Origin of the sequence: Glutamicibacter nicotianae (genome assembly GCF_006539525.1) — a bacterium.
Lineage (GTDB): Bacteria > Actinomycetota > Actinomycetes > Actinomycetales > Micrococcaceae > Glutamicibacter > Glutamicibacter nicotianae.
Genome location: NZ_BJNE01000007.1, coordinates 1 through 54612, shown reverse-complemented (window position 1 = coordinate 54612; position 54612 = coordinate 1). Strand labels below are relative to the sequence as shown.

Here is a 54612-nt window from a genome sequence, read left to right as displayed (position 1 = left end):
GCTGAGCTCGTATTACGGGCACTTGTCCGCTTGGGGCAAGCGTCCCGGTGACGAGGTCAAGGCCGGTGACCGTATCGCATCTTCGGGCAACACAGGCCGATCCACCGGCCCGCACTTGCACGCGGAGCTGTGGCGCAACGGGGTCCCGTTCAACTACCGCAACTATTTGTACGACAACGGCGGCGTGTTGAATCCGGGGCTAAGCCAGGTCATGAACCTGACTCGGCAGCCTGAAGCGATCCTCACTAGCCGGCAGTGGAGGGACATCTCCACTCTCGCGCAGCGGGGCGCACAGCAGTTCCCGGACAGGATGACGCTCGTCGTGGATGGGCATGAGTTCACTGCTTACGTCTCTGATGTGGCGGATGGGCGGATGCGCTCTGCGAAGCGGGAAGCACGCCGCGGCAACCGGCAGATGACCGGACAAAGATAACCCAACGTGTAGCCAAAAACAGGTATCACCGTAGACTGAAAGAGGAACTTTTCTTTCGGGTGCTACAAGGCCGCCAGTAAACACCGCAGCTGGTGGCTTTACCCGTATCCATGTGTGGAAAAATAACCCAGACGTGTTCATCTGCGTTTTTTCACTGTGTGTAGACGGCAATGCCGGGGGAGAATCTGATCCCGACCGCAGCCGAACCCCGCACCCCCAGGGCAACCTCGGGGTTTGTCCCGTAATCGAAGGTGCTTTGCTTATGCATAAATGTTATTGTGAGTGAGCCGACTTGGATCTAGGTATTGGGGTTGGGGGGCCGGTTCGATTCCGGTCGTAGTGTGTGTAGTCGCTGTTATCGTATTTTTCATGATCCTAGACGTAATCATTTCCCATCTGATAAGTGGAGAATTTGCCAGGATACTGAAGATTGCGAGGGAGTTGCTTATGGGTATTACTACGAATGTGTTATACGACATGGTAACTCGACTATCCGCCGCAGGTGGCTTCTGCACCAGTTCCTAGATTCATGAATGCGAAGAACCATCCCACTGTTTTACAACGGTGGGATGGTTTTTTAGGTAATGAGTGACTTTCACGTCGATCACTTACGACTTATTGTACGCGTTCAATTGGTCTAGGTATTCGTGTGAGGTGTGGCGTTGAGTTGCACACCATACCCGGAATTTACCGTAATCTACCCGGCGTTTCCGCTGGGTTTCCGCTGGGTTGAGCGTATCTGGCCGGTAATTGAAAACCGTCCGATTTGGCATTATGCCTAGTCGGACGGTGTTTCTTTGTGCCCCCGGCGCGACTCGAACGCGCGACCTAGAGATTAGAAGAACCTCCAAGCGGTTTCCGACCGTTTCCACCACCGTCAAAATCCGCATGCCTTCGCGGTATTTCGGGGGAGTGGGTACTGGGTTTTACGCTGCTTCCTATCAAAACTGTGGTGCTAATTGTGGTGTAAACCTGGTGATCCAAATCGACAAGGTAATGTCTCTTTTATGGAAACTGCAGAACTTGATTACGCCTTCTTGGCCGACTTTGCCCAGGTTAGTGACAATAAACTGACTACAGTAGGGGCGAGCTACACACACGTATATACCAGCAGTGTCCCTGGTGGGCATCTACTTTATATTGCAGGTCGGATTCGGTGTCCTGAAAATCTCCAAGAAGTTCCGCTGAAGATCGTGGCGTCACCGCCCAACAAGGAATTCGAGATCGCCGGTGAACTAACCCTAGGTCACCAAGGAGAGATCCGTCCTTACGATGGAAAAGTCGGTTTGCTGTTCTCGATGGGAATTAACCTTCCGCTTCCAAGCGAAGGCTTATACGAGATCAACCTATTCCTAGAAGATCGTCTTGTACGCCGACTCGCATTCTCTGTTGAGCTTCGCCGCGGGTAGTCATGAATCTAGAAATCACTCGCCATGCGAAAATGAGGATGGAGCGGCGTGGGGTGACCATGGATGATGTTAGGAGTGTTATCAACAATCACTTTATGACTCTTCCAGGTGAAAACGGCTCCACTGTCTACCACGGACGTGTACGTGATGTCGAAGTCATTTGTGTCGCTGGTATTGTAAAATCTGGTGATTCGAGTACGCTCGTAATCAAGACCGCTTGGAAAAGAGAACAGCCATGATCCCTTATTTCGAACTCGAAATGGACCATGATGCCAACGCTGCCTACATTCAACTCACAAATTCCCCTGTCTCAAAGACTGTTGAGGTTTCCCAACAAGTCCTTGTTGACCTTGACGAAATGAATGTAGCTGTCGGCATCGAAATTTTGTCGCTTCACGCTGAGGTTCCGTTTAGTACACTGCGAGATCAGTTTCACATACATTCCGATGTGATTGCCCAACTTCAGATGGTGCAGCCCACTGTCTCCTCGTTTGCAACTTTCTCCACCGGAACTGATGGAGTTTCCTCTAATCAAAGTAACTCCATGTTCAAAAGTACATTGATTAGTCACTAAGCCTGAACGCAGAAAACCGCCCCACCCTCGTTTGAGGGTGGGGCGGTTTTTGGTTCCTATGCTTCGTGCTTACCTGGCTTATCGGCAGAGTACGAATCCGGTGACTTCGCGTAACCAAGCAGCCAGCCGATTTTAGGGCTGATGTAGGTTTCGAATAGTCGGACGGCCACGTAGTAAGCCATGGTTAGCAGGAGCGTGATCAGGGCGGTGAGCGCCCCTTCAAACTCCTTATCCAGTGGCAGGTTCGCGCTGGCAAACCAGCCGAGCACGGAGCCGACGACGATCGGCACCACGGTTCGGACGATGGATGCCCAGAGGGCAGAGAAAGCTTCAGACACGATGCGTCTCCTTAGTTGTTGTCGTTGAGCCAGCGCTGGATGGCCTTGCCGGTTTCCTTCAACGGCTTGCCGTCCAACCGCCACTTGCGGGTGTCGTAGTAGACCTTGCCGCGGTGGCCCAGGTCGTCGGCCAGCATGCGCTGGAACTCGACCCAGAACCAGTACCCGTCCTTGCCGTCCTTCTTGAGCGGGGTGCCCTTCTTGACACCACGGGCAGCGAACGGGGTCACCTCGTAGTAGCCGTTGCGCTGCATCAGCGTCATCGTGTCTGTGATGGTCAGCTTCTCGAACTTGCCATCCCACCGCTGGTTCTTCGAATCCTCTTCGAAGATGTTTTGCAGGAGGATCTGCAGGGCACCGATCTCCCACGACTTGAAGTTGCCGTTGATCTTCAGATCGGCGTAGTTGTCCGGGAAGTTCGTGGAACCATCCGGGGTGTTGGTCGGCGACTGGTCCTTGACCTTCGGCCGCGACGCCACGGGCACCGTCTCGCCGGTGACCTTGCCGCCCAATTCGCGCTCCCACAGGGCCACGGTGTCCTCGACGCTGCGGTTAGCCGCCGTCCAGGAGAACTCGACGTGCAGGTGGTCGGTGTGCGGGTTCACGCCGGTGTACTTGTACCATCCGGTGTACTTGTATCCGCCGGAGAAGATCTTCCGGTTGAAGATGATGCACTGGATGCCCAGCTCCTTGGAGTTCAGGCGCAGCTGCTCGGCTAGCTCCTGGAACACCTCGATCTTGTCGTACCACTTTAGGCCGAGGTCGAAGGCGCGGCCTTCACCGTGCAAGCTGGTGGTGCGGGTGGATCCGCGCACCGGCCGACAGTTGTAGATTCCGGAGTTCCGGCCACCCTGTTCCTTGTACTTGGCCAGGAACCAGGACATGGCGCCCTTCGCACCGGTGGTTGGGCCTTGGGTGCAGGTCTTGGCGCCGGCATAGCCTCGGTGGATCGCCATGCTTACTTGCCTCCTAGCGGCTTGATGCCCTTCGCCGGTTCGACGTAGTCGCGGTGGTCTGGGTCGGTGACTTCTTCGGGGTTCGGGTCGTCGTAGTCGTCCTGGTCTATGGCTTCCATCGGGTTCAGATCCTTAGCCACGGCGGGCTCCTTTCGGGTATGCAAAAGCCCAGTCACGCTTTGTGCCTGGGCATAAGAAAAGACCGCTAACGGCGGTCAGTCGATGGTGATGTTCGGTCGTGGCGGTGGATGCTCGGACTGGCGGTAATGCTGCCAGCGGCTAGTCAGGTCATCCCAAGCGGCGGTGAACAGGCGGACAGCATCACGCAGCCGGCGGATCGTTTTGTCCTGTTCCCGGATATGGGTCTCCAACGAGTCCACGCGTCCGGTGAGCTTCTGCCGTTCTTCTCGCTCAGCATTCAGATCCGTGCGCAACCGTGTGTAGTCCTCGCGCAGGTCATCAGCAACAGCCAAAGCCATCTGCTGTGACTTCTCAGCCACAGCAATATCCGCATCACGCTTCCGTACCGGCGCTTCCTTAGCGAACTGTCGATAACCCCAGAAACCGCCTCCACCAAGGAGCGCCAGGACAGCGACGATGATTGCAACGATGGAAGTTTCACTCATGCTTGTGATCCTCCACCTCAGCCAAAGTCCGGCGCACTGACTGCTCGATCATGATGATCGAAACAGCCCGGATCACAGAGCCGAGGCCCAGCGATAAGGGCACACCCCAGGAGAAAGCGGATCCGGGGTAATGCCAAGCGACACTGATCGCGTAGGTGGCGAAACCTCCTGCCGCGAGCCACCACCCGAACTGCTCGATGCTCCAGCCGTGCGATACTTTGTCACCCCACCAATTCAACCCGACCAAGCTCAGGAACCCACCAGTGCCGAGGAACCCGGAGACCAGGATGATCACCGGGTCTGGCATCTTGTCCATGCTCTTGGACGGGATGAATTCGGGGATGAACAAGCTCGCAATCACCAGTAAACCGAAGATTACGGCGACGACAGCCACCGTCATATCCAACGGGTGAACCAGCAGGCGGTCCCACCACCTCGGCGGGTTACGGGACGGCTGAAAAACATGGGTAGGCATTGTTTACCTCGCTTTATAACTTTCGCGCAACGATTGGATGATCAATTTTTCAAAAACCTCAACCTTGTGATTAGCTGGGAATTCACGCATTTATCATTCATGGGGGAATTTCATATGCGCACCCGCAATACGGACAAGTACAACGAGTTCGGACATCACATTTTTCCGTCACTCGACGAAGCCGTATCCATCCCGCTGAGCGACGGACTGAATACGATTCAGGTCAACGGGCGCGAATTTGACTATTTCTACCGAGATCGCGGCAGCAACGTCACCATCGTCACTTTCAGCGCAGCAATGCCGCAAAGCATGAATGAATACCCGTTCTTCTCCGGACGGAAAATGACCAACGAACTCAGCGCGAACTGGCTATCCTTCTCGGACCCTGCGAACGGCGGAGAAGAGAACCTCCCCACTTTCTGGCACCTGGGAACAAGCAGAATAAACTCCGTCGAGATCATTCCAAGGATTATCCAGCACGCGCTTGATACCGGCTCCGGCAAGCACCTGATCTTCTTCGGATCTTCCGCCGGAGGCTTCGCAGCACTCAACTACAGTCGAATGTTCCCAGAATCCGCTGCGCTCGTCATGAACCCGCGAGTCAACGTTCTCAACGAACCCAAAAGACTTCCCAAGTACGGGCCAGTCGCATTCCCAGGCATCGATGTAGTGGACCTGAATAAGCAGCTTCCCCTGAACCTGGCTAAGGTCTATTCGGCTCCGCAACCGAACCATGTGTTCTATCTGCAAAATCTGCAGGATCAGAACTACACCCGGCACCACTACTCGCATTTCAAGAAGAGCGTGGAAGGGCGTTCAGAAGTTCAATTCATCACCGGCAATTGGGGTGCGGGGCACGTTACGCCACCCCGCACCGCCTATATCGAGCCACTGAAGTCATTGGTTCAGTCCGCTCCACGATGGACGACAACTTACGACCCATACGAAGGACTATTCTTCTAGAGCCTTCCGCCGCATGCGCGCAGGCGCCCCCTGTGAGCGCTTGGCTTACTTATACGAGCGCCTTCAAAGCGACCACATCAGCCTGTGACAGCACTACTGGCATTATCGGGCGAGACTCCAGTACAGCGGCCATTTTGGTGTGGCCACTGGTTAGCATGTGCAGACCGTCAAAGTTATCAGATGCACGAATCGTGGCATCATCATCAGATACAGCAGCACTGAAGTTGAAAGCGTCTTTCAAACCGAGCGGCTTGGTACCAAGCCACGAGTTGTAGGCCTTTCGCACATCATTCACAGCATTGCTCTTATTGTTCGCCGGCGTGATGTAGGCTGCATACACGTCAGGGGCGAGCTTGTCTCGGACGATCGGAAGCACTCGCCCAATATTGGCCTGCATGGTGGACAGTGAGACGCCTTCCTGAAGGTCATTCTGACCAAGGAAGTACACGACACTGTCCGGCCGAGCAGACCCGGCGTAGTGGCCCCATGCGGGTGATGCTGGGTCATCCCACGAGTCCGAATTCGAACCATGCACCGCCATGAAATAAGGCAATGCCTGATTGCCCCGGCAGAACTGGGACAGCCACGAGTCAAAGACGGGGAGTGTGGTTCCAGTTCCAACTGTGTTTGAATCGCCGAAGCCAGCAACAACATTTGTATCTGCCGGTACCTCAACTTCCAGATACCAGTCAAACGGCATATCAGTAGCGGCAGCCCCGGTGAATCCAGTGGCAAGGCTTGCGTCTGCACTATTAGTGGAACGGTATCCACCACCACGTGACAATGCATTGACCTGCCCAGCAGTGTTCGTGAATCCGAGGCTGAGCAGCTGGTAGCGGTCTTCAAGAATCGTGATGTTGAACCATGGAGACACATACTCTGTACCATCGGTTGGGGTCGTGAACGCTGGGAGTACCTGCAAAGGGGTGCTAGTGAAATTCGCGCCGGAAGCTGGCCCGAACCACGCCCCAGTGAAGCTCACGGCACCGTTGTACGAGGTGCCGTTATAGTAGTTCCAGTTGCGGATATGCAATCGAGCACGCTTTCCGGCCACGCTGTACTGGACTGGGAAACGCACCGTGGCGTCAGAGACAGTTTCGGTAGCATTGCCAGTCTGCTGGGTGAGTGCGAGCGGGACGTTCTTGAAGCCGGAGCGTGCAGTAGACGAGCCAGACGGAGACGGTTGAGCGGAAGGGTGGACCTTGTACCAAAGACCATAACCCGTAGAACCAGCTGCACGAATGTAGATCGACGGGCCAGGGGCAACAGCAACGAAGCTCGTCCACGTCTGAAGTCTCGTGTTGCCGAGGATCTCGGTTTTGATCTTGCCAGCATTCGGGGCTGGCGCGCCCATGTTCCCGGCAACCGTACCGTTCCAAATCGTGTACTCAGAATTCCACGTAATGTCGTCGATATGCGCGATCGTGGTCAGTGCAATGTTGCCGAAGTCAGCGCTCGCGCTGAGTTCTTTCCACGGGCTGAGCCGAGCACCGTTGCTGATGCTGGACGACCAGACGCGGCCCTCTGCACCGTATTCAGTCCATGTCTGTATCGATGCTGAAGACCCGATCGGCATAACGAACACACTGCCAGGCTTAGCACCAGTTGGCCGTCCGCCGATTGTGTCAACAATCGCCTGTGTTGGAACACCCCACGAACCAACGTAGTCCAGGCCGAACCAAGTGTCTAGGTTTGTTCCGCTGGCCAACTGCCCCATGTAGGTGTTGCCGGTGTCGCCCTTGTCGCCCTTACCGCCTTTGAGGTTGGCGATTAGAATCCATGCCACTTGTTACTCCCATCTGGAAAGATTGTTGGTTGATGGCTGGAACCACCATTGGCCTCGTTGCGGATTGGTAGGTGGGTTTTCGTCCACCCAGACGAGCAGCTGATTACCTCCGCCACCGCCACCACTGTTGCCTCCGCCGTGGTAGAGCAGGTCGCCGAACGTTCCTCCTGCGTTGGGAACTTGGATTTTCAGACCGAAGTCCCAGAAAGTCCCCTCGGTTTCGTTCCAGACGATGCCGACGTCATACCAGGCTTCGTAGGCGAGCTGGTCCGTGGCGTTCAGGTTGACGCTGAAAGAACCGTCCGAGCTTGGGGTGACTGGATGTTCTTTCGTGGGAAGCACGAAGTCTTTGGAAAAACCTGACACTCCGACGTTGGGGCGGTTGAGCCGGAAAACCAGTTGCCCGATCTCCTCGGACAAGGTTCCACCAGCTATTTCCCGCAGATGGCCGGTCACTGTAGGCATTGCGCCTCCTTAACGAGAAAACCCACCGGCTAAGCGGTGGTTTGTGCGAGTTGTGATTGAAGTTTGAGTTCTGCGCTGAGCTTCTTCAGCTCGAACCCCTGCGCATCGAGCTCCTGCCGATACTCCACGATGATCGATTCCGCCCGGAATACTTGTCGGCGCAAGTTCTCATTCTCGGCTTGGAGTTCCTCGACCCACGCGAGTGCTTCAGCCAAAGCTTCATCATCGGCCGGTTGTGCCATTTTCAGTCCTTCTAAGTAACGATTCGGTAGAAGTAGCCGTTGGAATCGCAATGAACATTCGCTGTTGCCGTCGTTGTTGTTGGCAAAGAACCGATTTTCAAACGTGTCGGTGAAATCTCAGTGCCGAAACCACTCCCGATGAAAATCCTTGGGAAACGGGAAATTCCTGTGGCTTCCAACTCGCCATTCACCCACACCTTAGGAGCATCCAAATCGATTGCGTTAGCCCGTGCCGTCACGGTAGACCCGCCCGCCGTGAGCTGAGCCTTACCAGACGCGCTAGTGCTCTCCACCACGGCATCCTTCGTAGTTGCCGTAAACCGGAAACCCAGGAGCCCCGAGGTGATACCAGCACCGTCAAACCCGATGTTCCCGCCTGGGCTGGACTGGTCAATGACCAGATCACCAACGGTGATGCGCCCCTCGGCGGTGACGTTCAGATCGTTCTTGATCGTGGTCACGCCCTCAACCGACAGGGTGCCCTTGGTGGCCATAGGCCCGGTCACATCGAGCTTGCCCGTGATCGTGGTGTCTCCACCAATATCCAGAACGCCGTCCAAAGTGGTGGGCCCGGTGACGTTCAGCTCTCCCGTGATGTTCGTGTTACCGCCGATAGTCGTCGTACCCGTAACGTTCAACGGACCAGTAATCGCCGTACTGCCAGACAAGTTGATCTGCCCAGACGCATTCAACGTCCCAGTAACCGATAGAGTGCCCGAAACCGTCGCCGTACCAGCAACACCCAGCAACCCATCAATATGAACATTCGAACCCTCGGCCCAGTGCGTGTTGCCGCGTTCAACCGTTGTGGACGGAAGGTCGGTCTTGGTGCCGTAGTTCCTTTCCTTACGCCGTTGCCGAGTGATGTTCTCTCCGGTGAGGTCAATGACTCTTGCCACTGCTAACCTCCCTTGGGTTGGAACTCGATCTTCACGAAGTCACTGTCAATATCGCCGGAGTACTTGAGCACCCTCCATTCACGCCAACCGGTGATGAAGTACGGGTCATCGCGGATATACCAGCGGACAATCGTGCCAGGACGCAGCTCCCACAGGTTCCCAAGAATTGGAGAATCAAGTTTCAACTCGAAGCCGGCCTGACGCACCGCCTGATTATTCGCAACCAAAGCAGACACAGCCTGCTCGTAAAGCTCAGGCCCCTTCTTGGTGTTCTTGAACTGCTCCACCCGTTCCAACGCCGGATAGTCAGCGATGTTCGCGGACTGTGATTCGCGCACCAGCATCCCAGGACTCTTAGCGGTTTTCTTGCCGGATCCTTCACCGACCGCAAACATCTGTGTTGCTACGTCGCGGGCATCAGTCTTGATCCACAATCCCTGCGCTGGGGTTTCCGGAGCCGAGAAGTTCACCTCGATCGTGTTCAACGACAGATCACCAGTACGTAAGGTGAAGCGCACACCGCCCGCACCGTCCCACTCTGGGCGGAAGTCCACATCTGGGCCATCGGTGAGGTCCATGATTTCTTCCATCGCAGACAGCGCCGTGTCCATGTTGTACCCGTTGTAGGTGCGAGAGCGGCCACCACTGTAGTCGTTCTCGTACACCATCGGCACACCACGCCCAGAACCAGCCACCGCGAGTTGAATTATCCGCTTCACGATGGTGTCGTACTCCAACCCGGAATACGTTTTCTCCCAGTTCACGATGTCCTCAGTACGCACTTCACTGATCAGACGCGCATCCCACAAAGACCAAATATCCTCGTGAGTCAGATTCAATTGCTGAGTATCGCGCTCATAGTGGGCTTCCCAGATGATCCCCGCATAGACCACAACATTGTCGTAATCCACGACGATGGCACGCTGCCCAGGATACGAATCATTCAACCCGGCGACCGCTGCCACGTCAGGATCCGACAAAACCAGCGAAGTGGATCCGCCAGCACTGTGGTTGAACGTCCGCTCCCACGACGTGGACTGAGGTCTAAGTTCGACACGGTCAGCCCAAGTCTTCGAGGAAACACTCCACACCCGGTAACCCACGCTGGCCTCCTAAATGTAAGTGTCGCTGTATTTGGCCGTGAACAGCCCCGCGGTAATGGTCATGTTCTGCGACAGCCCCGGATTGACCGGCGAAAAGTTCGCGGTAGACAGACCGCCGCGAACCACCGCACCGCCGGCCCGTAGAATCCCAGTCCTGAAATCAATCGTGTGCGGCGACCCAGAAACAAGAGCCTGGGTAACCACCACTGATTTTCCGTTCAACGTCAGCGTGTAACCACCCGCTGATGTACCAGTCACCGTGACCACCGGCCACGCAGGAACCCTGCCACGGTGGAACAGTGCTGCCGGAGTGCTGGAAGAACCGGCAACCGTGTACGACTCGCCATATTTGAACGGGTCGATCGCTTCCAGAGGGATCTGGAAGTTGAGGTAGGAATCCGTCTCGAAGCTGGTCTTCACCGGGCCGCGGGGATCGACCATGGCCCACTGCGTTGGTCCGTGGCCTTGCACCAGGAACTTGGAGTTTCCGCGATGCCCCAGCGCGGTGAGGATCCCCGCCGCCTGGTGCAGGTAGTCGTGGTTCTTCGAGATGACGCGGCCTTCGTAGGTGATCAGGCGGTTGCCGTACTCGATCGGGGTGCTGAAGCTGCCGTCGCCGTTCGTGCGGTCGGCGCGCTGCCGGCGGGGTGGCGGGCTGTCCCACCACCCCTCGATCTCGCCCAGGCGCTTCCACACGCCGTCTCGGGTGGCACCGGTCAGCGGGTAGCCGTCGAGTGTGACTAGCTCGTTAGCCAATGCGCATCCCTACCTTCGCGAGCTTGTAGCTGATAGCGTCGGTGACTTCGCGCGCCACCCGGGTGGCATCGGTCGCACCATTGATCTGGATGCTGATTTCCGGGAGGCTCGATCCAGCCGGGACCGCCGTGGCCACGGTAGACTGCATGACCGAAGCCGTAGGGATGCCCACGGGGATGCCTCCGATCTCGCCGCCGGTGGCGTGGCCACGGATGGAACCTGCCTGCAGGCTGGCGCGGAACTGGTAGACCGCGTCGTGGCCGCCCATGAGCTGGACTTCCTTGGCGGTGAGCATGTGCTCGCCGTTGGAAGCCCAGATCGGCACATCATCCGACGTGCCGGAGCCGGGCCCGAAGATCGCACCGCCGGTGGCCTTCGTCTGGCCACCGGTTCCACCGCGGCCGGTGGATACATGTGTCTCCGAGTAGATCGAGTTCTCATGCGTGGTGATCCACACGTGAGCCGTCTTCCCGTCCACCTCATCGACCGCTGCCTTGGTCTTTTCAGCTTCCAGACGCGCCGCCTCAGACATCCACGACTCGACCTTGACATCCTCCGGGATGCCCATGACCTCGCGCGCCATCTTGTCGGCGGCTTCGCCCGTGATTCCGAACTGGCCAGCTGCGTTGATCAGGGATTCATACGTCGACTGCAGGGACCCTTGAAGCTCCTTCTCGGAAGCATCGCCCTCGGCGAGCGCCCGGAAGTAGTCTTCGCCGGATTGGGCGAGTCCTTCGAATGCTGCCTGGTTGGCTCGTCCCTTTTCGGTGGTTACGTCGAGGGTCTGGCCGTTCTTCGTGATCGATTCTCCGACCTCGTCGATTGCGGCTTGGTAGTCGCGGTAGGCGGCGTTCTGGTCGCGTGTGATGATGCCGGCTTCGAAGAGGACATCGAGGAACTTCTTGATGTCGTCTACGGTGCCTTCTGCGGTGACGCCGACTTCTTCGAGTGCTGTTTGGGCCACGTCTGCACCTTGCGCGGCTTCGAGAGCAGCGGGCTTGGTGCCGGTGAGAGCCCAGTTAAGCAGTTCTTGCTTCTCTATGGTCACGCCTGCGGCATCCGCCTGGCCTTGGAGCCCGCCGATGAACTCCGGGAACTGGCCTGCGACCTCTTCGAGGGTCTGTCCGTAGTCCGCGCCTTGCTGCGCTGCGACCTGGAAGCCCTTGAACGCCTCTGCCTCGGCGCCGGAGTCGAGCAGTTGCTTCAGCGCGGTGTCGTATTCGCCGACAGCCTTTGAAGCGAGCTTCGCGTCCGAGTCGAGGATGCCACCGAGTGATGCCACCCAGTCCAGCGCCTTGAGACCGCCAGGCTGGTTCAGTGTCTCGATTGCCTGGCCGATGCCAACGATGCCGGCACCGCCGTTACCGCTGGCAGAGGACAGGTCGTTGAGACGCTTGGTCAGCGCTTCTACCGAAGGCGCACCGTTGGTGAGCTTCTCGATGTAGTCCGCGGAGTCGCCCAGCTCGTCCAAACCGGTGCCTGCGATCTGCGCTGCGAGCTCGAAAGTTCCCAACGCAATGGCAGCAATGCCGGCCGCTTTACCCACCTTGCCCAGTACCCCAGGAACCTTGCTGCCAGAGGATCGCAGGTCCTTGAACGCGTCGACTGTCTCCTTGACCTTCGGAACCATCGTGACCAGCGCGCCACCGGCGAGCGCTCCGCCGCCGACGATGCCGGTGAGGATGCCTCCGATGGAGAGGACTGGTTCTGGGATGGTGCCCACGGCGTCGATGAAGCTCTCGGCGGTTTGGACGAGTCCGCGGAGTACGTCGTTGGCGCCGGATCCTGCTTGGAGGAAGACGGTGTCGAAGGCTCCGCCGAGTTTTTCGAGGTCGCCTGCGAGGTTGTCTTGCATGGCGGCTGCGGTTTCTGCTGCGTATCCTGCGTCGTTGACGGCGTCTTCCCATTTCTGGATGCCTTCGGCGCCTTCTTCGTAGAGGACGTTGGCGGCGCGGACTGCGTCGGAGCCGAAAATGGTCTTGAGCGTTGCCTGGCGTTGCTCATCGGACATGTCCTTGAGGGCTCCTTGGAGGATGCCAGCGTATTCGGACATGCCGACGAATTGGCCTTGGGCGTCGTAGGCGCTGATGCCGAGTTCGTCCATGAGCTCCGCGGCTTGCTTGGAGTTCGGGGTGAGCGACTGCAGCATGGTCTTGAAGCTGGTGCCCGAGTCGGAGCCGGTGAGGCCGGCTGCGGCGAAGGCGGTGAGTGCTCCGGTGGTTTCCTCGATGGTGAGGCCGACGCCGTTGGCGACGAGGCCGGATTGGTTGAGGGCCATGCCGAGGTCTTCGACGCCGCCCTGGGCTTTGCCTGCGCCTGCTGCGAGGAGGTCGGCGATGTGGGGGACTTCTTCGCCGGAGAGCTTGAACTGGGTCATCGCTGATGCGGCGATTTCGGCGGCCTTGGCCACTTCGATGTTGTCGGTGGCTGCCAGGGACAGGGCGCCGGTCAGGCCGCCGTTGATGATGGCCTGGGTGTCGACGCCGGCCTTGGCGAGTTCCTTGATGCCTCCGGCGGCTTCGGATGCGCTGAAGGCGGTGTCCGCGCCGGCGCCAACTGCTGCTTCGCGGAGCAGATCCATGTTGCCGGCGGTTTCGTGGGTGGCTGCCTGGACTTCGGACATGGACTTGTCGAAGTCGGCGTAGGTGTGGAGCATCTTGCCGAAGGCGAGGGTGAGCGCGCCGCCGGCTATCGTGACTGCGGGTGCGAGGGTCTGGTAGGCCTCGGCCTGCTTGGCCACGGCCGCTTCGGTGGCGGCGGCTGCTTCCTGCGCTTCGACGTTGGCCAGGTACACGGCGTCGGAGAATGCGTCGACGCCGTGCGCCGCGGCCTGGGAGGACGACACGATCTTGCCGTTGGAGTTCACCAGCTGGCCGTTGGCGTTGTAGAGCAGGCCGGCGGCCTTGGCTGCCTTCTGGTCAGCGTCGGCGACGAGCTTGATCTTCTTCGCGGCTTCTTCGGAGAAGCGTGCGTTCTCCTGGGTGGCCTTGTTGGCGTTCTGGGTGGACTGCGTCAGATCCTCGACGGACTTCTTCGCGTCCTTGAACCCCTTGATGAAGTTCGACACCGTGGCTTCAAGCCTGGCAGATACTCGGCGCTCGGCCATGTGCCCTCCTTCGGGTTATGCCGGCAGGTCTCGGATTGGCTTATCCGCGGGCCTGTCGTAGCTGGTGTAGACCCGTTCGCCGGGGTCGGGTTTGTATGGCTCTTTGCCGATTCCCTGGGTGGAGCGCTCACGGGCTGCGCAGGACTGGCAGACCTTCTTGTGCGCCGTGTACCAGCCGTCGTTGTCCGGGTGGTGGGCCAGCTCGGTGGGCTGGCCACAGTAGCACAGGCCGTCCTCGTAGATGGTGAGGACCAAGGACAGAAGGTAGTCCTTGTCCGTCCAGTCGCCGCGCTGGCTGGAAAACCAGTGCATGGGCGGCTTCTGGACGGCTCGGGCTGTGCGCAGGACGTTGACTACTGACCGGAGTCTTGGCTGGTGCCAGAGGCATCGGGCAAAAAATCTGCGTCCGGGGCTGGCGCTTCGGACTGCACCTGCTGACGCTTGGCCAGGAGCTTGGAGAGCTGGGCTGCACCGAGCTTCGCTTCCAGGGTGGCGACCAACGGGATCGTCATCTTGATGTCGCGCTTCTCCAACGTCGGGGACTCCAGCGCCACGATGGACTCGGCCAGCAGCGCCCGGTTCAACGCGACCCGCTGCGCCATCTGGTCCTCGCGGGACGCATCGTCGGAGAGCGGGTGCTGGTCGACCAGTTCCTTGATCTTGTTCTGGGGGAGTGCGCGCAGGTAGAAGGTGACCTCGGAACGGGCGAAGGCCTTCATCAGCTCCTCGCGTTCCTTCTTCAGCTTGGCCAGCAGCGGGGAACCTCCACTGACCTTCTCGATGCCGATCGCATCGGTCTCCACGCGGATCTGGCGGGCCAGGTGGTTGATCTTCGCGACGAGGTCGCCGCGCTTGTACACGGTTTCCGAATCCTCGGGCAGGCGTGCGTCGTCGATCCACGCCTCGAAGTCGAACTCGGCAGGGTTCAGTTCAGTCATGGTGGGCTCCATTTCAGGTGTGCGGGCTCTTTATGGGGATGGGGAAGCCCGGTGACGCAGGAGCCCATCCACGTCACCGGGCTAGTCAAGGGGTGCCGGCTAAGCGCCTGCAGGCACCAGCACTTCGCTGACCATGTTCTGGCCCAAGAACTCGACGCGGCGCTTGATGTTGCCATCGTTGCCCGGCCGGGTCGGCGAGTCGGTCTTCAATTCGCCACCGAGGAAGATTTCATCTCCCGCGGCCCAGTCCTCGGTCGAGTCCTTGTCGGTCTCGCGCATGTAGATCCACACGGTGGTGTCCTTGACCATGACTGCCTGGTAGGCAGCATCGAGTTCTGCGACGTCCGCTCCGGAGCCGGTGGTCAGCCACTCGCGGACGAAGGTCAGCGCGGTCTCGTAGTTGCTGGCGCCGAGCGCCTGGGCGTTGCCCTTCTGGCAGGACACTTTCTCGTTGAACCGGTCCGACGCGGTCGGCGACCAGGTGATGTCCGATTCGAGAACCACGCACGAGAAGTCGATGCCGGCGTTCAGCTCAGTAGCGGTAGGGATCGGACCAGCTGGCTTGGTAAGCAGCATGGCCCACTTCTTCTTGCCGTCTGCGGAAGTCTTCACTTGGCATCCTCCTCAGCGTTGCTGGCCGGCTTGGCCTTCGCCTTCACGCCGGTATTGCGAATGGACGGCACTTCGACGAAGCCGAGTGCCGGATTGGTCAGGTAATGCTCCGGAACCAGCCGGATTTCCCCGCCCCCTTTGGGTCGGGCTTCCACAAAGCCAGGCTTAGCCATGGTGATGTGTCCTTTCGGTTAGACCCGAGAGCCCATGAACGGGTATTCGTCCACGAGGTACACGGGGTTGATGGTTTCCACGGAGACCCGGTTATCCGGTTCAGCCGTGAGTACTTCGACTTGGCGAAGGCGAGAGAACTTCCAGCCAGCAACCACCGGCCGCTGCCGGTTCAACGCAGTCCGCGAGATACGGGCCAACGCGTTCAGCCCTTCCAGCGACAACGCCACGACCGTGCAGCGCAACGTGAACGCCGTCTGGTCCGGAATGTCATCACTGGACCGGTCGCCGCGCTCACCCGAGGTCTCCTCGCCCCACCCGCCGTGCAGCACCACGTACGGGAAGTCGGAGAGCTGCGGAGGACTGAACAACTTGGCTTCGTGGAGATGCACCCGCGTGCCGGCCGGGAACATGTCCTTGACCCCTTGGAGCACTTCCAGACTCATATCAGCCCCTCCAAGACATCCAGCAAGTACTTCTCGAAGTTCGGAGCTTCATCGGCGAGCGCTTCGGCTGGGTCGCGGACTGTGCCGCCACCGCCGAGCGAGCCGCCGAAGTAGGCGAAGCCTGCCAGACCAGCGGTGTTGGCTCGGGCTTTGTTAGGACCAATCTCCGCGGCAATATTGGTTCGCCCAAAAGCGCCGGAGCTGATCTCCTCGAAGTCGACTGACCGGGCTGCATGGCGGAAGGAGGACGATGCCCGGAAATCCCGCTGCATCGCGTTCTTGACGTTGAGAGCGCCCTTGCGGACCACGCCGCGCACCTTCGGGATGATTCCGTCAGGTACGAGTCCGAGGTCTTGGGATAGCAGGCGCAGCTCGGAATCGTCGAGGCTCACACGCTCACCGCCCTCCATCGTTCTGCCGTGCGGTGGGTGCCCTCGGCCAGCTCAATGAGCTTGGCCTTGGTTCCCGGCCGAGGCAGGTCCAGCTGGGAGCTGGTGATCTCCACAAGGTCTCCTTGCATTGCGCCGGAGCCGATCGGGAGTTTCACCAGGGCGTTGGTGACTGTGAATTCCGTGGCTGCCAGCACGAATTCTGCTGGCTGGGTGGAGTCCACTTCGTACCCGCACTTGCCGGTGTAGATGGTGCCGTAGGTGGCGACCTCGTGCCCCAGTGCGGGGTCGTAGGTGTTGCCAGTAGGCCGCTTAATGGTGCATTCGGCGATCATCAGCATCTTGGCGCGTTCGCGGCCACGGCGTGCCGCGGCTATGGCTCGGCGTTGCACGCTCACAGGCTTCCCACCACCTTGGCGCCGTAGTTTCCGAACCGCTTGGCGAGTCGCTCACGCGTGCGCTGGGGGAGGGACATCTCGGTGATCGCGTCCACGGTGTCTCCGGTGGCGTAGGACTCCTTGTAGTCGTCGATGGCCACCGAGGACAAGCGGCCGTTATCCAGGGCGAACCCGTCCGCGCCTTCCGACGCGTTCAGGAGGCCTGAGATGACCATTCGGCAGACCATGTCCTTGATGTCAGCCGGGAGCGCTGGCAGGCCGTGTGTGTAGTCCACGGTAACGATCTCTGCACCGTCTTCGCCCCAGCCTGACGGCCGGTAGAGTCCGCCGGCGGCCTGCTTCCAGTCGACCACCGGCTGGCCGGCAACAGTGACCGAGTGGATCTCTGTTACCGGCAAGCCTGGCAGCCGAAGGAGGCGAGCACGGCCGGCCAGGAGGGCGACCGTGCTGCGGGTGGAGACGATGGGTGAGCCTGCCGCGTCGACCACCTCGGCCGAGGCCGAGTCGATCAGCACCTGCACGATGGGATCGGCCAAGTTCACATCCGCGGGAAGCGGATATTGTTCCAGATCCGGGACAGTGATCAGTGCCAACAGGCCCACCTCCTACTAGTCGTCGGAACCAGCTGGATCCGCGTCCTTTGGATCAGCAGGTTCCTCGGTGTTTCCGTCCTTTTCCGGATCGGCGGTGGTTTCCTTCTGCCCGACCAGATCGCGGATCTCGGTCTGCTTCAGGCCTTTCAGATCGTCCTCGGAGATGCCGATGGACAGGGCGTATGCTTCCCAGTCCTCGCGGGAGGAGTTCCCGCGTGGCTTCTCCAAGGTGGTGGCCGGGGCAGTGGACGCTACCTCTACCACCGGCTCGGCACCGAACTTGCGTTCCCATGCGGCGTCGATCTGCTCGGCCGAGGCTCCTTCGGGAACTTCCACGATGGTGCCGTTGGCCAGCAGGGACGACGCGACATGTTCACCCAGGTTGGTCATCAACGTCTTGGACTGTCCGATGTATGCGGCCATTGGGCTACACCACCGCTGCGGTCCAGTGGAAGACTGCGTCTGGACGCAGGTTCTTCGCACCGTAGACGTGCAGGCCGCGCAGGCGGTCGCCGAACTTGGACTGAGCGCGCATGGCCTCGGTCTTGTCGATCTGCGAGGCGTAAGCCAGCGCCGAACGGTGGAAGCCAACAACCTGCGGGACTGTCACCTGTGGCAGGTTCTCCGACTCGTAGGTGTCGAAGGTCAGGATCTTGCCATACGAGGCATTGCGCAGGCCCGCGGTGGTAGCCGACTCGTTGGCCTTCATCAGCTTGGAGTCGTTCTCGTCCAGCAGCGCGGCGAACTCCGCGTTGAAGATCAGCACGCGCTCGGAAGCAGGAACCTTGGCCTTCGCCATGGCCTTCTTGATGTCGCGGATGACGTTCCAGGCGGTTGCGCCGTCAGTTGCCGGTGCGGCTGGCGTGACAGCAGTACCCTGGGCGATCAGCAGAGCTGCCAGAGTCTTGTCTGCGTCCTCGACCAGGCCTTCGCCAGCCGACTTCGAGTAGGCGTTCAGCAGGCGAGGCTTCGCCTGTGCCGCGTCGATGTCGTCCACGATGAAGTCGAAGGACTTCTCGTTGTCGATTGGCAGGATGATTCCGGTGTCAGTGACTTCATCAGGGTTAGTTACACGGCCGGCAGCCTTGTAGTCCTTGATGATGATCGGGCTGATGCCGGTGATATGCACCGACGAGCCCTGCTTGGCTTCGCCTTCATACTCGCGGTTGGCAAGACCGGCGAAGATAGCCTTCTGGCGGAATTCTTCCAAGATCTTGGCGGACCAGATCTCGGGGATTGCATTGGTGATTGCCACGGCAATCTCCTTTCAGAGTTAGAGTTTGACCTTGCCCTCGTCGTACGCCTTAGCGATTTCCTCCGAGGACATGTTTTTCAGATCGTCACGGGTGTACTTCTTCGCCACCTTGCGTTTGCCGCGAGCTGAGTCGAATTTGGGACCCGAGCCGCTTTGCACGGCCAGATACGGTTCCCGTTCCAGAAGCTCGTCAATCGCCTGAGCGATCTCGTCTTCGTCTACGTTGCCGTCCTCGTCCACCTCGAAATCTGCGAGGTCGAGCAAACGGATGGCAAGAGCCGGGTTCTGCAGTTTGCCTGCAGCAGCCGACTTGATCTCCGAACGCACAATGCGTTCGTTGGCCTTGTTGAGGATCGCCGCTTCGCGCTGTTCCCGCTGCTGCTGTTCGGCCAGCTGCTCCTCGGACTTTCCCGCGGAGTTCTTGAGCCGTTCCAGCTCGGCCTTGGCTTCGCGTTCAGCCTTCTTGGACGCTTTGACGCGGTCTTTCATGGCGCGCAAGGCCTTCTGGCCCTTATCACCGAGAGCGTCGGTGCCATCAACTTCTTCCTCGTCCTCGTCCGATTCGTCTTCAGATCCGGAATTGTCCTGATCTTCGCCGTCCTCGTCTTCGTCCGAGTCGTTGTCTTCGTCTTCCTCGCCGTCGGCCTGCATGACTGCATCGCCGAAGGTCTGGTAGTGGAAGCCCAGCAGTGCCTCGATCCCACCCGGTGCGGTGAGGTCGATACCGTGAACGGTCTTAGGCATGGGATGATTCCTTTCAGTCGGTCGCATTGCGCGACGCGGCGGTCCACGACCCCGTTGCAGGGTCGAGTGAATAGCTCGGCTTACGGCCACCGAGGTAGCCGACACCGGGCCCACGGACAACACCGTCCGGGTTTTGCCCCAGACCAGTGATGTATCCGTAGTCCTCAAGCATCCGGAGCGCCTGCTCACGGTTGCCCTTGGAACGCTTGTAAATTTCTTCCGGCATCAGACGCACCCTCGTAGCGCGTCGATACCGGCTGCCCGAGCTTTTCTTCTTCTCAAGCAGCTCCGTAGAACCCCAATAGCCACGCTTGGTGGTGCCGTAGTAGGTCGCCAGCGCCCCGCCCTCGGTCGTGTACGCCCCGGACTGGGCATTGACCACCTGGAAGATATCCGCGCCGTCACGGATGGCCTGAGCGGCCGCTGGTTTGAAGTACTTGTCCTGCTCCTCGGGACTCAACGAGTTGAAGTACCGGTACGGATCACTGGTCATTTCACCGGCGAGCGCTTCGCTGACCGGGATATGCCGGCAGTCGCAGCCGGGGTGGCGTTCGAATGCGTCTTGGGCGCGATAGGTTCGGCCGGCGAGGATTGCGCAGCGGCCGCAGGATGGAGGGTTGAGCATGCGGACGTAGTGCATGCGTACTGGCGGGGTTGCCATGGCCACGCCTTCGGCTTGCCTGGAAGCGTCGGCGATCTGCATCTGAGAGCGCAGGAGCAAGTTGTCCAGGCCGATGCCCATGGAGCGGTCGACGGTGTATCCGTGGCCGATGGCGCGGAGTGCTTTGTAGGCGGGGGACGCTATCGAGTCTTCGAGTCCGATGGGCCGGCGTAGCTGGTCGCCCAAGGGATAGGCGATTCCGGCGAATCCTGCGGCCAGTACCTGGTGCTGTGGTGCTGGCGCGTCTTGGGCTTCCATGACTGCTGTTGTGTACTCGATGGAGTCTTCCGCCACGGCTTGCTGGGCTTGGGCCACAATGAGTGTTGCCGCGGCCAGCTTGGCTTGCCATGACTCGATGATGTTGCCTCGGTCGACGGCCACCCACAGACGCGTCAGGTCTCGCAGGGCTCGTGTTTGAACCTGCTTGCCGTAGGCGTAGTGGGCGGCCGCCGCCTCGATTATGGTCTGAGCCATTTACAGGCCTCCTTGACGCATCCTGTCCTCTGCTGCCAAGAACGGGTCCATCTGGAGTTCCTTCTGGCGCATGGCCATGACGCGGGCAACCTGCACCGGGTCGGTGAGGAGCTTCTCGTAGACGTACTCGGTCGGAAACCCTGCAGCCTTGTACTTGGTGCCAACGTCGGCCATCTGCGATTCGGAGCGGTACTGGATGTTGTCCCAGATGATCGTTCCTGCGCGAAGCGCCTCGATGCGGTCGTTGGAAGCGGCGCGGGCCGCGGCCATGAGCCGGAAGGTCTTCTTCACACCTACGGAGGCGTAGAGGATTCGTTCCTTCACCTTGGACACCAGACCGGCTTCGGCGATATTCAGCGATTCAGCCGCGGTGTTGATCATCTTCGCCACCAGGTAGTGCGGTGGGGTTCTGGTCTGGGCCGCGATGTGCTCGACCAGCTGCGAGATGACCTTCGAGAAGGCTTCGAGGTTGGCGGCTGTCCATTCCTCGATGCGTGCGTCCTGCCCAGGCAGGAAGATGATCTTCTCCTTGAGCAGCTCGTCCAGCTCGACATCCTGGTAACCGGCTATCTGGCCTTCCTTGTCCAAGACCGGCACTTGGGGAACGTCCGCATTCACGGCCACGCGGGCAGGCATGGAAGCCTGATCGAGTGCGTTCATCAAGTAGGCCCAGACGAGGTTGATCGCGTCCTGCAGGGCGGCGACACCGGCGATGTCCGACATCGGGTTATCGTCCAGCAGGGTCTTGTTGCGGATCTCGGTCAGCGGCACCTCGCCGAGGTGGTGTTCTGCTGGCTGGTGCTCGTCGTCGCGAGGTTGCCAGCCGCCAGTCGGCGAGATGCGCTCGGTGTTCTCGTAGCGCTGCTTGCCATTATCCCGCTTCATCTTCACGAAGTGGGTCTTCGTGTAGTAGGTGGCGAAGTCGTACTTGTCGTCTTGCCACATGACCAGTCCGTCGCGGTCGATGCCGGTCACAGGATCAGTGTTGACGATTGCCGACTGAGGGTGCTCCCAGGTGACGCTGGGCGCTTTGTCCGGAGGGTCCGCGGGGTGCACGAGCGAGAACGCCCGGCCGCCGGCCATCTGCATGGTGAACGCCTCGGAACTGCCCAGATCCGAGTTTGAACCCAGCCAATCGCGCTGCAGCTGCTCGTCGATCTTCAGATCCTCGCCGTGCGCACGGAACCCGAGAACGCGCATGCGCTCCGCTGCTGCGTCTACCACAGGCATGCACCAGTTATCGCCGAAGCCTGCGAACTGCTTCTTGAAGTACTCGTCGAACTTCTTCGATGCCCAGCGCAGGGTCTCACCCTCGCCCTGGTAGCGGTTCACGTACTTCTCGATCTCCGGTCCGCGGTGCTGAAGTTCCCGCGCCAGCTCGTCGACACGACGGGCCACTGATTCCTGGTCGAAAATATCAACTGTCATTGCGCCCTCCTTCGTGTACTGGAACCTGTTGCGACGAGATTGCGCTTCTGCTCAAGCGAGGTACGGACGATGCCGTCCAGTCCGGTCACTGCAGCCTGGAACCCGTCAATACGAGCCGTTGAAGTGCGCCTGTTCGGCTTCACCGGGCGAATGTTGTCCGCGTCATCGGTCTTGACCTCCACGCGTGACGCCATCCACCGCATGGCCGGGTTATCGTCGTGGCGCATCTCCTTGGCCTTCCACATGCGCTCCATCTCCTTGGAAGCAGGAGACAAGCCGTAGAAGGTCTGGGCGACCGGCACAATATCGATTCCCGACAGCTCGGCATCGAGTTCCTGCACCAGCTGGCCAGCGAACATGCGGTCATAGGAGACGCGCTGCATGTCGAAGTGCTTGCAATCGCCTATAACTGCGGATTTCACGGCGCTGTAGTCGATGACATCCCCCTCGGTGGCTGTCACGTAGCCGCGATCCACCCAGTCACGCAACGGAATCAACAGCTGCTTCTCCAAATCATCGATACGCTCCTCTGGAACCCAGAAGCGCGTGAACAGATCGAACTTCATACCCGGCCGATTGGACTGGGCCCAGACCGTCCACGCGGTGAAGTCGCTCGTTGCGGACAAGTCCAAGCCACCCCAGGCACGCCGGCCACGCAGCGGAGTACGCTTCGCGCCGCCCAGCTCATCCCATCGGTTCAAATCCACCCAGCGCGCCGAACCCGGCGAGCGCAGGTTCAGTGCGAGCTGCAGGAAGGTCTTGAGCGCGGCGGGGGAGCCTTGGGCCTTGGTCGCTTGGTCTCGCATGTAGGCGAGCGTGGGCGACTTTCCAAGGCCGGGGTTTGCTTTGTACCAGGTCTTTTCGGCGTATGGATCGTCTTTTTCTTCGGCGGCCCAGATGACTCCGTAGAACCGTGGATCCTTGATGATGCCGTTGGCGATATTGATCGTGTACGTGTGCTTCTCGTCGTACGGTGTGCCGTCTTCGGCTTCGTCGGCGGTGGTGATGAACAGGATCAAGGGCTGGTCTCGGGCGCCGGTGCCGGTTTCGATTGCTTCGATCAGCTTGCCCTGGTTGCGCAGGGTGTGGATCTCGTCAATGGAAGCTCCGGAGACGTTCAGGCCGTGGGCGGTCTCTGCGACCTTGGACAGGACGCGCAGGATGCCCAGTGTGCGTGGAACGCGGACTACGTCGGTCAATGGCTCGATGCGCTTGCGCGCAGCCGGTGAGGACATCAGCATGGCTTTTGAGTCGTCGAATACTCGGCGTGCCTGGTCCTTGGAACCGGCAGCGTTGTAGACCTCGGCTCCTGCTTCGCCGTCTGCGAGGAGCAGGATGCCGGAGAAGCCTGCAGCGAAGGTCGATTTTCCGTTCTTACGCGGAATTTCTACCCATACTGAGCGGATGACCCGGACTACGCGGTCTATTTCTTCGTCGTGGTACACCCAGCCGAATACTGGTGCGAGTACCCAGACGACCTGCCATGAGTCCAGACCTTCGCCCAGACGCATGCGAACGCCTGCCCAGCGGCCTTTCGTGTGCCGGAAGGAGCCGAGTGCCGTCAAGGCCTTGCGCGCCCGCCCTACGTCGAACCACGCGCCCGGATGCTGGTCTGCTTGGTTGGCGACGGTGAGCGGTTCGCGCTTGAGTGCTTCGATGATCTGGTCATGCTCGACGCCCAGCTCGATCAGCGCGTCATAAGGCACTGGCAGCCGGTCGAAATCGTAGTCGAGCATGCTCCACCTCCATTTCTAGAGGTGCAATCACCCTCCCCAGCGTCTAATCGAACGGATCGTCATCTTCCGAGGTGTCTTCGCGACCAGGAAGCCCGGTTCGCGCAGCCGGCGACAGGCCAAGCTCGCGGACGTAGGTCTTCAGCTGCGTCCGGTACTGGCCGGCAATGGTGGTGTGCGGGTTCTTGCCAGGGCCACGCTGGCCCATGGTGATCAAGCCTTCACGCGACAGCTCATGCTCAGCCCATTCGAGACGGGCCACGCAGATGCACATATCCACGACCAGGGAGAAGTCCACGGCGCCGAGTCCCACGCTGTTGGCGAGCACCGGAACCACCCGATCCCACTCTTCCTTGGCGCGCTTCTTCACAAACCGAGTGCCGTTGATGGCCTGCCGCTTGAGTTGATACGAGACCAACTGCTTCTCATATCGATAGATGCGCTGCTGGAAGTGCTCAATCGACTCGCCGTCTTCCCGTTCGGGCTCTTTCGGCTTCTTCGGGGCCTGTGCCTCGGGCAATTCACGTGACCAGTCCGGTTCGTCGAATTCCACCGGCGGCAAGACCACCGATTCAGGCTGCGGACGGTGCCCCGGATTGCCCTCGCGCACCACAGAAAGCGCCGGTTTCGGCATCGGACCAGGCATAACGGCGACACCCCCTGATCAAAAAGCTCTAACCTGCGGGACTACGGATTTGCCTGCCCGGCGGCTAGTCGTAAATGCCGGAAGGGGGTCACCCCCACCCCCTTTGAGGGGCATCGATCGGCATGAAGTCAAGGGTTACGAGGCGTGTCACTGCTTCGCGTTCCACCCTCCGGGCTGATGCTCGGCGGTTTCACTCTTGTGGCAAGGCGAACACAAACCGCGGCCGTATTTGGGATCGTCAGGGTTCAAGCCCTTGGATATCAATCCCTTTCGGGATACCGGGTAGTGGTCGGCTTCTCGAGATGGTCTCTTCATGCACAAGACGCATATCGGATCACGCGCGAGAACTTCTTCACGGAACCGGCGGTGGCCACGGCTGGTGTACCCACGCCATCGAGACGAGCCCCGGTGTTCTTCGGCTGCCTTCTCATGCTCGGCGCACCGACCACGACTGCCGAAAGCTTGGACCAGCTCGGTGCAACCAGGTTGCGTGCAAGGTTTCTTCGGCGCCGAAGGCAACGCTGCTCACCTCACTGCGCCCGGGTACGACGAAGCCCCGAACCACTGCTGTGATTCGGGGCTATCGCTTGAGCCAGTAAGGCCATTCAATCAGTAAATTTACGCCACTATGTCAAGTCCGTCAAACTCGACCCAGACGGGGAGGCCGAGCACCTCGACGCTGGGGACGAGAAGCCTTCAACATCTTCGACCAGGTATCCCACTGCACCGCATGATGCGCATCAGCTGAGCACCGCACAGTCTTCACACCATCAGACCTCTCGGCAATGAGCAGCTGGCCCTTGCATCCGGGGCGCTTGCAGAACTGATGCGGGATCTCGACGGTTGTCTCGACACCGTACGTCTTGGCCGCGATCTGATCGGCTGCTTCGGCAACCCACCAGTACGCCTGGCGGGTGAAGCTCTTATCCGGAGAGCCTGCGATCTTCAGCATCTGCCACTTGGCCAGCCACTCGGCCAAGCTCGGCGTGGTCTGATCGGCCGGCAACGACAGGCCCGGATGATCATCGACCAGCCGGAGCGCTACCGACCAGATGTTGTCGCGCACGATCATGAGCGCATCCGACACAGAGACGTTCAACGGCAGCGGCGCTTCCGTGCGCTGGGCGTGACGCTCGCTGTCACCACCTCGCGACGGGTGCAATGCGTCCTGGGCTTCATCCCAACGATCGGCAACCAGGTGAAGATCGGCACGCATCCGGTCATCACAGGTAGGGCAGAGATTCAGATCAGTCGATGCAGCCGGTGGCACCTTGTCCTGCTCCGCCACCAGATGAACCACGCACACCCCAGCACCTTCACGAGCGATCGACTGGCAACCCCAGCAACCGCAATCCGCAGCATCCTTATGCTCTGGCAACTGTCGCACCTCCTCGCAGCACTTGAAGAATCCGGCCAGACACCCAATCCGAAGGGCGCCACACCTCAGCCACCTGACCACCCAAGCGGAGATCATTCAGCCACGATTCCTGCGCTGGACTCACTCGGCCGGCCTGGGCCTTCAACTCGGCAAACATCAACTTCTTCGTCCGGCCATGAATCAGCACCAGATCCGGGAAGCCAGGATTCGACCGCCGAGAATCATGGGTGTGGTACTGCTGCGTGTAGCCCAAAGACTTCGCAAGGTTTTGCACATGCGACTGGAACTCCGCTTCACTCCACAAGAGGACAGGGTTCTTGAACGGCTGTTGGTTGTACTTCATTAGTTCTTCCTCCTCCGAGGTCTTCTACGTCTGGAACGGGGCTGAGCATTGCTCGAAGGCTTAGCAGGCAGGCGGGAATCAGCAGGAGAGTGATCTCGCCACCCAGCCCTACCAGACCCAACCCGGCCCGTCCCGACCCGACCCGTCCCGGCAGATCCAGATCCGACACCCTCAGGTTTCTTGATGATCAACTGATTATTTTTTGATTCGGAGTTGATCGGTGACTGCGCGGGGGACGAGCCGGTGGTATCCGTTGCGTCGTCGCCGGCCGGAGTCTCACCCTGGTGGGGAGTCTCTACGGCTTCGCTTTCAAGTGCTGCGATCATTTCCGAGTATTCGATGCCGTGGAGCTCGGTGGCCATGTCCGAGGTGGACAGGCGTTCTTTCTGGGCCGGGGATGCCGTTGCCTCAGAGCGCTCAACCTTGCTTGCTGCCGTCGCATTCTTGCCGGTGGTGGTGGACGAGCCGGAGGTATCCGTTGCTGCGTCGCTTGCCGTTGCATCAGTTGATGCCGGACCAATCACTGGGGTTGATGCCGGAGCTGGTTCGGGAGCGTGGAGCTCTACACGTTCAGTCGAGACCTTGACCAGGATTCCCGCCTTGTCGCGCAGCCATGCGGCCGCGTCGGCAGTGAAGTACGGGGAGCGTGGTGCCGGTCTGAGTTCCTTATCCCAGAAGCCACCATCCTTTCTGCTTGAGTTGCAGGACGTGCAAGCAACCACGAGACGCTCGATCGGCGTCGGGTCGCTGTTGTCCAGGTCCTTCGGATCAAGGTGGTCAATGGTGCCGGCCTTGATCGACTTACGGTCATTGCCGAAGGTGACCAAGCGGCCACACCACCGGCATTCGGAGCCATCACGCTTGATGATGGCGCCCTTCTTGGCAAGGTCGTACGTGTCCGCACGGCGGTTCTTCTCCCGCTCCTTGTCCGACTTGAGGATCATGTGGAAGAGGTCTTCCTCTTCCACGAGCTTGAGTACCCGGCGCATACTGCCGTTCTCCTCAATCTCCTTCTCCTCGAAGATCCCGCAAGACAGTGCTGCCTTGAGAAGTTCCTTGTAGCGGCTGAGACCGGCCATCTGCTTGGCCGTGCCAATCTCAACGATGTAATCGCGGTCAAATGCGGCCGATTGCGTGGCGCACCTGTTCACCCATCCGTACATCTCGTTGAGCAGACGGTCGTCAGCCTCGTCCATCTCCAAGACGCGCAATACCAACGGGTGATTCGCCGATACGTCCGACTGCTTCAACCACGACATTGGCGATCCTGTTCATGTTCTTGGGCTTCGGCAGTTTCCGGGCCTGAGCCCTGGCTACGGCGAGCGCGTCATTTGGGTGCTTGGAGTCTGCGAGGGCGTTGCCGCGTTGGAGGGTGATCCAGCGGCGGGTGTGCGGGTTCCGGCAGACGTAGATCTTGTCGGTGTCGTCGGTGAGGGCTCTTATGAGCATCATTGGTGGGCCTCGATTCTGATTACCTGCTCGGGGTCGCTGCGGTGCTTGATTTGGATGCCGTTCCAGGTGAGCTCTACGACGGTGGCGTGGAGCTGGTGGGTGAGGTAGGTGATGCGCCCGTAGAGCTGCGGCTCTCCGGGGGCATTCACGACGGCGTGCAGGCCGATGTGCTTGGCGCCGAGTTCCCCGGTTTGGATCTCGTCCATGTCGCGGAGCGGGTCGAGGCGGGGCACTGGGCCATCGTTCCTGGGTCGCTTTGGCTTCGCTGGCTCAGTCACGCTGTGCCTCCTGATCTGTACATCACACGGGCGGGGAATACTGGTGTAGCTGGGCGTCCTTCATCGTCCATCCAATGAACTGCCGGGCCCCCTGTGCGCCACACATTCCAGAGGTGTCGGCCCGTTTTGTCTTCAATCAGGGTCCCAACATGCAGCTCGGTATCGCTGTTCACTTCCGGCAGCGTGGCGGCGAGATAAGCGGACAATGCGACTTTGGCCATCTCGTCGCGCCACTGCTCCTTGGTTCTGTCATCGTTTTCATCCCACGGAAGTTCGGGGTTCCACCACTCCCACAGTGCTTTAGCTGCTGCTTCGAGCGCTTCGGGGTTGATCGGGTGCTGATTAGTCATTCGGCACACCAGCCAGAGCTCGGTCGATAGCGTTCACGACACCTGCGATGTTCAATCCGGTATTCATCGGGTCGTATGAAGCATCGCACCACGTTCTGCGGAGTTCACGCACCCGGTGGATAGCGTTGTTCGCCTTGAAAAGTTCGGAGTGTTCCCGCGAGCTCCGGTGTGCCCAGCGCTTGTTTGCATCAAGCGCAGCACCCAGATTTTGCTCGGCTTTGCGCTTGGACTCTCCGAGTTCCTGCAGGCCTTCCCAGACTGCGGACCAGTCGCCGTCTCCGTCCTCGTCAATGAGGTGGTGCAGTCCGGTCGCGTCGAGGGCGGCCTGGCACTGCTGTGTGATGATGCGGTCCAGGGTTTCGATTGCGTTCTGCTTGCGCTGGATGGTCTCTCCGGCTTTGCCGGCGTGGCTGATGATGTTCAGGACGGTGTTCTTGTCCAGTACGGATCCGGTTTCTACCAGTGCGCGGTACCGTTTCAGGTCGTCGATGGTAATTTCTCTGGTCATGGTTGTACCTCTGGTTTCTTCATGCGGCCGGTGATCGTGATCTTGTCGGATGGTTCCAACACGTGCGTTTCTGTGCCGACGAGGGCGGTGACGTGCTTCTTGGAGTCCGTGGTTTCTTCGCCGGTGAGGTAGCCGTGGAGGACGCCGCGCAGGGTGCCTTCAGTACCTGGGAAGCTGATCGTCTTGCCCAGATCGGTGCCGTTGAGGCGGCGGGCTTCGATGACCGTGCTCATGGCTGCAGCTCCTTCTTCAGGTCCTTGATCTTGTCAGGCTGGAATCCGAACCAACCCTTGATATCTTCGGTGTCGCGGTCCAGCACCAGGACGTAGGGCATGGTCGCTGATTCGCCCAGCTGCTTGGCGATGCGCCTCAGCTCGTCGATGGACTCCTTATCAGACGGATTCACGACGATCTCCTGGAACGGGATCTCGGCCTTGTTCAGTGCGCGTATGGTGGCCGTGCACTGCCCGCAGGATCCGGGCTTCGTGTACAGGGTGACTAGCTTGCTCATGCTGCTGGTCCTTTCACAGCTTCGAGCGTGCTCGCCGCTCTTCTCATTTGGTTGATCAGCCGGGTGACGGCCACGGCGCCCTCTGGGGTGAGCTTGAGGGTGTGCATGACTTCTCCTCGGAACCGAGGCGCGTCGTGCGCGAGGACTGCGTGGAAGTAGTTCTTCTTGTCCGCCATGGCGCTGTACCGGTAGATCGACTTCTTGCGCTGCTCCTTCTCCGACCAGCGCGAGGACTCCTGCTTGTAAATCCACTTGCGTTCCAGGAGGATCGCGCGCAGCTCGTTCTCGCCGATCTTCAGATCTGATGCCAACGTGCGGATCGTGATCAGATCCTCGTCGGCCACGAACGTGTCCACGTAGTCGACCTTCGGCGCGTCCTGCTGCACCTTCGACTCCAGCGCCTTGACCCGCGCACTGGTGATCTGCAGCGCCTGGGCCACGATGTCGTCCTCGGTCATCGGCGAGCGCTGGTAGCTGCCGGTTTTGCGGATGGAGGGGAGTACTTCGTGTGTGAGCCAGCGTTTGAAGGCTTTGGCTTCTGGTTTGCGGGAGCGGAGGACGAGTGAGTACATGCCGGCTTCGGTCACGCAGGTCATTTGCTGGTTGCCACCAAGGGTGTCGGTAGTAACGACGCCCTTTTCGTCGTCGTCCAGTGTGGCTACCGCGTCTCGTGCGTTGCGGATGTCGAGTACTGCGCATAGGTCGTTGGCGATGAAGTGGGGTTCGCCGTTGATCAGCACTGTGCGCACTTCTTCTTCTTGGTAAATCCAGCTCTGCATGGTGGCCATGGATTACTCCTTACAAAGTGGGTGGTTTGTTAATTTCTTGACAAGGTTTTAGCTGGTGGCTGGGTCTGGGGCCGGCGTGGTCGTGTTGCCGCGGAATATGATCACGCCTTTCGCGGCCTTGAGTGCTGCTACGGCTGCTGCTTCGGCGAGTGCGGCTTCGTTGTCCGGCCGGCCGGTGCTCCGCTGGCGCAGCGCGTATGCCAGGGCGGGCAGCCGGCGGTTCCAGCCGTCGCGGGCTTCAATGAGCTTCACGTCGAGGTCGGAGCCCTCCTCTGCGCGGATGGGCATCAGCAGACCGATGAAGGACTCTCCGCAGGTGATCAGCATCCGGGTTCGCGTGGCCGTTGGCTCGATCGCCAGCGGTTCCTTGTAGGCTGCGGCCGCGTGCGCGAAGAGCTGCAGGAGCTTGCCGTTGGCCAGGATGCGGGAAGGCACCTGCTTGGCAGCGGATACGGCCTCTTCGAACAGCCGTGGCAGGTTCGGGAATACCTCTGAAGTGTTTCCGTTGGGCACGATGTACGTCTTGCCGGGGAACAGGCCGGAGATGTCGGTGAAGATCAGTTCCTTGGTGGAGATCTTGATCTGCAGGGAATCTCCTATTTCGTCCTCGGGCTGGTTTTTCGATGCCTTGAACACTTGGAGGAGTTCCTTGACCACGGTCGGGTCGAGGTCGAAGGAGTCCTCTTCCGGGTCTCCGGTGAGCCCATCAGCTTCCCAGACGCTGACGATGGCCAGGGCAGCCGACGCGGTGTTGGTTGCCTGCACGTAGACGTTCTGGTCATCGGCCATGAAGTGCACGACGTCCAGCCCGGTGGCCGCATCGTTGTGGACGTGCGGTTGCACTGCGATCAGCGCGTGGCGCAGATCCGCGGTGTTCACTGTCAAGATCATGGCTCCTACTTCCTGAGTCTTCTTCGCTCGTCGGCCGTCTGGCCGCCGCGGATGCCGTATCTGGTGTCTGATTGGACTGCGTCGATCAGGCAGTCGAACCGGACTTTGCACCCTCCGCAGAGGTTCTTACCTTCGATGGCTGCTATGCGGGATTCGCTGGCGGGATGCCAGGGATCGCCCTTCTTCTTGAAATCCCAGTTCTTGCAGAGCGCTTCGGCTCGCCAGTCCTGGTCATCGGCAACCATGTCCGGGGCTTGGCGGGTAATGCTTGCCATGCTTCGGGTGGCCATGGCTATTCGCTCTCCTTGTTGCAGTCAATGCACAGGCCCTGCCATTCGGAGTCGGCCACGACTTCCTGGTTGCAGCCGCCGCAGGTCGCGGTGACTTCGTCGGGCACCGCGACCAGGTCGTAAGCTAATTCGCGGTTTGGATTCTTCTTGGCGAAGTGCTGCATGAGGTCCACCTCATCTGGATCCAGCTCGTATCCCAGACTCTCGGTGACGTAGTTGTAGTACCGGACGTACATGTTCCATCCGTTGAACCAATGCAGTCCCTCATTGCTAGATCGTTCGAAGGCTCTGATGTTGCCAAGACCATTGGAGAGTCCTGCGACTTCCAGGTACTTCATGATGAAAATGAGCTGAGCGAGTGTCATCTTTTCCAGATTGCGCCGGGCCTTCAATGTCCACTTCGCGATTTCCTCTTCGAAGTCGTCATCGAGCTGATCCTCGGCCTGCTCGGGCGTGGGTACATCGATAATCTGCCCTATCCGTGCCAGGGCGTCCGCGTCTTCCTCGTTCGCCTTGAAGATCGAGTCAACCAATTCATGCTTAGCCAGGGACTCGGCCAAGTCTTTCGACTGCAGCACGCTGATTACGTACTTGTCTCGGGATGCGCGGATGATCGGCAGTTTCGAGGCCATACGGTCCTGGTACTTCTTCTCGGCGATCTCCTCGGCCGTGGGCTCCGGCGCCACGTACTCCTCGGTCTCCTTCTTGGAGAACCAAGTAGGCTCCGACTCGTAGTAGTCGATGCGCCACTGGTGGCCTGCCGCTTGATGCTCCTCGAATGACAGCTCGTCCTCGATGCGCCTGTACTGGTTGGACCACGAAGCATGTTCAGGTGCTTCCTCGGCGCCCAGTTCCTGCAGTTTCTCCCGGTTGCGGTCTTTCGCCACCGAACGCTCGGTTTGCTCGATGATGCGCTCAACGGTATCCAAGCTGGCACCGTTCGACAGGTCCTCGATACGGGCCACGGTACGCTCGTAAATCTGAGGATCATCAGACTTCTCTTCCAGTTCCTGCAGGCGCTGCACCGTCTCCAAGGTGAGACGGCCGGCAGAGTAGGCCTTGGAGACGCCGTCGTCCTTCTGGGCGACCTTGGCACGGGCCTGCACCTCCTTGCGAGACATCTTGAACTTCTTGCCCACCGTCGTGATGTCCATGCCCAGATCCAGCAGGCCCTGGATGCCCTTCGACACCTCGGCCTCGGTTAATGGTCGGTGGTTGCGGCCGGTGGTCAGCATGGTCTCGATGTCAGCGCGAGCGCCACGCTCCTCGGTGGGCTCCGGGAGCACCACGCATGGAACCTCGGTCAGGCCGGCCTGCGCAGCCGCGGCGCGGCGACGGTTACCGTCCTGCACCACGAAGTCGCCCTCGCGGTCTGGATGCGGGTAGACAAGCAGCGGGTTCAGCAAGCCCAAGGACTTGATCTCTCCGGCCAGCTGGGCCAGATCGCCCAGGTCCTCGCGGATGTTGTCAGGGTGCTGGTGCACTGCGGAAAGGGCAAGAACTTCGAGTCTGCCGTTGAATTTAGCCAAGAAAATACACCTCTAGTGCGTCAAAAAAGTTTGATAAGGAAAATGCGGGGCGGTCAGCTGATGCGATCAGCGCGCAGTTCGGCGGTTATCCAGTCCCCCAAGGCCAGGACAACCCACGCGAACGCGGCGATCGCACACAACCCGCTGAATCCCGAAGGCAGCTGCGCGGTCAGCGAGCAGAGAAGCAGGAGCAAACCGATGCCAGGCATATGAGCCCAGAACATGCGGCGCACCGCGAAACGGAGAACGTCTGCAGAGCTCACGGGAATCACCCTTCGAACAAGGACTGGGTAGGAACCGGGGGAGGAGCGGGAACCGCGGAGAAGTCCGCGATCTCCAACCCGTTCACGTGCAGGTGGCCCACTCCGTGGTCTCCGTCCGCGATGGTGCCGACCTCCACATAGACGCTGCAGCCGCGGTACTTGTTCTTCGCCCAAGCACTCACCGTCGCCTTCGCGGCCTTCGCACGTTCAGACTTTGGCGAGTCCAACCAGGACGTGTGCAGCGTGGCAGACGGCCGGCCGGAGCCCTTCGGATTGATGATCACGCGCCCATCGACCCGGCTCATCGCACTACGCCCTTCTGCTTCAAGACCTCGTCGAGTCTCTTGGTGACCTGATCTGCCACAGACTTCGGCGTGGCCGCCACCGGGCCGCCCAGCGATACGCGGATAGTCTGCCCACTAGGCTGGACCAAAGCATTTTCAGGCGAGCGCATAGACGGATGGCCCGACTGGCGAATCATCTCGGCCACTTGCTGGCCACGAAGCTTGTCGATCTGGTCGCGCAGCTCGTCGAGGGCATCGTCCAAGCGGTCGATGTTCACCAACGTGTGGTCGATGACGCCGTTGATGTTGCCGGTGGAGTCGAAGCCTGGCCACTGCTTCAACGCAGTCAGCAAATGGATGGTGGCTTCCTTCGCCCGGTCGTAGGACTCTTGGCGAGTAACGACAGCTTGCGTCTCGGCCAGACGTGCAGGGCCGTCCAGCTGGTGATTCTTCCGGAACCAGAACTTAGACATCGGACTCTCCTCTTCTCGCTTTGCACTTGCGGCACTGACACTGCTCGTCCGCGTTGGGGGAGAAGCCCAGGGCGAACTCGCCCAGACCGTCCACCGACGCCAGCTTCCGTCCCATCTCGTTTGCCACGCGGTTCGCGACCTTCGCGGACTCCACACGCTGCTTGTTCAGCTTGGCCTCGGTATCGCGAAGCTCGGCAGTCTTGGCGTTGGCCTCGGCCCCGGTGAGGAGGAAGTACATTCCGCAGCCGAGCGTGCCGATCGCGGTCAAGCCGACACAGGCAAGGATGACGGTGAGGATCAGATCGCCCATGATGGCTGCACCTCCACACGCTGGTTATCGATGTACGCCTGCAAGTCAGACGCCGCGATGCGGATGGTCTTGCCTGTCCGGCCGATCATCACCTTGGGCAGGTCGCCCTGGTCGATCAGGTTGTAAATGGTCTGCTTGCTCACTGAGAGCAGCTCGCCTGCCTCGATCACCGAGTACAGCAACCGGACAGGACGCTGGGACATCGGAATGCCTGGTTCCACATCGATCACCCGCTCACCTCTGCGGGTCTGCGGGAAATTGACTACACTGGTCATTGAAATCACGCCTTTCTTACCGTTGGTTATTGGTTTCATCGCACCCAGCAGCTGCTACTGCTGGGTGCTTCTTATTTGCCCGAAATACGGGGCTTAGACGCTCCGCCGATAGGATTCGAGTACCCCTACACGAACCATCTACCAACGGAGGAAGATTATGGATGGATCTGACCTGGCGGCTTGGATCGCAGCTGCTGCCTCGACGTTGACCCTGGTTTATATGGCCGGGCAGAGTTTCAAAGCACGCCGAGATCAGCCGGTACCAGAGATCGAAATTCGGCCAATCGGAACAGCTGATTACCAAGGCAAACAGTTCCGCTTGGTAGAGATCGTCAATCGTGGCTCTGGGATCGCACACTTTTACAACCCCCTGATTGTTCATGGCGGAGACATCATCGTTGCCGATGGATTCTCGCATCCGGACGTTCTGCCCCCCGGTGATAGGCAACGACTCATGATCGATTCGAAAGATTTCGACGCGGCTTACTGCACTTACATGACGCAGGGTCCAGGTCGCGCCCGTCTTCTCACCATCGGCTGGTATCCGCTCAACCATTTCGGCCCGCTCGGAGATATCCATCGGCAGCAACAGTCCGCTTTCCAGCGATTGAAGTGGAAGAGACGAGCCACACTAGGTCCCGCCCAACTCGTCGGCCCAAAAGGCATATTCCAGCTAATCGCCACACGACGACACCGGGGCCAACTAGACCGAATACCAACTGCGCAAGGGGTAGATCGCTCAGGAAAGCCACTGCCATCGACAGAATGAGAACTGCCATCACGACAATCGACCACCGCGGGTCAGCCAGCGCATCGACATCGGCCCGAAGCCAGTGTGCTCTCAGCCTCGAAGATACTTCCGACGTCGACACCTCCCGCGATTGTTCATGCATCTGCTGGTGATTCTCGATTTCTTGGAAGTAGCTCTCTTGCAGTTCGAAGTCCTCGTCGGTGACGACTGGACCGCCGATGCCGACGTGGTAATCGCAGCCCGGCTCCGGGCATTTGAACTCACTCATGACCGGCCTATCTGGTGCGCCTCGAAGGTGTGCCGGACGCAGGTTGCGAGCGGGTTGGACTCCGGGTGGTCGGCCTCGTGGTCGGCCGGCACCGGGTGGAGGTGCTCGCAGACGAACAGATCGCGTTCGAACTCGAAAGGCGTCTCGTACGCCTCGGAGCTGGACAACAGCGAATCCAAGTTCGTGTGGACCTGGGCGCGCATGGAATCCTGCTCTAGTGCTTCGCGGACCTCGTCGATGCTGTTCGAGCTGTTGCCCACCGCGTGATGCTCGACGGCTGCGGTGCTGGCAACGCGGCCAGCGTCAGCCTGGGCCGGTGCGCAACCGGCGAGCACGAGGGCTGCGACTGCGAGGGGTGTGAGGTTCTTTTTCATGCCACCCTCGATTCCGAAGCCGTAGTTTTGGTGTTAACACCACTTGCAACACGAGGCGCGATTTCATGCTCTTCAAGGGTGAACAATTCCTCCCAGGGAGTGAAGAGGCGCGCCGAAATGAGTAGGGCCAGATCTTCCGTCAGGGTTTTCATCTTGCCGGTTTCCAGCTGGTGAATGGTCGCCTGCGACCGGCGCACCAAGCCAGCCAGATCACGCTGGCTGAACCGCTGATTGATTCGCTTGCGCCGCAGCGCAGCCGGATCTATGACACGCATCCAACTCTCCTTTCGAACGAGATTGAGATGTCGACGTGTTCCACGCATAACCAGTATTCCCTTCGCTTTTCATTTTGACAACCTAAGTACACACCGCTTCGCACTAGCTTGTCAAGGCGAAAAGTGAAATCTCCCCGTAAACTATGCGGGAGTAGTGTTTTCTACTTTTCAAGAAAGTCGTTTCCACTATTGAGCAAGTGAGAGTTCATCTAGGAAAGTCGTGGTTGTGAACGAGACAGAAACCCTCAAGGGCCTAATTGAAATGGCGATCGAGCGACACCAGACGTCCGCTCGGCAGCTAGCCTTCAAGGCGCAAGAAGCCGGTTTCAAGATCGTCTATACGACGATCAACCAGATTCGCAACGGCATCTATAAGTCGAAGCCTAGCGAGGTGACTCTCAAGGCGATTGCATACCTGGCCGGCGTCGAGGAATCCGTAGCGTTCGCAGCAGCGGGACAACCAGTCCCCGGCCCGCCACTAGCCGACGAACTTCCACCGGGTGCAGACAATCTCTCGCCGAAGTCACGGAAGGCCGTTGTCGAAATGGTTCGGGTCCTCGTCGACCTTGAAACGATTAACAATGACACTCAAACAATTCGTGAAACGGGCCGCGAACAAGCTCGCGGAAAATTTGAACAGGCTAAGCAGGAGCGGCGGGCAGTTCGGGCTAGTTGGACTGCGGATGATCCAGATGGCTCGAAACAGAAGACCCTTGATCTAATTCGCAAAGCTAGCGAAGCGAGGGAAGAAGCGGATCCGGAAAACTTCTCCGTTGTCGAACTCCATGGTGACGAAGCCAGGAACATCCCAGTACCGCCACGCGAGCAACTCGCGGCTCACCCGAAGGTAAAGACTAAGCGCGAGCAGCTCGACGAAGAAACCGCCGAGCGTGGCGATTATCCAGGAGGTGAATAATGGCCAAGAGCCGCAAGCCCCATGATCGGTTAGTGCCAGGAGCGTTCTGGCACGGAGAATGCGCTGGTTGCAGTGATGATTCGCGGGCCGTGAAGGTCGATTTGGGAGAGGGCCTCAGGACGGTCACACGGGTAAAGCGCTGCAAGTCCGTGGGAGACCTGGTCGTCGACTTTAGCGTCGGAGTACAGAGTGAGCATCCGGACATGCCTAAGCCCGCGGATGTTATTCGCGGTTGCAGTAGCCATGCGAATTACCATTGGCACCGCTGGGATTTCCAGTACCCTCGACGCGATCTTCCGGCGGAGTCGCTCTGTCAGCTAGACTCTGTCCTACAGGTCCACAACTGCTTTATTGATTCGACTCATCGCATCTCTGGGCAGGCCGTCGATTGGAGAGAACAGTGGTTGCCAACGAGCAATTAGCGCGGCGCGCAGCTGTTGCGGCGCGCTTGAATGCGGATCTTCTCAGTAAGAAATTCCATGACCGCCTCATGTCTGTAGCGCCCGTTGATGAAGATGGTGACGCGGTGGTTATGGCGGCGGACAAGGATGAATCTGCTGTAGTTACTGTTCATCGATTCGAGAAGTCGCCGCACGAGACAATCGCCCTGGCGACGTTGATGGATGACCAGATTCGCGTCATTATCATGAAGCATACGCCGGAGGCGTCCGGTGGTGCCGTGTCCATACCTGGTGGCCTGTCTGTCGAGGGATGGATCCGCTTGATGGACGAATCGAGAAATCGCGCATTCAATGCCGACGGTACGGAGTTCAAACACGAACTTGAAGGCATCTCAATCGCTATGCTTTAGCATCACCTTCTGACAGTTTGACGAATTCATTCGTCATACTTGGCGAAACTGATATTCGAACATATGTTCTAGTTATGCAGAATGTATGGGGCATGCTGCGCTCACTCGCGCACGTCATGATTATTTGGAATCGTCCGTACCCGGACATAGTCGCGGCCACTGACGGTCGGCGCATTTGGATTGACCCGAAACTCACGTCAGTGGAGCGCAAGTGCTTTCTGGCCCATGAGTCGATCCATATCCAGCGCGGCCACACCGGCTGCCAGCCGCCGGCTATCGAGCGGCAGGTCTGCCTGGAAGTAGCTCGATTCCTCGTCAGCTTCGAAGCGCTGCAGGACGTTGCTGGTTGGTCCCGGTGCCCGATCGAAATGGCCGAGGAGCTCGGAGTCACCGAGCAAGTACTCCTAGACCGCCTGGCCACCCTCGACGGCGACCAGATCCAGGCGCTGTGGCCACCGGGCGATCACATCGCCTAACCACTTATCCACATCTCGTAACCAACCGCGCCAAGGGGGACTATTTGGCGCGCACAATTTCCCCAAGGAGGGAAGATCCATGACTACCTCAGGGCAAACCAGGCGCAGCAACAACGAAGGTACGGTGCCGCGTCAGCGGAAAGACGGCCAATGGCAATCGAACTACGTTGCCGGCTACCTCCCAAGTGGCAAGCCTGTCCGCAAATCCGTCTACGGCAAGACCAAGGCCGAGTGCGCTGCCAAGCTACGCGCTGCGATCAACAAGGCCTCGGGTGGCTCGGTGGCCCTATCGCGTGCGCCGAGGATGATCGAGTGGCTGGATCACTATCTTGACGTGATCGCGCCCAACGACATCAAGGAACGCACTATCAACGCGCATCGCTCCAAAATCGACAACTACGTGCGCGGCCACAGGATCGCATCTAAGCGTCTAGACAAGCTCACCCCGACCGACATCGATATTCTCTACCAAGATGCGCGGGGGAGCAGGAAGCGCTCCACCAAGCGAGGGTCTACTGCAGACCCGCTATCACCAAGCACAATCCTTGGCCTTCACCGAGTCCTACGGCGAGCGCTCAATGTTGCTGTGAATCGTGGTGTCCTGGGTAGCAATCCGGTTTTGCGTGTTGATGTTGCTGGGCGGTCTGATTTTGAGCCGCAGGTTTACACGACCGGGGAAGTGCGGAAGATGCTTGCTGCCGCGGTCGAGCTGGATGATGGTGCTCGGTGGATTCTGAATCTGACGCTTGGCCCGAGGCAGGGTGAAGCGCTCGGTCTATCCTGGTCGGACATCAATTTCGACACCGGGCGTATCAAGATTGTGCGTGAGGTGTTCTCTCTACCTTGGAAGCATGGTTGCGCCGAGGTCTCCGAGTGCGGGCGCAGGTACGGTTCGAACTGTCCTGCTCGGAAGGGTGGCGGATTCTTTACGGGTCCACCGAAGAGTGCTGCAGGCAATCGAAGCGTGCCAATGCCGGACCAGCTTTTGTCGGCTCTGAAGGAGCACCGCAAAGTCCAGGTTCTGCAGCGCACGGCAGATTGGGCGCCGTACACCGACCAGGCAGGGATGGCCCACGAATTGGTGTTCTGCCGGCCGAACGGCCAGCCGATAGATCACCGTGCCGACTGGCAAGCCTGGAAGAACTTTCTAGAGTCAGCCGGAGTCCCAGACGGGCGCGTCCACGACGGCCGGCATACCGCGGCCACGACACTCCTGCTTCTTGGCATCGACCCACGCGTAGTGATGGAGATTCTCGGATGGTCGCAAGTCGCAATGCTGACCAGGTACCAGCATGTGCTGGACGAGATGCATGATGATGTCGCCAAGAAACTCACCAGCCACTGGACCCCTGAACCAGAACCGACGAGCAACATCATTTCCCTTGCAGATGCCCGGAAGCAACGCCTCGGCGGCGGCGCTTAAAAACAAAACTGTGGTAAAACTGTGGTAATTTGCCGATTATCGACCCAGATTTGAGGGCAAAAAAGAACCGCCGCTCACTTGTTTGACCAAGTGAACGGCGGTTTTCTCTTTTGTACCCCCGGCCGGATTCGAACCGGCGACCTAGAGATTAGAAGGCTCTTGCTCTATCCAGCTGAGCTACGGAGGCATAACCGAAAATAGTTTAGCTCATTGTTCCCCAAAAATACGACTTGAGGCCGTTAGGCTGGTGAGATGTACGCGCATCATCATCTGATCTGGGGTAGTTAAGTTGCCGAAATTGAGAATCGGTGGCATTTTGAGCATCGTTTACTTCTGTGTACTCAGCATGGCGCTGGCCTGGGCGGTTGCACTTCCACTTTGGCGAGGAGATGGCATTAACGATGCCAGGTTGCCGGGCATCGCCACGGCCATGATGTTTACCCCGACAGTAGCTGCTCTAATGATCGCAATTGCAGAGCGACGGGTGAAGAGCTTCCCCGTGGATGTCGGGCTGTGGCCTATCAAGCGACCTGGAAAGTTCCTAATTGCTCTGGTGCTGTCTTACATGATTCCGCTAGCTCTCATTCTCCAGGCGCCGCTCGTAGGAACGTGGCTAGGCGTATTCCCCGGGGATCTGGAGAACTTTACAGTTCTGCACTTCGTTTCCGGCGAGGCCGGACCAGCCAAGTACCTCGTAGGGCAAGCCGGGGTGATAGTTATCGCCAGTCTCTTCAACACGCTGTTCGCCTTAGGCGAGGAGATCGGGTGGCGTGGTTGGCTTTGGGTTCGGTTGCAATCGTACGGACAGCTCCCTGCCATCTTGATATCCGGCGCTATCTGGGGCGCTTGGCATGCGCCACTGGTTCTGTTGGGGTACAACTATCCGATGGCGACGGGGCCATGGGGTGTCCTGGCCATGTGCGGCATGTGCATCGTATTTGGTGCATTCCTTGGTTGGTTGCGAACTTACAGCGATTCCGTGTGGCCAACGGCCTTAGCACACGGCGCCTTCAATGCGAGCGCCGGACTCGTCTCGCTATTCATGGTGCTGGGACTACCACTGGATGCAACAAAAGGATCTATTTTAGGGTGGTCCGGCTGGATACTCCCAGGTCTGGTCATAGCAGTAATGATTCCGTTCGGGGCTTTCAAGCAGCAAAGAACAAAGAACTTATCCCCACTCCGCTGATTCCAATACCATCGTCACTTTTAGTGGGCCACCATCAGATCCAATGGCAGAAAAAGTTTCTGGCATTCGGGTCAAGAAGGAGACAGGTTCATGAGTGACCTTGTGACAATCCGAGGCATTGTTGGAACGGAGCCTCAACTCAGCATTACGCCGAAGGGCGTTTCAATCCTGAAATTCCGCGTAGCTACACATGAGCGTAAACGCGACCTTGAAACCGGGCAGTGGGCTGATGGGCCGACCAATTGGTATGCCGTCTCGGCCTTCCGCACGCTGGGGGAGAACTCCATGGAATCGTTGGCGCAAGGCGACCACGTTATGATTTTTGGAAAACTGCAGATCCGGGACTTTGAACGCGCCGATGGAACTCGCGGAATCAGCGCAGACATCGAAGCGTATTCAATTGGTCACGATCTTCGTTTCGGGACCAGTTCATTCAGCCGAGTGCGGGCAGACACCGGCGAAATCGATCGAGTTCAGCATCCATCACGCTCGGCGGACACCGAAGGAAGCTGGCAAAACGATGATGGGGAAGCGGCCTAAACAAGCACGTTTTGGTGGTGTTCGATGGTTTCGTGTGAATCCGGGCACCACCGACTCAAAATAGTGGTGTGTGGATTCGGAAATGACCACGGTAACCGACTAGCCTTAAAGGTATGGCGGAATTCATTTACACGATGACCAAGGCCCGCAAGGCCGTTGGTGACAAAGTCATCCTTGACAATGTCAGCATGTCGTTCTTCCCCGGTGCCAAAATTGGTGTCGTGGGCCCAAACGGCGCTGGTAAGTCAACGATCCTGAAGATCATGGCGGGACTCGATACCCCGTCGAACGGTGAAGCACGTCTTTCACCCGGCTACTCGGTAGGCATCCTCCTGCAGGAACCACCACTAAATGAAGAAAAGACCGTTCTGGGCAACGTCCAGGAAGGCGTCGGAGAAATCTACGAAAAGATCACCCGATTCAACGAGATCTCTGAAGAGATGGCTCAGGAAGGCGCCGATTTCGACGCGCTCCTGGAAGAGATGGGGAAGCTGCAGGAAGCGATCGACGCAGCCGACGCATGGGACATCGACAACCAGCTAGAGCAGGCAATGGACGCCCTGCGCTGCCCACCGGGCGACGAGAAAGTCACCCATCTCTCCGGTGGTGAACGTCGACGCGTAGCATTGTGCAAGCTTCTGCTGCAGAAGCCGGATCTGCTGCTGCTCGATGAGCCCACTAACCACTTGGATGCCGAGTCCGTCCTGTGGCTGGAACAGCACCTGGCATCGTACCCAGGTGCCGTATTGGCCGTAACCCACGACCGCTACTTCCTTGACCATGTCGCCGAATGGATCTGTGAAGTTGATCGTGGTCGCCTGCACCCATACGAGGGCAACTACTCCACTTACCTGGAGAAGAAGCGCGAACGCATGGAAGTACAGGGAAAGAAGGACCAGAAGCTTGCTAAGCGCCTGGCAGAAGAGCTTGAATGGGTTCGTTCGAATGCCAAGGGCCGTCAGACCAAGTCCAAGGCCCGTTTGGCACGATACGAAGAAATGGCAGCGGAGGCCGAGCGCACCCGCAAGCTGGACTTCGAGGAAATTCAGATCCCACCAGGCCCGCGTCTTGGCCAGGTAGTCATCGAGGCCGAGAACTTGAAGAAGGGCTTCGGCGATCGTGTGCTGATCGATGGCCTGTCGTTCTCTCTTCCTCGTAACGGCATCGTTGGTGTCATCGGTCCTAACGGTGTTGGCAAGTCGACTCTCTTCAAGACCATTGTTGGACTTGAAGAGCTTGACGGCGGAACGCTCAAGATCGGCGACACCGTCAAGATCTCCTACGTCGACCAGAACCGCGAGAATATTGACCCTGAGAAGTCGTTGTGGGAAGTAGTCTCGGATGGTCTTGACTACATCAACGTCGGACAGGTTGAGATGCCGTCGCGTGCCTACGTTTCGGCCTTCGGCTTTAAGGGTCCAGACCAGCAGAAGAAGGCAGGTGTGCTCTCCGGCGGTGAGCGCAACCGACTCAACCTGGCCTTGACCCTTAAGCAGGGCGGCAATCTGTTGCTGCTCGATGAGCCTACTAACGACTTGGATGTCGAAACTCTTTCGTCGTTGGAAAACGCATTGCTCGAGTTCCCGGGCTGCGCTGTCGTGGTCTCGCACGATCGTTGGTTCCTGGACCGAGTCGCGACCCACATCCTGGCCTACGAGGGCACTGAGGAAGATCCGGCGAACTGGTACTGGTTCGAGGGCAACTTTGACTCCTACGAGAGCAACAAGGTTGAACGACTGGGCGCCGATGCGGCCAAGCCGCACCGTGTCACCCATCGCCGCCTGACCCGTGATTAATAGCAGGTCATAAAATTAGCCGCCACGAATGTGGCGGCTAATTTTATGCTCTGTGTGGCCCGCATCTGTTAATTCGATGCGGAAGCAGCACGCAATTCGGAGAGCTTCAGATACTCTCGATCCTGGTAGACCAAGTGTTGCTGCAGCCGTTGACCGTGGAGGACTTCGTGGACTTCAGCCGCGATCAGTCGGGAACCTCCAATGCTGATCGAAGAATGAATGCTGGCCCGAAAGGCAACCGGTGCTTCAATAAAGTGCGGTTCACCGGTCGGGAGGATCCGGAAGTTTTGATCACGCGTGAATCGCGGGGCACCGGGCTGGGCAAAGTTGCCAGCCAACTCTTGCTGGTCTTCTCCAAGTAAGTGGATGACGAAGCTTTGTGCAGCAAGTACGGCGCCGGCGGCTCCTGATTCTTTGGCCAGCGAAAACGAAACGGCAACTGGATCGATTGACAGCGACGCCAGAGAAGAGATCGTTAAGCCGTAATATGCCTGGTCGATGGTTGCTGTTATTAGTGCTACTCCAGCCGGGTGGTGACGGAAGGCTGTGCGGAAGTCACTTGATAATTCGCTCACTGAGTACCTCCTTTGCCTGAAGTTAGAGTGCCAACCCCAGTAACTGATGCAAAAGCCCGAGCCTTTGCCAACAACTTTGAATACCTCTACCCTAAGACCTCAAGTAAACTTGAGGTCAAGAAAGGGGCAGGTGATGCTTCACACAGCGGAACATGGCGATTGTGCAAATGAATATCCCGGGCAAGAGCTGCTCAGTATCGGTCAAGTCAGTGACCGCACTGGCGTGGCCAGGTCCGCTCTGCACTACTACGAAGAAATTGGCCTGATCGCGGCTACACGAACGGCTGGAAATCAGCGACGCTTTCCCCGCCACCTGTTGCGGCGGATCTCTTTGATCACTGTGGGTAGCAAATTAGGTATTCCACTCAGCGACATCAAACGCGCCTTGGCGCCAGTGCCTATGGGGAAAATCCCTACAGAAAACGATTGGTTGCGGGCAACTGAAGAGTGGAAGAAAGTTCTCGAAGCGCGGCGACGTGCTATTGAGGAACTAGAAGATCGGCTTATGGGGTGCATCGGATGCGGCTGCCTATCGATGCAGGCCTGCAGCCTGCTGAATCCGGAAGACCAATTAGCGCATGAGGGCGCGGGAGCGCGGCGATTGGAAACTCCTGGAGCTGTTGCGAACGAATCGGAATAGCAGCAGGCCAGGCCTTGGAGCTGGCTCGAAATTTCCATGAATGCGGGGTTGACTTCGATGCGACCCGTTCCGAATTCTCGCAATGAACCCAGATCTAGCTAGAATGCCACCATGAGGATTGCTCAAATATTCCGTTTTCCTATTAAGGGGTTGCCGGGCGAAAAAATTGACTCGGCGGCCGTGAGAAAAGGAAGCGGTCTGGAAGGCGACCGTCGCGTTGCCTTTGGCAATGGCACCATCATGCATCGCGAAGACCAGTGGGAGAGCTGCCTTAGCTTCACGATCCTAAAGAACAACAAGAGCTTGCAAAAGTGGCGGGTCCATTCTCGGCCTCCGCTGATCACCATGACAGCCCCTGCTTCGACCGGTGCGGCGCCTCTCAGCTTTGACGTGAATAACCAAGCTGACATGGATGCCGCTCGTGCGTACCTGTCGAAATACTTGCCACCGCAGGGACCTATTCCGCGGAAATTAGTGTCGGCCCCGCAAGGAATGTTCGATTCCCGTCTGTCTGGCATTTCGATCATTAACCCGAATACGGTTGCGGAACTATCGAGAGTATCAGGTGTGCACATGGATCCGCGCCGGTACCGGGGGAACCTGTTGATTGAGGGGGTGCCGGCCTATGCCGAGTACGGGCTAATTGGAAAAGTGCTGCGCATAGGTGATGTCCGTATTGCTATCACCAAGTCGATCGCTCGTTGCTCAGCGACATCTGTAAATCCGGTGTCGACCGAAGTGGATACGAATGGACCACGTTTGCTGGCGACTTACTTTGGCCATATCCACTGTGGCATTTATGGAACTGTCTTGGAACCAGGCGTCTTGGAGACTGGCGCTGAGATTCAAATAGAAGACGATCCATCCGGAGCTGAAGAACTCGTGCCATCCAAGGTTTCGCCACGGTTCATGACCGTATTGCGGAATCAGGAGTTGGGTGCCGGAGTGGTCGAACTCCTGCTTGAAGATCCCTTCGGATGGATTGACGGGCACTATGAAGCCGGGATGCACTTGAGGGTTCACCTGCCGGACCCTCTGTGGAGAAATTACACCATTACATCCGTGGCTGGCTCGAGGATTGGTATCGATGTACGTGTCCAGGGCGAAGCCTCAAGCAAAATCGCACAATTGAATGAGGGCGAGCAAGTTCTTGTTTCGGGGCCCTACGGGGTCTTGACCTCGACCAAGGTCCTGGGAGCCTGCACCGCGATTGTCAGCGGAGGCATTGGCATTACCCCTGCCTTGGGGTTGCTCGGCGATGCGGCCGCGGCCAATGACAGCCGCAAGTTGCGGATCATTCATGTTGAACGTGGAAGAGCCAGCGCTCTGTACTCCCGTTTGGAGCAGATGGCTTCTGAACTGAAATCGTCAATCTGCCTGAACCGAATCGACACAACTGAGGGCAGGCCCGGGCCTGCTGAGATAGCGCAGTATCTACAGGGTTGTGACAGCGTAGTGGTGTGCGGACCGGAAAAATTCACCAGTATGGTTTTTGAGGCATGCGAACGAGCGGGAATTCCGGCTTCGCAGATTCACCGTGAAGTCTTCGCCTCGCCCACTACTGATCTGGACAGGCTATTCGAGGACTATCCATCCGCGGAGGTCACTTGTCGTGACAGCCGAAGGTCATTTACTTGGAGTGCCAAAGACGGCGTATTGCTCGAAGCACTCGAAGATCAAGGCGTTGAACCTGCAAGCCTTTGCCGTTCGGGTTCGTGCGGCGAGTGCGCTGTGAAGCTTCTGAGGGGCAGAGTCTCGTACCCGTTAGAGCCAAGCGCCCGCGTGGAACAAGACCGGATCCTCACCTGCATGGCTGTGCCAGCGGGCGACATTGAATTAGGAGCATGAACTGCACGGGCGCTGCGCTTCAGATAAGTAACTAGTGTCCGTCCGAGAACTCGGGCAGGCGAATCATGCCTTCTTGGGCGACGGTAGCGACCAGCTCGCCGGCTTTGTTGTAGAACTTTCCAGTTCCAAGCCCACGGGCTGAAGACGCCGATGGAGAATGAAGTACGTAGAGCAGCCATTCATCAACACGGAAATCTCGATGCCACCACATCGCGTGGTCGAGGCTGGCGATGCTCAACCCGCGATGAACCCACGGCACACCATGGGCTCTCAGTGCGGGTTCAAGCAACATGTAGTCGCTGGCATACGCCAAAGCTGCGCGGTGAAGCGACAAGTCATCTGGCATTGCCGACGTAGTGCGGAGCCAGACCGCGCTATCGGCGATCTTGCTCGAATTGCCAGGTAGATAAATCGGTTCGGAAACATGACGTACGTCGAAGGGCCGTTCGAATGCCCATTCCTTGGCTACCGGGTGGTCAAAGTGGCCCACGAGATCCGCTGTCGTCGGAAGCGACTCCGGCTCTGGGACATCGATGGGCATCGGATCATGATGCTCCAAGCCGATGGCAGGCTCTTGGAACGAGGTGATCATCGACAAGATCGGTTCGCCGTTTTGGTAAGCGTGCACTCTGCGAGCGGAGAATGAGCGGCCATCGCGCAAGCGCTGTACGCCGAAGGTAATGGTCTGGTTCGGGTCTCCCGGGCGCAAGAAGTATCCGTGCAGGGAATGGATGGCACGGGTCGGCTCGATGGTGCGCGTGGCAGCGATTATGGACTGGGCTAGAACCTGTCCTCCGAAAACGCGGGGTCGATTCTGAGCAGGGGTATGACCGATGAAGATATCCTCATCTGTGCGCGCCTGGTCTTCTCCATCCAGGTTCAATAGATCCAGCAGGATCTGGGTGGTGCCTAAGTCTTCGGTCACTGTGCGGGCTCCTCGTCATGCGCTACTGGAACTGAACCAGGGTCAATGTTACTTGAAAGTAACAATTTCTCATGGAAATTCGGTCTCATAGGAAAACTATACGTATCCTCGGTCGATATCACGCCATGAGCAAACTCGCCGCACATCGCTGTGGCTACGTGAGATTATGAATGTATGGCGAGTGATGCAGTGAATTTCGACGACAGCAATTCAGTAAGCGACTTAGCGAACTTTATTAGCCGCGCGAAGACGATTGAGGATGGCGCGGCCCAATTCGTCGCCCGAAAGACGGCTTTAGCAGTCTATGTACCGATTCTTGTCCCTGCTGATCTAGGGCAGGGTGGTTACACCATTCTCGGGATGCGCGTGCATCGCCTGGCCCAGCCTGCGGAAGTCAATGCCAGTTACTCTCTGGCTTCCATTCAAGATCGCCTTGCCCGCATGGGGGAGACGTCCGTTGAATTCTCCCTCCCGCCGGTTGAAGAGAATCCAAAATGGGCCGGGATCTCAGTTCCCGTTTCCGGTTGGGAAGACGCTGGGGCCGTAGCGAACGACACATTGTCGTCCTCAGCTCAAAGCGGCATCGACGCCGTGGCCCAGGCGTTGCCCGAAAACCCTGGATTGCCGGTGCTAGTGCAGGTGCGCCAGCGAATCTGGTCGACACAGGTGCCAGACGTGGGAATGGAAATTCCGATGGGCGCTGCATTTGCCATGCATGCGCTGGGATTCTTGATTCCTGGCGGACAGTGCCGAGTACTTCGCAACGGCAGCTGGACTCGACTGAGCAACGAACGAGGGCACGTCCTGGTGCGCAAGGCTTCACTGCTCGTCTAAGCCGAATTAGAGAAATGGGCTAGAATTCGCCGTTTGGCGGTTCTAGTCCATATTTTCTAGAGCAGGCTCTGGTGTCCGTCCGGAGTGTTCAGCAGCGAGTGGGCTGCGCGCTCAAAATAATCGCGCAAAGTATCTGCTTGCAGCATCGGCAGCTCGAGTTGGTCGATAGCCTTATTCATGTGGCCCAGCCACACGTCACGATAGTGGCTGTTCACTGGGTAGTTGGCATGGCGCATGCGCAGTCGCGGGTGACCACGATGCTCGGAGAAAGTCGTTGGACCGCCCCAGTATTGTTCCAGGAACAGCTGGAGTCGAACCTGTGCAGCATGAAGTTCCTTTTCCGGATACATCCGCCGGAAGTCTGCATCTTCGGCAACTGAACTATAGAAATTCTTCGTTAACTGCGCGAATACCTCACGGCCGCCGACTTCTGCATAAAAGGTTCCCGGGAAGTCGGCAACATCAATCGGTGCCTCTGCGGCATCCAAGAACTCTTGGCTGGAGCGGCCTAGAACCAACGGATTGCTGAAGGGATCCTTCTTGCGGTCGGAGGCCGTGGGCTGGTTTTCAGTCATTCGTAAATTTCCTCAGGAGGCGCTAGGGGCAACCGGCTCGTGGAGAACCGGGAAGTTGACAGACCGGGCGATGAAGCAAACCTTGTTTGCTTGGGCGTGGAGCGAATCGGCAAGCTCGCGCTGGGATTCATCGGCAAGATGGACTGTGGGCCGCAGCATGACCTGGGTGAACTCACCGCTGTTATCTCGGTTAAGGCGCAAAGTTCCATAGGCATCATCCGTGTAAGCGGTCACATTCACGCCATGGGTGACTGCTACATGGAGGTACGAGAGCATGTGGCATTGGCTCAGGGCAGCTAGCAAAAGCTGTTCTGGATTCCAGCGATCGCGATCCCCGTGGAAGGTTGGATCCGCGGTGCCTGGCAATTCTGGCAACCCCGATGCACGCAATACATGGTCGCGACCGTAGCTTCGGTAGCTTTCGGTTCCGGTTCCACGATTGCCGGTCCATTCGAGGCCCACCCGGTATTCATGTTGCGAGAGGTCCATGAATCCATTCTCCCACTTTTAACCACAAGGTGGTGGCTACTTCCGCATTGAGCGGAAGAAGCCACCACCTGAACGACCCTAGATTCCTGGAACCAACGCATCGGCCTTGCGTGCGGCTAGCGCGCGGACGACGTCGGCACGCGACTCCACCAGCAATCGGCGCATCGCGGCGTGCTTGGAGCCCAAGGACTCCAGGAATTCATCCGTCTGCTTCAAGGTTTCCTCCGAAACGTTGGAGCTAGGGTAGAAGCCCAGCAGGATCTGCTTGGCCATCTCGTGGGAGTAGGATTCCCAGGCATTGACGAGCAACCCGAAGTACTCCTCTGCGTAGCCGGCGATCAGCGTGTTGTCGTGCACGTTGTTGAAACCGGTAATAACTGCGCTTTGCTGATCGTTGGACAGGTTGGCTGCGGTTGCAGCCGCGAATGCCTCTGCTTTCGATTCAGCAGTGGGTCGGGAAGCCCGCGCTGTGTACCACGACGCCTTGCCCTTGGCGGTATCGTCGTTGGCCAGAACGGCGTCGAGATCGGCATCGCTCATGTAGCCGCCAGCACTCAGCGCAATGGCCAAGGACCAACGCAAATCGGTGTCCACTACGAGGCCTGCCAAGCTTGCCGAGCCGTCGAACAGGCTTTTGACCTGGTCCAGCTGCGCGGTGGTGCGCGAGCGGTGGGCAAAGGCCTTTACGAACTGCAGCTGTGCGTCCGAACCGGCTTCAGCCTCGGAGGCCAGTTGCCACAGACGGTCTGCAGCCTGAACCGAAAGCTCTTCGCTGTGTTCGGGCGCGACGTAGAGGTCCAGTGAGGTGTTCAGCTGGCGCAGCAGCACCATGATCACGGTGGAATCTACTTCGTGGCCAATGTTGTTCAGCAGCAATTGGACGTATGTGCTCGCAGGTGCTTCGGCATCTCGCACAGAATCCCAGGCCGCAGACCAGACCAAGGTCCGAGGCAGCGACTCTTCGAAGTCCTTCAGATGCTCTGTGGCAGTGGCCAAGGAAACTTCATCCAAGCGAATCTTGGCATACGTCAGGTCATCGTCGTTGAGCAGGACCAAATCCGGACGTTGCCGGCCAACAAGCGCTGGAACTTCGGTGAGTTCGCCATCGATATCAAGTTCCTCGCGGTGCACTCGCTGCAGCACGCCAGCCTCGCCCAGCGAGTAGAAGCCTACGGCTAGACGATGCTGGCGCAGGGTCGGATGCTCCGCCACTGCGGACTGGCGGATGGCGAAGGAAGAGATGGCGCCGTCTTCATCGATAGCTATCTCCGCCTTGAGCGTGTTCACTCCAGCAGTTTCCAGCCATTGAGCGCCCCAACCGCTCAGATCTCGGCCGCTGGCTGCTTCCAATTCCTTGAGCAGGTCTGGCAGCTCGGTGTTTGACCAGGCGTGCTTGGAGAAGTACTCGCGCACGCCTGACATGAATTCTTCCTGGCCCACGAAAGCTACCAGCTGTCGCAGAACGCTAGCGCCCTTGGCGTAGGTGATGCCGTCGAAGTTGACCTCGACGTCTTCCAGATCATTGATCGGGGCGACGATTGGGTGGGTGGATGGCAGCTGGTCCTGGCGGTAGGCCCAGTTCTTCTCCAAGGTGTTGAAGGTGGTCCAGGCACTGGTGAACTCGGTGTTCTGCGCTGCGGCCAGCGTGGACATGAATTCGGCGAATGATTCGTTCAGCCACAGATCGTTCCACCACTTCATGGTGACCAGGTCGCCGAACCACATGTGGGCCAGTTCGTGCAGGATGGTGATGGCGCGGCGTTCCACCATGGCGCCGGTGGGCCGGGACCGGAAGACGTATTCTTCGAGGAAGGTCACTGCTCCCGCGTTCTCCATGGCTCCGGCGTTGAACTCCGGCACGAAAAGCTGGTCGTACTTCTCAAACGGGTACGGAGTGCCGAAGTTCTTCTCATAGAATTCGAAGCCCTGTCGGGTGATAGTCATGATGTTCTCGACGTCCAGGTATTGCATCATTGATGCGCGGGCGAAGACGCCGAGCTCAATGGTGCGTCCGCTGGAGGAAACCAGGGAATCGCGGGCCACTTGGTAGGGGCCAGCAATCAGGGCGGTGATATAGCAGGAGATGCGCTGGGTCGGCGCAAAGTCCCAGGTAGCGGAATCGCCGTTTTCGATTGGCTCGGGAGTAGGTGCGTTGGAGACTACGTTCCAGTATTTTGGTGCGGTTACCGAGAACTGGAAAGTGGCTTTCAAATCGGGTTGTTCGAAGACGGCGAACATGCGCCGGCAGTCCGCAACCTCGAACTGGGTATACAGGTATACTTCCTGGTCCACTGGGTCAACGAATCGATGCAGGCCCTCGCCGGTGTTCATGTACAGCGCGTCTGCGTCAATCACCAGCAGGTTTTCTGCGGCGAGGTTCGGCAATTGAATGCGGATGCCATCGGAATGCTCGGCAGGGTCCAGCTCTACTCCGTTGAGATTGATCGAGCGTACCGAATCGGTGACTGCATCAATGAAGGTCGACGCGCCGGCAGTGGCGGTGAAGCGAACAACAGTTTTTGAAGAAAAGACGCGCTCACCCTGAGTGAGATCCAGGCTTACCTCGTAGCTGTCAACGTTGAGCAGATTCGCGCGTTCGCTGGCCTCCGCGCGAGTGAGGTTCATTCCTGGCATGGGTTCTCCAATTCTTGGTGATGGTTATCCATCAGCGGAAGTTGTGAAACGAATATTGAATATCTGTCCATTGTGTCACCTGCGACGGGGCATTGCGCAAGTCATTGGGCCGAACAATTTACTCAATTTTCCAATAACTCCCGTAAATTGCGTGCTTTGGGACGAGCGCAAGACTTATTGGGTTAATACTCCAAGGTGTGAGGCTGCGAAGTAGCGAGAGTGTGTGCTGCGGTCGCTATCCTAGATAGGACAGTAAAAGACCCCTCCCAAGTAAATGAGGCAATAGATTATGCGCGTGCATATCGCCACTGACCATGCAGGACTCGAGCTCAGCGATTACCTGGTGAAGCACCTGACGGCCAAGGGCTACGAAATGGTCAACCATGGGCCGAAGTCTTACGACCCAGAGGATGACTACCCGGCGTTCTGCATCAACGCTGCCTTAGCGGTCGTCGAAGATCAGCGTGCCGGCGTGGACGCGCTGGGCATCGTTTTGGGTGGATCGGGAAATGGCGAACAGATTGCGGCTAACAAGGTCGAGGGTATCCGTGCTGCACTGGCATGGAACTTGGACACCGCCAAGCTCGCCCGTGAACACAACAATGCAAATGTCATCGCTGTAGGCGGGCGCCAGCACTCGGTGGAAGAAGCAGCAGAACTTATCGAGGCCTTCCTTGCGGAGCCATTCAGCGAAGCTGAACGCCATGTACGCCGCATCAGCAAGATCGCAGCATACGAGACTACCGGCGAGGTCATCGAGTAGTCGTGCCGGAAGGACATTCCCTTCACCGCCTTGCCCGCCAATTCGACGATGTCTTTGGCGGGCAAAGGGTTCTCGTCTCGTCCCCGCAAGGCCGTTTCAGTTCTGATGCGGAACGAATCGATGGCCACCAGTTAGAGCACGCCTTTGCCAAAGGCAAGCAACTGTTCTGCCGTTTTTCCAACGATTTGTATCTTCGCGTGCATTTAGGACTCTATGGTGCCTTCAGTTTCGGCGGCGATCAGCACTTTACTGGTGCCTCGTCGATCGGTGCGCCACGGAAGATTGGCGAAAGCGAAACAGGCACCACTTCCGACGCTGAATCGTATAACGGGCCGCCTGCGCCGGTTGGCGCAGTACGGGTACGAATCGTTTCCGAGCATGGTTGGGCGGATTTGCGTGGGCCGACGGCGTGCGAGGTGTTGGATCATGACCGGGTTCAAGCGCACCTGAATAAGCTGGGGCCGGATCCATTGATTGGTTCTGCGGTTCGGTTTAGAGCCGCCAAGGGCCAAGCGGACATCGCGGACTCCGAAACATTGCTTGAAGCAGGGCACAAAGAATTTCGTGCCAATCTGTTGAAGACGAAGACTCCCATCGGCGTCGCGCTAATGAATCAGTCCGTCATCTCCGGCGTTGGGAACATTTACCGTGCCGAAGCATTATTCCGGAATCGTATTTCTCCGGCGCTGCCAGCGAATGAGCTAAGTGCTCAGAAAACCAAGAAACTTTGGTGGGACATCGTCTCCGTCATGGAAGACGGTGTTCGCGATGGCAAGATCATTACTACCTTGCCCGAGGACCGGGACCCTCAGGGCGTGATTTGGCCGGACAACGCGTATTACGTTTACCAACGGCAAGGCATGCAGTGTCGTAAATGCTCGGCCCGGATTTCCCTGGCTGAAGTCGCGGCTCGGAAGTTGTATTGGTGCCCACGCTGTCAGAAGAGGCCTCGTCAACGCCACTCGACTTAGTCGGTAAGTGCCACGATGAGACGGATGGAATTCTTTTCGTTCCGACTTATCGGCGTGTTTTGCCGGCCAGTCCTTCGTACGGGTGCTAGGGGAGAGGACCCAAGTGAGACGTGGAATCCTCGATTTGCAAAGCAAGAGTTTTATGGTCTAGACTGAATCTTGTTCGAAGCGCAGGTGCTTCGAAATGGGGATGTAGCTTAATGGTAAAGCCTTAGTCTTCCAAACTAATGACGCGGGTTCGATTCCCGTCATCCCCTCCGTTTGAAAAGGTTCCGCTGTGCGGGACCTTTTCGCATACCCGGCAGAAAATCAGTTCTTCCAAACTTTTTATTCTGAGGTACTGGCCGCTTCAAACGGGCTGCCCTTATCCGAGCGACATCTCCAAATGATCGGCCTTGGATGTTGCTTCGCGGTTTTCTGGCGAGCTCATCCATCGAGTGCTTGAAATACGCTTTCGATTGCTTGAACATTTTGCCGGATTTCCAGATTGTGAACCGGGAATCACCAACGTGCCTCGGTGCACGGCAGTTGCCCATGGTTACTGCCGGCTTTTTTGAAGGCGCAGCGTACGTGCACAAATCCTTGGAATATCGATTTGGCTATGCTTACGGCTCTGGCAGTGGGTTCCCTTGAGGGATCTCGGCGTCCGTTAACCCGGGAACGAGGATTCCGAAGGTTGAGAATACACTTGTAATTCAACTCACGAATATGCGATTTCTGGAACGAACCAGGCAGGTGAAACGAGAAAAACCGCGGAATTACGCGGATGTCATTGTGCTACTTGCAAAATCCTCGATTTTGCTTTTGGTTCGAACCCGTGTAACTTAGTTTCTTGTGATCAGCACGGGAAACAAAAAATTCCCGAACCGATTACAAAGCGGTTTGTCCAGATGAAACAAGCTTTCTTCTGAACTTCACCGGGGTGTAGCTCAGCTTGGCTAGAGCGCGCGCTTTGGGAGCGTGAGGTCGCAGGTTCGAATCCTGTCACCCCGACTTT

69 protein-coding genes and 3 tRNA genes (1 of these 72 only partly in view) are annotated in these 54612 nt (G+C 58.5%); 19 read left to right on the top strand and 53 right to left on the bottom strand.

Annotated elements, in window-relative coordinates:
- The 3 genes from ANI01nite_RS09755 to ANI01nite_RS09740 form a co-directional block, all read left to right on the top strand.
- Positions 1-433, top strand: the 3' portion of a protein-coding gene (locus ANI01nite_RS09755; protein WP_255314491.1) for a M23 family metallopeptidase. It extends 86 nt beyond the left edge of the window; only the last 433 of its 519 coding nucleotides appear in the window; its start codon lies beyond the left edge, outside the window; the stop codon is at positions 431-433.
- Positions 434-1440: 1007 nt separating this feature from the next.
- Positions 1441-1842 carry a DUF6941 family protein gene (locus ANI01nite_RS09750; RefSeq protein WP_141357714.1) on the top strand — a complete coding sequence of 134 codons (402 nt, stop codon included), beginning with the start codon at positions 1441-1443 and terminating at the stop codon, positions 1840-1842.
- A gap of 235 nt (positions 1843-2077) precedes the next feature.
- Positions 2078-2416 carry a DUF2283 domain-containing protein gene (locus ANI01nite_RS09740; RefSeq protein ID WP_141357710.1) on the top strand — a complete coding sequence of 113 codons (339 nt, stop codon included), beginning with the start codon at positions 2078-2080 and terminating at the stop codon, positions 2414-2416.
- 56 nt (positions 2417-2472) lie between these two features.
- Here the strand turns inward: ANI01nite_RS09740 and ANI01nite_RS09735 are convergent, their stop codons facing one another.
- The 5 genes from ANI01nite_RS09735 to ANI01nite_RS09720 form a co-directional block, all read right to left on the bottom strand.
- Positions 2473-2754: a hypothetical protein gene (locus ANI01nite_RS09735; RefSeq protein WP_141357708.1), complete on the bottom strand. Its 282-nt coding sequence runs from the start codon at positions 2752-2754 to the stop codon at positions 2473-2475.
- An 11-nt stretch (positions 2755-2765) separates the two neighbouring features.
- A complete protein-coding gene (locus ANI01nite_RS09730) occupies positions 2766-3710 on the bottom strand; it encodes a VldE C-terminal domain-containing protein (protein ID WP_141357706.1) in 945 nt (314 codons plus the stop codon).
- Between the two features lie 2 nt (positions 3711-3712).
- Positions 3713-3850, bottom strand: coding sequence for a hypothetical protein (locus tag ANI01nite_RS16700; protein ID WP_170214620.1), 138 nt, complete (start codon positions 3848-3850; stop codon positions 3713-3715).
- A 75-nt stretch (positions 3851-3925) separates the two neighbouring features.
- Positions 3926-4336 carry a hypothetical protein gene (locus tag ANI01nite_RS09725; RefSeq protein WP_141357704.1) on the bottom strand — a complete coding sequence of 137 codons (411 nt, stop codon included), beginning with the start codon at positions 4334-4336 and terminating at the stop codon, positions 3926-3928.
- The gene (locus ANI01nite_RS09720) at positions 4329-4730 is read right to left on the bottom strand and encodes a hypothetical protein (protein WP_141357702.1); all 402 of its coding nucleotides are present in this window, start codon (positions 4728-4730) and stop codon (positions 4329-4331) included. Before ANI01nite_RS09720 ends, ANI01nite_RS09725 begins: the two co-directional genes overlap by 8 nt.
- Positions 4731-4925: 195 nt before the next feature.
- Here ANI01nite_RS09720 and ANI01nite_RS09715 point away from each other — a divergent pair, with 195 nt between their 5' ends.
- Positions 4926-5774 carry a hypothetical protein gene (locus ANI01nite_RS09715; protein ID WP_141357700.1) on the top strand — a complete coding sequence of 283 codons (849 nt, stop codon included), beginning with the start codon at positions 4926-4928 and terminating at the stop codon, positions 5772-5774.
- Positions 5775-5823: 49 nt separating this feature from the next.
- Here the strand turns inward: ANI01nite_RS09715 and ANI01nite_RS09710 are convergent, their stop codons facing one another.
- The 40 genes from ANI01nite_RS09710 to ANI01nite_RS09520 form a co-directional block, all read right to left on the bottom strand.
- On the bottom strand, positions 5824-7560 hold the full coding sequence (locus ANI01nite_RS09710) for an SGNH/GDSL hydrolase family protein (protein WP_141357698.1): 1737 nt from the start codon (positions 7558-7560) through the stop codon (positions 5824-5826).
- Positions 7561-7563: 3 nt separating this feature from the next.
- Positions 7564-8025 (bottom strand): hypothetical protein, encoded by a 462-nt coding sequence (locus ANI01nite_RS09705; protein WP_141357696.1) that lies wholly within the window; start codon positions 8023-8025, stop codon positions 7564-7566.
- Between the two features lie 29 nt (positions 8026-8054).
- Positions 8055-8267: a hypothetical protein gene (locus tag ANI01nite_RS09700; RefSeq protein WP_141357694.1), complete on the bottom strand. Its 213-nt coding sequence runs from the start codon at positions 8265-8267 to the stop codon at positions 8055-8057.
- An 11-nt stretch (positions 8268-8278) separates the two neighbouring features.
- Positions 8279-9166 (bottom strand): hypothetical protein, encoded by an 888-nt coding sequence (locus ANI01nite_RS09695; protein WP_141357692.1) that lies wholly within the window; start codon positions 9164-9166, stop codon positions 8279-8281.
- A 2-nt stretch (positions 9167-9168) separates the two neighbouring features.
- Positions 9169-10131 (bottom strand): hypothetical protein, encoded by a 963-nt coding sequence (locus tag ANI01nite_RS09690; RefSeq protein WP_141357690.1) that lies wholly within the window; start codon positions 10129-10131, stop codon positions 9169-9171.
- Between the two features lie 147 nt (positions 10132-10278).
- The gene (locus ANI01nite_RS09685; protein ID WP_141357688.1) at positions 10279-11025 is read right to left on the bottom strand and encodes a phage tail family protein; all 747 of its coding nucleotides are present in this window, start codon (positions 11023-11025) and stop codon (positions 10279-10281) included.
- Complete coding sequence (locus ANI01nite_RS09680; protein ID WP_141357686.1) at positions 11018-14131, bottom strand: phage tail tape measure protein; 3114 nt, start codon at positions 14129-14131, stop codon at positions 11018-11020. Before ANI01nite_RS09680 ends, ANI01nite_RS09685 begins: the two co-directional genes overlap by 8 nt.
- Before the next feature lie 15 nt (positions 14132-14146).
- Entirely contained in the window at positions 14147-14443 is a 297-nt protein-coding gene (locus ANI01nite_RS09675) for a hypothetical protein (RefSeq protein ID WP_141357684.1), read from the bottom strand.
- A 41-nt stretch (positions 14444-14484) separates the two neighbouring features.
- The gene (locus tag ANI01nite_RS09670; protein WP_141357682.1) at positions 14485-15069 is read right to left on the bottom strand and encodes a hypothetical protein; all 585 of its coding nucleotides are present in this window, start codon (positions 15067-15069) and stop codon (positions 14485-14487) included.
- Positions 15070-15168: 99 nt separating this feature from the next.
- The gene (locus ANI01nite_RS09665) at positions 15169-15681 is read right to left on the bottom strand and encodes a phage tail tube protein (RefSeq protein WP_141357680.1); all 513 of its coding nucleotides are present in this window, start codon (positions 15679-15681) and stop codon (positions 15169-15171) included.
- Positions 15678-15854: a hypothetical protein gene (locus ANI01nite_RS16695; RefSeq protein ID WP_170214619.1), complete on the bottom strand. Its 177-nt coding sequence runs from the start codon at positions 15852-15854 to the stop codon at positions 15678-15680. Before ANI01nite_RS16695 ends, ANI01nite_RS09665 begins: the two co-directional genes overlap by 4 nt.
- Positions 15855-15872: 18 nt before the next feature.
- The gene (locus tag ANI01nite_RS09660) at positions 15873-16298 is read right to left on the bottom strand and encodes a hypothetical protein (RefSeq protein WP_141357678.1); all 426 of its coding nucleotides are present in this window, start codon (positions 16296-16298) and stop codon (positions 15873-15875) included.
- Entirely contained in the window at positions 16295-16690 is a 396-nt protein-coding gene (locus tag ANI01nite_RS09655) for a hypothetical protein (RefSeq protein WP_141357676.1), read from the bottom strand. Before ANI01nite_RS09655 ends, ANI01nite_RS09660 begins: the two co-directional genes overlap by 4 nt.
- Positions 16687-17085: a DUF6093 family protein gene (locus tag ANI01nite_RS09650; protein ID WP_141357674.1), complete on the bottom strand. Its 399-nt coding sequence runs from the start codon at positions 17083-17085 to the stop codon at positions 16687-16689. The genes ANI01nite_RS09655 and ANI01nite_RS09650 overlap by 4 nt, the downstream gene beginning before the upstream one ends.
- Entirely contained in the window at positions 17082-17678 is a 597-nt protein-coding gene (locus tag ANI01nite_RS09645; RefSeq protein ID WP_141357672.1) for a hypothetical protein, read from the bottom strand. The genes ANI01nite_RS09650 and ANI01nite_RS09645 overlap by 4 nt, the downstream gene beginning before the upstream one ends.
- A 15-nt stretch (positions 17679-17693) precedes the next feature.
- Positions 17694-18101 (bottom strand): hypothetical protein, encoded by a 408-nt coding sequence (locus ANI01nite_RS09640; protein ID WP_141357670.1) that lies wholly within the window; start codon positions 18099-18101, stop codon positions 17694-17696.
- 4 nt (positions 18102-18105) lie between these two features.
- The gene (locus tag ANI01nite_RS09635) at positions 18106-18933 is read right to left on the bottom strand and encodes a phage major capsid protein (protein ID WP_141357668.1); all 828 of its coding nucleotides are present in this window, start codon (positions 18931-18933) and stop codon (positions 18106-18108) included.
- 18 nt (positions 18934-18951) lie between these two features.
- On the bottom strand, positions 18952-19677 hold the full coding sequence (locus ANI01nite_RS09630) for a hypothetical protein (RefSeq protein WP_141357666.1): 726 nt from the start codon (positions 19675-19677) through the stop codon (positions 18952-18954).
- 13 nt (positions 19678-19690) lie between these two features.
- A complete protein-coding gene (locus ANI01nite_RS09625; RefSeq protein ID WP_141357664.1) occupies positions 19691-20812 on the bottom strand; it encodes a hypothetical protein in 1122 nt (373 codons plus the stop codon).
- The gene (locus ANI01nite_RS09620) at positions 20813-22240 is read right to left on the bottom strand and encodes a phage portal protein (RefSeq protein WP_141357662.1); all 1428 of its coding nucleotides are present in this window, start codon (positions 22238-22240) and stop codon (positions 20813-20815) included.
- A complete protein-coding gene (locus ANI01nite_RS09615) occupies positions 22237-23976 on the bottom strand; it encodes a terminase large subunit (protein WP_141357660.1) in 1740 nt (579 codons plus the stop codon). The genes ANI01nite_RS09620 and ANI01nite_RS09615 overlap by 4 nt, the downstream gene beginning before the upstream one ends.
- A 43-nt stretch (positions 23977-24019) precedes the next feature.
- On the bottom strand, positions 24020-24607 hold the full coding sequence (locus ANI01nite_RS09610) for a phage terminase small subunit P27 family (protein WP_141357658.1): 588 nt from the start codon (positions 24605-24607) through the stop codon (positions 24020-24022).
- Between the two features lie 652 nt (positions 24608-25259).
- Positions 25260-25919, bottom strand: coding sequence for a hypothetical protein (locus ANI01nite_RS09605; RefSeq protein WP_141357656.1), 660 nt, complete (start codon positions 25917-25919; stop codon positions 25260-25262).
- A 64-nt stretch (positions 25920-25983) separates the two neighbouring features.
- Complete coding sequence (locus ANI01nite_RS09600; RefSeq protein WP_141357654.1) at positions 25984-26340, bottom strand: VRR-NUC domain-containing protein; 357 nt, start codon at positions 26338-26340, stop codon at positions 25984-25986.
- Positions 26340-27536, bottom strand: coding sequence for a hypothetical protein (locus tag ANI01nite_RS09595; protein WP_141357652.1), 1197 nt, complete (start codon positions 27534-27536; stop codon positions 26340-26342). The genes ANI01nite_RS09600 and ANI01nite_RS09595 overlap by 1 nt, the downstream gene beginning before the upstream one ends.
- Entirely contained in the window at positions 27523-27792 is a 270-nt protein-coding gene (locus ANI01nite_RS09590; protein ID WP_141357651.1) for a hypothetical protein, read from the bottom strand. The genes ANI01nite_RS09595 and ANI01nite_RS09590 overlap by 14 nt, the downstream gene beginning before the upstream one ends.
- Positions 27789-28070: a hypothetical protein gene (locus ANI01nite_RS09585; RefSeq protein WP_141357649.1), complete on the bottom strand. Its 282-nt coding sequence runs from the start codon at positions 28068-28070 to the stop codon at positions 27789-27791. The genes ANI01nite_RS09590 and ANI01nite_RS09585 overlap by 4 nt, the downstream gene beginning before the upstream one ends.
- On the bottom strand, positions 28067-28420 hold the full coding sequence (locus ANI01nite_RS09580; RefSeq protein ID WP_141357647.1) for a hypothetical protein: 354 nt from the start codon (positions 28418-28420) through the stop codon (positions 28067-28069). The genes ANI01nite_RS09585 and ANI01nite_RS09580 overlap by 4 nt, the downstream gene beginning before the upstream one ends.
- On the bottom strand, positions 28413-28928 hold the full coding sequence (locus ANI01nite_RS09575) for a hypothetical protein (protein ID WP_141357644.1): 516 nt from the start codon (positions 28926-28928) through the stop codon (positions 28413-28415). The genes ANI01nite_RS09580 and ANI01nite_RS09575 overlap by 8 nt, the downstream gene beginning before the upstream one ends.
- Positions 28925-29161: a hypothetical protein gene (locus ANI01nite_RS09570; protein WP_141357643.1), complete on the bottom strand. Its 237-nt coding sequence runs from the start codon at positions 29159-29161 to the stop codon at positions 28925-28927. The genes ANI01nite_RS09575 and ANI01nite_RS09570 overlap by 4 nt, the downstream gene beginning before the upstream one ends.
- Positions 29158-29439, bottom strand: a complete 282-nt coding sequence (locus tag ANI01nite_RS09565) for a glutaredoxin family protein (RefSeq protein ID WP_141357641.1) — start codon at positions 29437-29439, stop codon at positions 29158-29160. Before ANI01nite_RS09565 ends, ANI01nite_RS09570 begins: the two co-directional genes overlap by 4 nt.
- Entirely contained in the window at positions 29436-30227 is a 792-nt protein-coding gene (locus ANI01nite_RS09560) for a BRO family protein (protein WP_141357639.1), read from the bottom strand. The genes ANI01nite_RS09565 and ANI01nite_RS09560 overlap by 4 nt, the downstream gene beginning before the upstream one ends.
- A gap of 48 nt (positions 30228-30275) precedes the next feature.
- The gene (locus tag ANI01nite_RS09555) at positions 30276-31118 is read right to left on the bottom strand and encodes a hypothetical protein (protein ID WP_141357637.1); all 843 of its coding nucleotides are present in this window, start codon (positions 31116-31118) and stop codon (positions 30276-30278) included.
- Positions 31119-31123: 5 nt separating this feature from the next.
- A complete protein-coding gene (locus tag ANI01nite_RS09550; protein ID WP_141357635.1) occupies positions 31124-31408 on the bottom strand; it encodes a WhiB family transcriptional regulator in 285 nt (94 codons plus the stop codon).
- 2 nt (positions 31409-31410) lie between these two features.
- The gene (locus ANI01nite_RS09545; protein WP_170214618.1) at positions 31411-32937 is read right to left on the bottom strand and encodes a ParB/RepB/Spo0J family partition protein; all 1527 of its coding nucleotides are present in this window, start codon (positions 32935-32937) and stop codon (positions 31411-31413) included.
- A gap of 53 nt (positions 32938-32990) precedes the next feature.
- Entirely contained in the window at positions 32991-33200 is a 210-nt protein-coding gene (locus ANI01nite_RS09540; RefSeq protein WP_141357631.1) for a hypothetical protein, read from the bottom strand.
- Between the two features lie 5 nt (positions 33201-33205).
- Entirely contained in the window at positions 33206-33505 is a 300-nt protein-coding gene (locus ANI01nite_RS09535; protein ID WP_141357629.1) for a hypothetical protein, read from the bottom strand.
- Positions 33502-33957: a hypothetical protein gene (locus ANI01nite_RS09530; RefSeq protein WP_141357627.1), complete on the bottom strand. Its 456-nt coding sequence runs from the start codon at positions 33955-33957 to the stop codon at positions 33502-33504. Before ANI01nite_RS09530 ends, ANI01nite_RS09535 begins: the two co-directional genes overlap by 4 nt.
- Positions 33950-34267, bottom strand: a complete 318-nt coding sequence (locus tag ANI01nite_RS09525) for a hypothetical protein (RefSeq protein ID WP_141357625.1) — start codon at positions 34265-34267, stop codon at positions 33950-33952. The genes ANI01nite_RS09530 and ANI01nite_RS09525 overlap by 8 nt, the downstream gene beginning before the upstream one ends.
- Complete coding sequence (locus ANI01nite_RS09520) at positions 34255-34542, bottom strand: helix-turn-helix domain-containing protein (RefSeq protein ID WP_218024317.1); 288 nt, start codon at positions 34540-34542, stop codon at positions 34255-34257. Before ANI01nite_RS09520 ends, ANI01nite_RS09525 begins: the two co-directional genes overlap by 13 nt.
- A gap of 157 nt (positions 34543-34699) precedes the next feature.
- On the opposite strand from ANI01nite_RS09520, the gene ANI01nite_RS09515 reads away from it, so the two are divergent.
- The gene (locus ANI01nite_RS09515; protein WP_141357623.1) at positions 34700-35311 is read left to right on the top strand and encodes a hypothetical protein; all 612 of its coding nucleotides are present in this window, start codon (positions 34700-34702) and stop codon (positions 35309-35311) included.
- 246 nt (positions 35312-35557) lie between these two features.
- Here the strand turns inward: ANI01nite_RS09515 and ANI01nite_RS09510 are convergent, their stop codons facing one another.
- Together ANI01nite_RS09510 and ANI01nite_RS09505 are read right to left on the bottom strand one after the other, a co-directional pair.
- The gene (locus ANI01nite_RS09510) at positions 35558-35935 is read right to left on the bottom strand and encodes a hypothetical protein (protein ID WP_141357621.1); all 378 of its coding nucleotides are present in this window, start codon (positions 35933-35935) and stop codon (positions 35558-35560) included.
- Complete coding sequence (locus ANI01nite_RS09505; protein WP_141357620.1) at positions 35932-36210, bottom strand: helix-turn-helix transcriptional regulator; 279 nt, start codon at positions 36208-36210, stop codon at positions 35932-35934. Before ANI01nite_RS09505 ends, ANI01nite_RS09510 begins: the two co-directional genes overlap by 4 nt.
- A gap of 226 nt (positions 36211-36436) precedes the next feature.
- Here ANI01nite_RS09505 and ANI01nite_RS09500 point away from each other — a divergent pair, with 226 nt between their 5' ends.
- The 4 genes from ANI01nite_RS09500 (at position 36437) to ANI01nite_RS09485 (ending at position 39836) form a co-directional block, all read left to right on the top strand.
- Entirely contained in the window at positions 36437-37126 is a 690-nt protein-coding gene (locus ANI01nite_RS09500; protein ID WP_141357617.1) for a hypothetical protein, read from the top strand.
- Positions 37127-37526: 400 nt separating this feature from the next.
- On the top strand, positions 37527-37937 hold the full coding sequence (locus ANI01nite_RS09495) for a hypothetical protein (protein WP_141357615.1): 411 nt from the start codon (positions 37527-37529) through the stop codon (positions 37935-37937).
- 200 nt (positions 37938-38137) lie between these two features.
- Complete coding sequence (locus tag ANI01nite_RS09490; RefSeq protein ID WP_255314482.1) at positions 38138-38413, top strand: hypothetical protein; 276 nt, start codon at positions 38138-38140, stop codon at positions 38411-38413.
- 79 nt (positions 38414-38492) lie between these two features.
- Positions 38493-39836 (top strand): tyrosine-type recombinase/integrase, encoded by a 1344-nt coding sequence (locus tag ANI01nite_RS09485; protein ID WP_141357611.1) that lies wholly within the window; start codon positions 38493-38495, stop codon positions 39834-39836.
- 113 nt (positions 39837-39949) lie between these two features.
- On the opposite strand, the gene ANI01nite_RS09480 is transcribed toward ANI01nite_RS09485, so the two are convergent.
- A tRNA-Arg gene (locus ANI01nite_RS09480) sits at positions 39950-40023 on the bottom strand.
- A gap of 129 nt (positions 40024-40152) precedes the next feature.
- Here ANI01nite_RS09480 and ANI01nite_RS09475 point away from each other — a divergent pair.
- From ANI01nite_RS09475 to ettA, 3 genes are all read left to right on the top strand, one after another.
- Positions 40153-41025: a CPBP family intramembrane glutamic endopeptidase gene (locus ANI01nite_RS09475; RefSeq protein WP_141357609.1), complete on the top strand. Its 873-nt coding sequence runs from the start codon at positions 40153-40155 to the stop codon at positions 41023-41025.
- A gap of 90 nt (positions 41026-41115) precedes the next feature.
- Complete coding sequence (locus tag ANI01nite_RS09470; RefSeq protein ID WP_066138692.1) at positions 41116-41565, top strand: single-stranded DNA-binding protein; 450 nt, start codon at positions 41116-41118, stop codon at positions 41563-41565.
- A 113-nt stretch (positions 41566-41678) separates the two neighbouring features.
- Complete coding sequence (ettA, locus tag ANI01nite_RS09465) at positions 41679-43361, top strand: energy-dependent translational throttle protein EttA (RefSeq protein WP_038990800.1); 1683 nt, start codon at positions 41679-41681, stop codon at positions 43359-43361.
- A gap of 68 nt (positions 43362-43429) precedes the next feature.
- On the opposite strand, the gene ANI01nite_RS09460 is transcribed toward ettA, so the two are convergent.
- The gene (locus tag ANI01nite_RS09460; RefSeq protein ID WP_073706114.1) at positions 43430-43936 is read right to left on the bottom strand and encodes a flavin reductase family protein; all 507 of its coding nucleotides are present in this window, start codon (positions 43934-43936) and stop codon (positions 43430-43432) included.
- Positions 43937-44069: 133 nt separating this feature from the next.
- Here ANI01nite_RS09460 and soxR point away from each other — a divergent pair, with 133 nt between their 5' ends.
- Both soxR and ANI01nite_RS09450 read left to right on the top strand, forming a co-directional pair.
- Positions 44070-44576, top strand: coding sequence for a redox-sensitive transcriptional activator SoxR (soxR, locus tag ANI01nite_RS09455; protein WP_121866922.1), 507 nt, complete (start codon positions 44070-44072; stop codon positions 44574-44576).
- A gap of 111 nt (positions 44577-44687) precedes the next feature.
- On the top strand, positions 44688-46424 hold the full coding sequence (locus ANI01nite_RS09450) for an MOSC domain-containing protein (protein ID WP_141357607.1): 1737 nt from the start codon (positions 44688-44690) through the stop codon (positions 46422-46424).
- Positions 46425-46455: 31 nt separating this feature from the next.
- Here ANI01nite_RS09450 and ANI01nite_RS09445 read toward each other — a convergent pair whose 3' ends face one another.
- Positions 46456-47349 carry an acyl-CoA thioesterase gene (locus ANI01nite_RS09445; protein ID WP_038990804.1) on the bottom strand — a complete coding sequence of 298 codons (894 nt, stop codon included), beginning with the start codon at positions 47347-47349 and terminating at the stop codon, positions 46456-46458.
- 174 nt (positions 47350-47523) lie between these two features.
- Here ANI01nite_RS09445 and ANI01nite_RS09440 point away from each other — a divergent pair, with 174 nt between their 5' ends.
- Positions 47524-48183: a DUF8185 domain-containing protein gene (locus ANI01nite_RS09440; RefSeq protein ID WP_052253677.1), complete on the top strand. Its 660-nt coding sequence runs from the start codon at positions 47524-47526 to the stop codon at positions 48181-48183.
- Between the two features lie 56 nt (positions 48184-48239).
- Here ANI01nite_RS09440 and ANI01nite_RS09435 read toward each other — a convergent pair whose 3' ends face one another.
- The 3 genes from ANI01nite_RS09435 to pepN form a co-directional block, all read right to left on the bottom strand.
- Positions 48240-48758 (bottom strand): globin, encoded by a 519-nt coding sequence (locus ANI01nite_RS09435; RefSeq protein WP_052253678.1) that lies wholly within the window; start codon positions 48756-48758, stop codon positions 48240-48242.
- A gap of 12 nt (positions 48759-48770) precedes the next feature.
- Positions 48771-49247 (bottom strand): OsmC family protein, encoded by a 477-nt coding sequence (locus ANI01nite_RS09430; protein ID WP_038990805.1) that lies wholly within the window; start codon positions 49245-49247, stop codon positions 48771-48773.
- 78 nt (positions 49248-49325) lie between these two features.
- Positions 49326-51881, bottom strand: a complete 2556-nt coding sequence (gene pepN, locus ANI01nite_RS09425; protein WP_141357605.1) for an aminopeptidase N — start codon at positions 51879-51881, stop codon at positions 49326-49328.
- A 289-nt stretch (positions 51882-52170) separates the two neighbouring features.
- On the opposite strand from pepN, the gene ANI01nite_RS09420 reads away from it, so the two are divergent.
- The 4 genes from ANI01nite_RS09420 to ANI01nite_RS09405 all read left to right on the top strand — a co-directional run bounded on the left by ANI01nite_RS09420 (position 52171) and on the right by ANI01nite_RS09405 (position 54608).
- Positions 52171-52644 carry a ribose-5-phosphate isomerase gene (locus tag ANI01nite_RS09420; protein WP_038990807.1) on the top strand — a complete coding sequence of 158 codons (474 nt, stop codon included), beginning with the start codon at positions 52171-52173 and terminating at the stop codon, positions 52642-52644.
- A gap of 2 nt (positions 52645-52646) precedes the next feature.
- The gene (locus tag ANI01nite_RS09415; RefSeq protein WP_141357603.1) at positions 52647-53615 is read left to right on the top strand and encodes an Fpg/Nei family DNA glycosylase; all 969 of its coding nucleotides are present in this window, start codon (positions 52647-52649) and stop codon (positions 53613-53615) included.
- Positions 53616-53801: 186 nt separating this feature from the next.
- A tRNA-Gly gene (locus ANI01nite_RS09410) sits at positions 53802-53872 on the top strand.
- A gap of 661 nt (positions 53873-54533) precedes the next feature.
- Positions 54534-54608: transfer RNA gene (locus ANI01nite_RS09405), tRNA-Pro, on the top strand.
- Positions 54609-54612 lie beyond the last annotated feature (4 nt).

Coding starts and splice junctions, on each gene's coding strand:
- ANI01nite_RS09730 (WP_141357706.1), bottom strand. CDS start 3,710: ATGGCGATCCACCGAGGCTATGCCGGCGCCAAGACCTGCACCCAAGGC.
- ANI01nite_RS09600 (WP_141357654.1), bottom strand. CDS start 26,340: ATGAAGTACAACCAACAGCCGTTCAAGAACCCTGTCCTCTTGTGGAGT.
- ANI01nite_RS09450 (WP_141357607.1), top strand. CDS start 44,688: ATGAGGATTGCTCAAATATTCCGTTTTCCTATTAAGGGGTTGCCGGGC.
- ANI01nite_RS09535 (WP_141357629.1), bottom strand. CDS start 33,505: ATGAGCCGGGTCGATGGGCGCGTGATCATCAATCCGAAGGGCTCCGGC.
- ANI01nite_RS09725 (WP_141357704.1), bottom strand. CDS start 4,336: ATGAGTGAAACTTCCATCGTTGCAATCATCGTCGCTGTCCTGGCGCTC.
- ANI01nite_RS09680 (WP_141357686.1), bottom strand. CDS start 14,131: ATGGCCGAGCGCCGAGTATCTGCCAGGCTTGAAGCCACGGTGTCGAAC.
- ANI01nite_RS09715 (WP_141357700.1), top strand. CDS start 4,926: ATGCGCACCCGCAATACGGACAAGTACAACGAGTTCGGACATCACATT.
- ANI01nite_RS09670 (WP_141357682.1), bottom strand. CDS start 15,069: ATGACTGAACTGAACCCTGCCGAGTTCGACTTCGAGGCGTGGATCGAC.
- soxR (WP_121866922.1), top strand. CDS start 44,070: ATGCTTCACACAGCGGAACATGGCGATTGTGCAAATGAATATCCCGGG.
- ANI01nite_RS09570 (WP_141357643.1), bottom strand. CDS start 29,161: ATGAGCACGGTCATCGAAGCCCGCCGCCTCAACGGCACCGATCTGGGC.
- ettA (WP_038990800.1), top strand. CDS start 41,679: ATGGCGGAATTCATTTACACGATGACCAAGGCCCGCAAGGCCGTTGGT.
- ANI01nite_RS09515 (WP_141357623.1), top strand. CDS start 34,700: ATGGATGGATCTGACCTGGCGGCTTGGATCGCAGCTGCTGCCTCGACG.
- ANI01nite_RS09610 (WP_141357658.1), bottom strand. CDS start 24,607: ATGCCGAAACCGGCGCTTTCTGTGGTGCGCGAGGGCAATCCGGGGCAC.
- ANI01nite_RS09435 (WP_052253678.1), bottom strand. CDS start 48,758: ATGACTGAAAACCAGCCCACGGCCTCCGACCGCAAGAAGGATCCCTTC.
- ANI01nite_RS09510 (WP_141357621.1), bottom strand. CDS start 35,935: ATGAAAAAGAACCTCACACCCCTCGCAGTCGCAGCCCTCGTGCTCGCC.
- ANI01nite_RS09740 (WP_141357710.1), top strand. CDS start 2,078: ATGATCCCTTATTTCGAACTCGAAATGGACCATGATGCCAACGCTGCC.
- ANI01nite_RS09430 (WP_038990805.1), bottom strand. CDS start 49,247: ATGGACCTCTCGCAACATGAATACCGGGTGGGCCTCGAATGGACCGGC.
- ANI01nite_RS09750 (WP_141357714.1), top strand. CDS start 1,441: ATGGAAACTGCAGAACTTGATTACGCCTTCTTGGCCGACTTTGCCCAG.
- ANI01nite_RS09675 (WP_141357684.1), bottom strand. CDS start 14,443: ATGCACTGGTTTTCCAGCCAGCGCGGCGACTGGACGGACAAGGACTAC.
- ANI01nite_RS09630 (WP_141357666.1), bottom strand. CDS start 19,677: ATGCCTAAGACCGTTCACGGTATCGACCTCACCGCACCGGGTGGGATC.
- ANI01nite_RS09660 (WP_141357678.1), bottom strand. CDS start 16,298: ATGAGTCTGGAAGTGCTCCAAGGGGTCAAGGACATGTTCCCGGCCGGC.
- ANI01nite_RS09525 (WP_141357625.1), bottom strand. CDS start 34,267: ATGGGCGATCTGATCCTCACCGTCATCCTTGCCTGTGTCGGCTTGACC.
- ANI01nite_RS09420 (WP_038990807.1), top strand. CDS start 52,171: ATGCGCGTGCATATCGCCACTGACCATGCAGGACTCGAGCTCAGCGAT.
- ANI01nite_RS09505 (WP_141357620.1), bottom strand. CDS start 36,210: ATGCGTGTCATAGATCCGGCTGCGCTGCGGCGCAAGCGAATCAATCAG.
- ANI01nite_RS09440 (WP_052253677.1), top strand. CDS start 47,524: ATGGCGAGTGATGCAGTGAATTTCGACGACAGCAATTCAGTAAGCGAC.
- ANI01nite_RS09615 (WP_141357660.1), bottom strand. CDS start 23,976: ATGCTCGACTACGATTTCGACCGGCTGCCAGTGCCTTATGACGCGCTG.
- ANI01nite_RS09620 (WP_141357662.1), bottom strand. CDS start 22,240: ATGACAGTTGATATTTTCGACCAGGAATCAGTGGCCCGTCGTGTCGAC.
- ANI01nite_RS09575 (WP_141357644.1), bottom strand. CDS start 28,928: ATGACCAGAGAAATTACCATCGACGACCTGAAACGGTACCGCGCACTG.
- ANI01nite_RS09485 (WP_141357611.1), top strand. CDS start 38,493: ATGACTACCTCAGGGCAAACCAGGCGCAGCAACAACGAAGGTACGGTG.
- ANI01nite_RS09560 (WP_141357639.1), bottom strand. CDS start 30,227: ATGGCCACCATGCAGAGCTGGATTTACCAAGAAGAAGAAGTGCGCACA.
- ANI01nite_RS09520 (WP_218024317.1), bottom strand. CDS start 34,542: ATGACCAGTGTAGTCAATTTCCCGCAGACCCGCAGAGGTGAGCGGGTG.
- ANI01nite_RS09470 (WP_066138692.1), top strand. CDS start 41,116: ATGAGTGACCTTGTGACAATCCGAGGCATTGTTGGAACGGAGCCTCAA.
- ANI01nite_RS09590 (WP_141357651.1), bottom strand. CDS start 27,792: ATGATGCTCATAAGAGCCCTCACCGACGACACCGACAAGATCTACGTC.
- pepN (WP_141357605.1), bottom strand. CDS start 51,881: ATGCCAGGAATGAACCTCACTCGCGCGGAGGCCAGCGAACGCGCGAAT.
- ANI01nite_RS09580 (WP_141357647.1), bottom strand. CDS start 28,420: ATGACTAATCAGCACCCGATCAACCCCGAAGCGCTCGAAGCAGCAGCT.
- ANI01nite_RS16695 (WP_170214619.1), bottom strand. CDS start 15,854: ATGGCTAAGCCTGGCTTTGTGGAAGCCCGACCCAAAGGGGGCGGGGAA.
- ANI01nite_RS09595 (WP_141357652.1), bottom strand. CDS start 27,536: ATGGACGAGGCTGACGACCGTCTGCTCAACGAGATGTACGGATGGGTG.
- ANI01nite_RS09640 (WP_141357670.1), bottom strand. CDS start 18,101: ATGGCCGCATACATCGGACAGTCCAAGACGTTGATGACCAACCTGGGT.
- ANI01nite_RS09550 (WP_141357635.1), bottom strand. CDS start 31,408: ATGGCCACCCGAAGCATGGCAAGCATTACCCGCCAAGCCCCGGACATG.
- ANI01nite_RS09705 (WP_141357696.1), bottom strand. CDS start 8,025: ATGCCTACAGTGACCGGCCATCTGCGGGAAATAGCTGGTGGAACCTTG.
- ANI01nite_RS09555 (WP_141357637.1), bottom strand. CDS start 31,118: ATGATCTTGACAGTGAACACCGCGGATCTGCGCCACGCGCTGATCGCA.
- ANI01nite_RS09565 (WP_141357641.1), bottom strand. CDS start 29,439: ATGAGCAAGCTAGTCACCCTGTACACGAAGCCCGGATCCTGCGGGCAG.
- ANI01nite_RS09700 (WP_141357694.1), bottom strand. CDS start 8,267: ATGGCACAACCGGCCGATGATGAAGCTTTGGCTGAAGCACTCGCGTGG.
- ANI01nite_RS09530 (WP_141357627.1), bottom strand. CDS start 33,957: ATGTCTAAGTTCTGGTTCCGGAAGAATCACCAGCTGGACGGCCCTGCA.
- ANI01nite_RS09625 (WP_141357664.1), bottom strand. CDS start 20,812: ATGGCTCAGACCATAATCGAGGCGGCGGCCGCCCACTACGCCTACGGC.